The organism is Desulfobacula sp. (assembly GCF_030145145.1).
Taxonomy (GTDB): Bacteria; Desulfobacterota; Desulfobacteria; order Desulfobacterales; family Desulfobacteraceae; genus Desulfobacula.
Genome location: NZ_JAQYWD010000035.1, coordinates 1 through 57,671, shown reverse-complemented (window position 1 = coordinate 57,671; position 57,671 = coordinate 1). Strand labels below are relative to the sequence as shown.

45 protein-coding genes and 1 other RNA gene (1 of these 46 running past the window's edge) are annotated in these 57,671 nt (G+C 41.8%); 40 read left to right on the top strand and 6 right to left on the bottom strand.

The genetic code is table 11. From position 1 onward, the window contains the following. The 11 genes from Q1Q15_RS18840 to Q1Q15_RS18790 all read left to right on the top strand — a co-directional run. A protein-coding gene (locus tag Q1Q15_RS18840; protein ID WP_300463477.1) for a Nif3-like dinuclear metal center hexameric protein crosses the window boundary here: on the top strand, positions 1 to 310 show its final stretch. 506 nt of this gene lie to the left of the window's left edge; the window shows 310 of its 816 coding nt (coding positions 507-816); the start codon falls outside the window, past its left edge; the stop codon is at positions 308 to 310. Between the two features lie 10 nt (positions 311 to 320). Further along, entirely contained in the window at positions 321 to 1,040 is a 720-nt protein-coding gene (locus tag Q1Q15_RS18835) for a C4-type zinc ribbon domain-containing protein (protein ID WP_300463474.1), read from the top strand. Between the two features lie 10 nt (positions 1,041 to 1,050). After that, an RNA gene (gene rnpB, locus Q1Q15_RS18830) (RNase P RNA component class A) lies at positions 1,051 to 1,430 on the top strand. 211 nt (positions 1,431 to 1,641) lie between these two features. Then, complete coding sequence (locus Q1Q15_RS18825) at positions 1,642 to 2,952, top strand: HPr family phosphocarrier protein (protein ID WP_300463473.1); 1,311 nt, start codon at positions 1,642 to 1,644, stop codon at positions 2,950 to 2,952. A 1-nt stretch (position 2,953) separates the two neighbouring features. Beyond that, positions 2,954 to 3,664 (top strand): 2-C-methyl-D-erythritol 4-phosphate cytidylyltransferase, encoded by a 711-nt coding sequence (ispD, locus tag Q1Q15_RS18820; protein ID WP_300463471.1) that lies wholly within the window; start codon positions 2,954 to 2,956, stop codon positions 3,662 to 3,664. 445 nt (positions 3,665 to 4,109) lie between these two features. Continuing rightward, a complete protein-coding gene (locus tag Q1Q15_RS18815) occupies positions 4,110 to 6,173 on the top strand; it encodes a serine protein kinase PrkA (protein WP_300463469.1) in 2,064 nt (687 codons plus the stop codon). Positions 6,174 to 6,192: 19 nt separating this feature from the next. Continuing rightward, positions 6,193 to 7,365: a DUF444 family protein gene (locus tag Q1Q15_RS18810; RefSeq protein ID WP_300463467.1), complete on the top strand. Its 1,173-nt coding sequence runs from the start codon at positions 6,193 to 6,195 to the stop codon at positions 7,363 to 7,365. Between the two features lie 83 nt (positions 7,366 to 7,448). Then, complete coding sequence (locus Q1Q15_RS18805) at positions 7,449 to 9,089, top strand: SpoVR family protein (RefSeq protein ID WP_300463464.1); 1,641 nt, start codon at positions 7,449 to 7,451, stop codon at positions 9,087 to 9,089. Between the two features lie 6 nt (positions 9,090 to 9,095). After that, positions 9,096 to 11,396 carry a serine protein kinase PrkA gene (locus tag Q1Q15_RS18800; RefSeq protein ID WP_300463462.1) on the top strand — a complete coding sequence of 767 codons (2,301 nt, stop codon included), beginning with the start codon at positions 9,096 to 9,098 and terminating at the stop codon, positions 11,394 to 11,396. A gap of 268 nt (positions 11,397 to 11,664) precedes the next feature. After that, positions 11,665 to 15,150 (top strand): transcription-repair coupling factor, encoded by a 3,486-nt coding sequence (gene mfd, locus Q1Q15_RS18795; RefSeq protein ID WP_300463459.1) that lies wholly within the window; start codon positions 11,665 to 11,667, stop codon positions 15,148 to 15,150. A gap of 30 nt (positions 15,151 to 15,180) precedes the next feature. After that, positions 15,181 to 16,812, top strand: coding sequence for an adenylate/guanylate cyclase domain-containing protein (locus tag Q1Q15_RS18790; RefSeq protein WP_300463458.1), 1,632 nt, complete (start codon positions 15,181 to 15,183; stop codon positions 16,810 to 16,812). A 185-nt stretch (positions 16,813 to 16,997) separates the two neighbouring features. On the opposite strand, the gene Q1Q15_RS18785 is transcribed toward Q1Q15_RS18790, so the two are convergent. Beyond that, positions 16,998 to 17,837: an aminotransferase class IV gene (locus Q1Q15_RS18785; protein ID WP_300463456.1), complete on the bottom strand. Its 840-nt coding sequence runs from the start codon at positions 17,835 to 17,837 to the stop codon at positions 16,998 to 17,000. 421 nt (positions 17,838 to 18,258) lie between these two features. On the opposite strand from Q1Q15_RS18785, the gene Q1Q15_RS18780 reads away from it, so the two are divergent. From Q1Q15_RS18780 to Q1Q15_RS18760, 5 genes are all read left to right on the top strand, one after another. Continuing rightward, entirely contained in the window at positions 18,259 to 19,008 is a 750-nt protein-coding gene (locus Q1Q15_RS18780) for an EI24 domain-containing protein (RefSeq protein ID WP_300463454.1), read from the top strand. 127 nt (positions 19,009 to 19,135) lie between these two features. Then, entirely contained in the window at positions 19,136 to 19,516 is a 381-nt protein-coding gene (locus Q1Q15_RS18775) for a cereblon family protein (RefSeq protein ID WP_300463451.1), read from the top strand. Positions 19,517 to 19,811: 295 nt separating this feature from the next. After that, on the top strand, positions 19,812 to 20,021 hold the full coding sequence (locus Q1Q15_RS18770; RefSeq protein WP_300463448.1) for a hypothetical protein: 210 nt from the start codon (positions 19,812 to 19,814) through the stop codon (positions 20,019 to 20,021). Positions 20,022 to 20,133: 112 nt separating this feature from the next. After that, positions 20,134 to 21,138, top strand: coding sequence for an NAD-dependent epimerase (locus Q1Q15_RS18765; RefSeq protein ID WP_300463445.1), 1,005 nt, complete (start codon positions 20,134 to 20,136; stop codon positions 21,136 to 21,138). Positions 21,139 to 21,347: 209 nt separating this feature from the next. Further along, positions 21,348 to 22,637 carry a nucleotide sugar dehydrogenase gene (locus Q1Q15_RS18760; RefSeq protein ID WP_300463443.1) on the top strand — a complete coding sequence of 430 codons (1,290 nt, stop codon included), beginning with the start codon at positions 21,348 to 21,350 and terminating at the stop codon, positions 22,635 to 22,637. A 109-nt stretch (positions 22,638 to 22,746) separates the two neighbouring features. Here Q1Q15_RS18760 and Q1Q15_RS18755 read toward each other — a convergent pair whose 3' ends face one another. The 4 genes from Q1Q15_RS18755 to pepN all read right to left on the bottom strand — a co-directional run bounded on the left by Q1Q15_RS18755 (position 22,747) and on the right by pepN (position 26,300). Further along, positions 22,747 to 22,992 (bottom strand): hypothetical protein, encoded by a 246-nt coding sequence (locus tag Q1Q15_RS18755; RefSeq protein WP_300463440.1) that lies wholly within the window; start codon positions 22,990 to 22,992, stop codon positions 22,747 to 22,749. Continuing rightward, positions 22,993 to 23,232: a CopG family ribbon-helix-helix protein gene (locus Q1Q15_RS18750; protein WP_300463437.1), complete on the bottom strand. Its 240-nt coding sequence runs from the start codon at positions 23,230 to 23,232 to the stop codon at positions 22,993 to 22,995. An 84-nt stretch (positions 23,233 to 23,316) separates the two neighbouring features. Continuing rightward, entirely contained in the window at positions 23,317 to 23,562 is a 246-nt protein-coding gene (locus tag Q1Q15_RS18745) for a helix-turn-helix transcriptional regulator (protein ID WP_300463434.1), read from the bottom strand. A 125-nt stretch (positions 23,563 to 23,687) separates the two neighbouring features. Next, complete coding sequence (gene pepN / locus Q1Q15_RS18740) at positions 23,688 to 26,300, bottom strand: aminopeptidase N (RefSeq protein WP_300463431.1); 2,613 nt, start codon at positions 26,298 to 26,300, stop codon at positions 23,688 to 23,690. Between the two features lie 463 nt (positions 26,301 to 26,763). Here pepN and Q1Q15_RS18735 point away from each other — a divergent pair, with 463 nt between their 5' ends. Beyond that, positions 26,764 to 27,579 (top strand): PEP-CTERM sorting domain-containing protein, encoded by an 816-nt coding sequence (locus Q1Q15_RS18735; RefSeq protein WP_300463428.1) that lies wholly within the window; start codon positions 26,764 to 26,766, stop codon positions 27,577 to 27,579. Positions 27,580 to 27,882: 303 nt separating this feature from the next. Here the strand turns inward: Q1Q15_RS18735 and Q1Q15_RS18730 are convergent, their stop codons facing one another. Next, the gene (locus tag Q1Q15_RS18730; protein ID WP_300463425.1) at positions 27,883 to 30,240 is read right to left on the bottom strand and encodes a tetratricopeptide repeat protein; all 2,358 of its coding nucleotides are present in this window, start codon (positions 30,238 to 30,240) and stop codon (positions 27,883 to 27,885) included. Between the two features lie 542 nt (positions 30,241 to 30,782). On the opposite strand from Q1Q15_RS18730, the gene Q1Q15_RS18725 reads away from it, so the two are divergent. From Q1Q15_RS18725 to Q1Q15_RS18615, 23 genes are all read left to right on the top strand, one after another. Continuing rightward, positions 30,783 to 32,447: a Wzz/FepE/Etk N-terminal domain-containing protein gene (locus Q1Q15_RS18725; protein ID WP_300463422.1), complete on the top strand. Its 1,665-nt coding sequence runs from the start codon at positions 30,783 to 30,785 to the stop codon at positions 32,445 to 32,447. Positions 32,448 to 32,463: 16 nt separating this feature from the next. Continuing rightward, positions 32,464 to 33,321: a polysaccharide biosynthesis tyrosine autokinase gene (locus Q1Q15_RS18720; RefSeq protein WP_300463419.1), complete on the top strand. Its 858-nt coding sequence runs from the start codon at positions 32,464 to 32,466 to the stop codon at positions 33,319 to 33,321. A gap of 20 nt (positions 33,322 to 33,341) precedes the next feature. Further along, complete coding sequence (locus Q1Q15_RS18715; RefSeq protein WP_300463416.1) at positions 33,342 to 34,736, top strand: TIGR03013 family XrtA/PEP-CTERM system glycosyltransferase; 1,395 nt, start codon at positions 33,342 to 33,344, stop codon at positions 34,734 to 34,736. Positions 34,737 to 34,846: 110 nt separating this feature from the next. Further along, on the top strand, positions 34,847 to 35,407 hold the full coding sequence (locus tag Q1Q15_RS18710; protein ID WP_300463413.1) for a polysaccharide biosynthesis/export family protein: 561 nt from the start codon (positions 34,847 to 34,849) through the stop codon (positions 35,405 to 35,407). Between the two features lie 146 nt (positions 35,408 to 35,553). Beyond that, positions 35,554 to 37,119, top strand: a complete 1,566-nt coding sequence (locus tag Q1Q15_RS18705) for an outer membrane beta-barrel protein (RefSeq protein WP_300463410.1) — start codon at positions 35,554 to 35,556, stop codon at positions 37,117 to 37,119. Then, the gene (wecB, locus tag Q1Q15_RS18700) at positions 37,106 to 38,242 is read left to right on the top strand and encodes a UDP-N-acetylglucosamine 2-epimerase (non-hydrolyzing) (protein WP_300463408.1); all 1,137 of its coding nucleotides are present in this window, start codon (positions 37,106 to 37,108) and stop codon (positions 38,240 to 38,242) included. Before Q1Q15_RS18705 ends, wecB begins: the two co-directional genes overlap by 14 nt. 79 nt (positions 38,243 to 38,321) lie before the next feature. Further along, a complete protein-coding gene (locus Q1Q15_RS18695) occupies positions 38,322 to 38,957 on the top strand; it encodes an exosortase C-terminal domain/associated protein EpsI (RefSeq protein ID WP_300463406.1) in 636 nt (211 codons plus the stop codon). A gap of 135 nt (positions 38,958 to 39,092) precedes the next feature. Beyond that, a protein-coding gene (locus Q1Q15_RS18690) for an ISAzo13 family transposase (protein ID WP_300463403.1) occupies positions 39,093 to 40,324 on the top strand; the annotation gives its coding sequence in 2 pieces (ribosomal slippage) (positions 39,093 to 39,606 and positions 39,606 to 40,324; 1,233 coding nt in all). A 137-nt stretch (positions 40,325 to 40,461) separates the two neighbouring features. Next, on the top strand, positions 40,462 to 41,304 hold the full coding sequence (locus tag Q1Q15_RS18685; protein WP_300463400.1) for an exosortase/archaeosortase family protein: 843 nt from the start codon (positions 40,462 to 40,464) through the stop codon (positions 41,302 to 41,304). Positions 41,305 to 41,310: 6 nt separating this feature from the next. Beyond that, entirely contained in the window at positions 41,311 to 42,651 is a 1,341-nt protein-coding gene (locus Q1Q15_RS18680) for a UDP-glucose/GDP-mannose dehydrogenase family protein (protein ID WP_300463399.1), read from the top strand. Further along, positions 42,626 to 43,408, top strand: a complete 783-nt coding sequence (locus Q1Q15_RS18675) for an acyltransferase family protein (protein WP_300463396.1) — start codon at positions 42,626 to 42,628, stop codon at positions 43,406 to 43,408. The genes Q1Q15_RS18680 and Q1Q15_RS18675 overlap by 26 nt, the downstream gene beginning before the upstream one ends. Next, entirely contained in the window at positions 43,405 to 44,262 is an 858-nt protein-coding gene (locus tag Q1Q15_RS18670) for an XrtA system polysaccharide deacetylase (RefSeq protein WP_300463393.1), read from the top strand. Before Q1Q15_RS18675 ends, Q1Q15_RS18670 begins: the two co-directional genes overlap by 4 nt. Before the next feature lie 89 nt (positions 44,263 to 44,351). Then, complete coding sequence (locus Q1Q15_RS18665) at positions 44,352 to 45,377, top strand: FemAB family XrtA/PEP-CTERM system-associated protein (protein WP_300463390.1); 1,026 nt, start codon at positions 44,352 to 44,354, stop codon at positions 45,375 to 45,377. Positions 45,378 to 45,454: 77 nt separating this feature from the next. Further along, positions 45,455 to 45,694 (top strand): addiction module protein, encoded by a 240-nt coding sequence (locus Q1Q15_RS18660; RefSeq protein WP_300463388.1) that lies wholly within the window; start codon positions 45,455 to 45,457, stop codon positions 45,692 to 45,694. After that, positions 45,691 to 45,993, top strand: coding sequence for a type II toxin-antitoxin system RelE/ParE family toxin (locus tag Q1Q15_RS18655; RefSeq protein WP_300463385.1), 303 nt, complete (start codon positions 45,691 to 45,693; stop codon positions 45,991 to 45,993). Before Q1Q15_RS18660 ends, Q1Q15_RS18655 begins: the two co-directional genes overlap by 4 nt. Before the next feature lie 73 nt (positions 45,994 to 46,066). Continuing rightward, the gene (locus Q1Q15_RS18650) at positions 46,067 to 47,269 is read left to right on the top strand and encodes a TIGR03087 family PEP-CTERM/XrtA system glycosyltransferase (protein ID WP_300463382.1); all 1,203 of its coding nucleotides are present in this window, start codon (positions 46,067 to 46,069) and stop codon (positions 47,267 to 47,269) included. 9 nt (positions 47,270 to 47,278) lie between these two features. Beyond that, positions 47,279 to 48,490: a TIGR04063 family PEP-CTERM/XrtA system glycosyltransferase gene (locus tag Q1Q15_RS18645; protein WP_300463379.1), complete on the top strand. Its 1,212-nt coding sequence runs from the start codon at positions 47,279 to 47,281 to the stop codon at positions 48,488 to 48,490. A gap of 23 nt (positions 48,491 to 48,513) precedes the next feature. Beyond that, positions 48,514 to 49,449, top strand: a complete 936-nt coding sequence (locus Q1Q15_RS18640) for an acyltransferase family protein (protein WP_300463377.1) — start codon at positions 48,514 to 48,516, stop codon at positions 49,447 to 49,449. A 6-nt stretch (positions 49,450 to 49,455) separates the two neighbouring features. After that, a complete protein-coding gene (locus Q1Q15_RS18635) occupies positions 49,456 to 51,312 on the top strand; it encodes an asparagine synthase-related protein (RefSeq protein WP_300463374.1) in 1,857 nt (618 codons plus the stop codon). Between the two features lie 452 nt (positions 51,313 to 51,764). Continuing rightward, positions 51,765 to 52,043 carry a hypothetical protein gene (locus Q1Q15_RS18630; RefSeq protein ID WP_300463371.1) on the top strand — a complete coding sequence of 93 codons (279 nt, stop codon included), beginning with the start codon at positions 51,765 to 51,767 and terminating at the stop codon, positions 52,041 to 52,043. Positions 52,044 to 52,405: 362 nt separating this feature from the next. Continuing rightward, the gene (locus tag Q1Q15_RS18625) at positions 52,406 to 53,857 is read left to right on the top strand and encodes a lipopolysaccharide biosynthesis protein (protein WP_300463369.1); all 1,452 of its coding nucleotides are present in this window, start codon (positions 52,406 to 52,408) and stop codon (positions 53,855 to 53,857) included. A 177-nt stretch (positions 53,858 to 54,034) separates the two neighbouring features. Beyond that, positions 54,035 to 56,161, top strand: a complete 2,127-nt coding sequence (locus Q1Q15_RS18620) for an inositol monophosphatase family protein (protein WP_300463366.1) — start codon at positions 54,035 to 54,037, stop codon at positions 56,159 to 56,161. A gap of 165 nt (positions 56,162 to 56,326) precedes the next feature. After that, positions 56,327 to 57,457, top strand: coding sequence for a glycosyltransferase (locus Q1Q15_RS18615; RefSeq protein WP_300463364.1), 1,131 nt, complete (start codon positions 56,327 to 56,329; stop codon positions 57,455 to 57,457). The last annotated feature ends 214 nt before the right edge of the window (positions 57,458 to 57,671 follow it).

The following is a 57,671-nucleotide window of genomic DNA, read 5'->3' as shown; positions in this document are numbered from 1 at the left end:
TGTGCGCGTAACCGGTGATATGGCACTGCCCGTAACCACGGTGGCCATCTGCACCGGTAGCGGGGGGTCTCTTATGGATGTCTTTCTCAGATCCTTTGCAGCGGTGTATATCACCGGGGACATCAAATATCATGAAGCCAGACGTGTTGAAGAATCTGGAAAAGCATTGATTGATGTGGGGCATTTTGCGTCTGAACATATGGCCGTAGACCTGCTCGCTGACAAATTGGGTCAAGCGATTCAAACCGCAGGACTGAACATACAAATCATACCCTTTAAAAAAGAAAAAGACCCATTTACCATAGTTTAAGGATACCATTATGAATGATATTTCCAAACCAGAATTAGAAACCCTTGTCAAGCTTCAGGAAGCTGAGACACAGATTGTCAGGCTTAAAGCCGTCCTGGAAAAAGTTGAAAAGGAAAAAATAAAATTAAGTGCAAAATTAAAACAGTTTGGAAATGCCTTGGAAGACAATGAAAAAAATCTTTTGAAGGCCCGGACCGCTTGTCGGGATATTGAACAGGAAATTCAAGTTGTTGACCAACGGATTATTAAAAGCAATGAAAAATTAAGGATGGTAAAAACCAATAAAGAATATCAATTGTTTTTAAGAGAAGTGGATGATAGCAAACAACGCAAAGATGCCCTGGAAACTGAATTACTGGAACATATGGATGAGCGGGAAAAAATGGAACAGATCGTCCAGGCCAGTGAAAAAGAATATCACCTGCTCAAGGATCAAATAGAAGCCGAACAAACAGAAATGGATCAACAATCAACGGATGATAGAGAACAGCTTGAGGAATATCTTGACCAGCAGAATGACATTGGTAAGCATCTGGATCCCGCATTGATGAAGCGGTTTTTAAGGATTTCAAAAATGAATCAGGGCCTGGCGGTGGTGGGCGTGAGCAATGAAGTCTGCCTGGGGTGTTTCATGAACATACCGCCTCAATTATTTATTGACGTGCAGCGGGGGGATTCATTGATTTCATGCCCCCAATGCAGTAGAATCCTATATTATGTAAAAGAATAAAACCATCGGTCTGACCAGGCAAAACGATCGCTGGGGGGTATCCCCTGGAGGAAAGTCCGAACACCATAGGACAGGACGCTCCATAACGTGGAGTCACGGTGACGTGAAGGAAAGTGCAGCAGAGAGTAGACCGCCTGGATGGGGATATCCCATCCGGGTAAGGGTGAAACGGTGCGGTAAGAGCGCACCAGTTTTCCAGGTGACTGGAAAAGCTTGGTAAACCCCGTCCGGTGCAAGACCAAATAGGGAAACGCTTGAGGGTTGTCCGCCCAAGTTTTCGGGTAGGTCGCATGAGGTGTGCGGCAACGCACATCCAAGATGAATGATCGTTGACCGGTTCAAGGTAACGAGAACCGGTAACAGAATTCGGCTTATCAACTGGTCAGGCCGATGTTTATTTTATTTGGGCTTGGTTCTAACTTCGCCCACTTGTCGTAATTGATGGTTCGACGGGGTCAGGCTTGTGTTATTGTGCTTTTGATAACAGACTGTAATAGCAAAGGAATTCAGCAAAAGCGTCAATAACGCAAGCCTGACCCCTCCTGGGTATTGGCCGAAACGATGATCAAGCCCTTTTATTTTAATGTGGTGGATATTGAGTATGAATTTTTTTTGTGATGTTACATTCAAGGAAAAAGCCAATATTTTTTCTTATGAATATCTGAAATGTATTTTATTTGTGGTTGAAATTGAGGATGATGAGTATATTTTTACAAAAAAACTATACTCAAAGCTGATCACAACCTCCCATATACTGGAAGATTTTTTAGACTTTCACGGTGCCAAAAAAAACAAAGAATGGGTGTTTTATCGTGAATTGTCCGCCACCATTCGCCATCTTGCATTGGCCTGCTATTCCCAACGACATATTCTCAATCGGTTTCAATTCTATACGTTTAAAGAAAGCCGATATGAAACGTTTAAGCTTGAGGCCTTTGATACCCTGAAGATTTTACAGGATTCCATCAAGCTTGCTGCACCCGTTGTTTTAGAGGAAGCCCTCCGTCTGAAGATAACGATCCCGGACAAGGGATATAACCTGAGTTATTTTCCCGGCATTTCATCGGTGCAGCAGCTGGATCACAATATTGATGAGTTTAATGCCAAAGGTCAGCAAAGAGAAAATCTGACCCGGATCGCCAGTGAATTTTTAGAAGTCGTAAAAGATTTTGATCAGTTTGCATTTTATGAGCGGTATGATTTAAAGAAAATAAAAGAGCTGGTACCCCGGCAATTCAATGAGGTCATCATCCGGCGCTATGAAATGCTGGTTCATAATATCCAGTCGTCATTTGATTCATATGTGGTCAACACAAAATCATCCGCAGAAAATCTTACACTGGAAGAATTGAGAAGTCATTTTTCCATTGTGTTTCATCTGCTCCAGGTCGCGGGTAGCTTATTGCATTTTTATGAACGCCATATGAATGATATCGGGTTCAAGGATATGTATAAAACGGTCAGTGTGTCTTTAGCCGACTTTATTGATCCGGATGTGCTGCTGGATCGATCCGTTAATTTCTGCTTGTTTTACGCCTGGAAATTTTTATCCTCAGGAAAAGCCGTGGCATCCAAAATATTGAATGAAAATATGGAAACCACTGTTGTGGAAGTCGGCATTCCAATGGATCGGGGGTTTCACAGCCGGCCCAGCCTTTTGGTGGCGAAAATTGTTCAGCATTATGGGGGGGAAGTCAAGATGCTGGTCAATAATGATGTGTTTGATGCCGCAAGTGTTCTGGATATTCAATGGGCCGGGGGGAAGATAAAAAAAGAAGAATTAGAAACCGTGCAGTTTAAAGGGGATATCCGGGCATTGAATGATTTGAAAATCCTGGCCGGCGTGAATTATGGAGAAGACCATATGGGAAAAGGCATCCCTTTGCCCAAAGAACTGTCTTATTTGAGTTAGCATGTCGACCTCAGAAAATTTTGTCATCATTGTTGCCGCCGGTAAAGGGCTGCGGATGGGATCAAAGATGAAAAAGCAGTATCTTTACCTGGGAAAAATGCCGATCCTGACACGGACCATCATGGCTTTTGATCGGTGTGATCTCGTCCATGAAATTGTGCTTGTTGTCCCCAGAGAGGAAATGGGGTTTTGTCAACAACAGATGATCGACCCGTTTGGGCTGACAAAAAAAATTCATTTGGTTACGGGCGGCAAATACCGGCAGGATTCTGTATTAAACGGCTTGACCTTGATTCGGGATCGAATGAACTGTGAACGGAACACCATTGTTATGATTCATGATGGGGTTCGTCCATTTGTGGATCACGGCCTGATTGAGTCGTGTATCCAAAAGGCCGGGGAATATGGTGCCTGTATTCCTGCTGTCCGAATAACCGATACGGTCAAAGACGTTTCCGGGGACGGGTTCATTCAACAAACACTCAACCGGGAGACGCTCTATAAGGCCCAGACACCGCAAACCTTTAAGATGGCGCTGATATGGCGTGCGTTTGAACATGCCGGGGCAACGTCTTTTTCAGGAACCGACGATGCGTCGATAGTAGAACATTATGGCTGCAAGGTGATGATCACCCGGGGATCTGACCTGAACATTAAATTGACCACCCCAGACGATCTTGCCCTGGGACAATATCTTCTCACCCGGGACTAAAGAACCCCTTTTTGCTTATAAATCGTTCCATTTGAGACGTCTCAGCGGGGTCAGGCTTGTGTTATTGTGCTTTTGATTATAACCGGAAATTTAAGGGACAGCATACAGCAAAAGTGCAATAACGCAAGCCTGACCCCAAGCATAAGTATAAGCCTGACCCCAAGCATATGACCCGGGAAACACCGGATCGAGTTTTACTTGTTTCATCCCAAAACGTCGTAAAAATCAACGGGAAAATGAAGTAAACCGTTTGACACTGTTTTTTTATATTGATATTATTACAATAAGCTTAATTAAAGCGCATATTTCATTCTAATGATACTGAAAAGTGTTATTGAAATTTCTACCCAAGTAGTGTGAATCTGTCGTTGGCAGAAAGCGAAAAGAAATTCCAATCAATTTTGAATGGCAGCATAAGCCTCCTTGCTGCCCAGGGGAGGGTAAAATGGCCGACAAAACCAATCCAAAATCTTTAATCTACCATATTGACGCCGTAAAAAAAAAGAAACGCGTATTTGAAGATGCCTTTCAGGGTGTTACCCGAATGATCCTTGATGCAGGGATTCAAAAGATTACGGTGAAAGGGAAAACAACCTATCAGTTTGATCTGTTCAGCCAGGGTAAAAAGCACCTGGTGGGGATGTACGATGAAATCAACAGTTTTGTTTCGTTTGTGAAAGATGCCTCGGAAGGGGGGTCATCAAGGGAGATGGCCTTCGTGCTGGTGGGAGAACCCGGCAATGGCAAAACGTTTTTTGTGGATTATCTGTGTGCGCGATACCGGGAGTTTTTGACCGTTCCCCGCAATAGAAAGTATACGTTTCGGTATGTTCATCTGGACCAGCTGGGCGGGTATGGTAAAATTAATTTTATCGAATCCCAGACCTATGAAGATCCCATGATCCTGGCCATGAGCCTGGGTGAAACCAAAGACGAATCTAAAGCGATTTTTTCCAAGAAGTTTAAATTTACGGCCAAGCAGGTGGAAGCCCTGTATGATAACTATCGTCCGCTGGGTGCCTGTTCCGCCTATATTTTCAATCAGATCCGGGAATATACAGACAATGATATCGAGAAAATGCTGTCGTTTATTGAAATCATACCGGTTCCCTTGATTGAAAGTCTTGGAACCATTACCGGCAAATATCCGGCCAAAGACAAGATTACCTCTTCGGCCGTAGACCTGATGGGGGAAGAGTCCATCCAGCGTCTGCTGCACATATCGGATTCCAATAATCCCTACCGGTTCGATTTAAGAAGAGGGGCCCTGGCAAGGGTTGCCGGCGGGGGGATTCATTTCAGTGATGAAATTTATAAAAACAAAAAAGATCTGGTCCAGGTGTATCTGGGGGTAATTCAAAACCGGATGATTGAAATGGATGGATTTAAATGGCCCATTGATACCTTGATCATCGCCACCAGTAACAATTCTGAATTCGACACCTTTCTTTCCGAGCGGGAAGAAGCCCCCATTGTTGACCGGTGCCGAATCTGTTATGTGGCCCATAATACCGATTATAAAATTCAGAAAACATTAACCGAGTATGCCATTGGCACGGATACCAAACGGTCGCTGGATTCAAAGGTCCTGCACCAGGACCCGAATCTGAATTATGCTGCTTCTGTGGGCGTTGTCCTGACGCGATTGCCCCGGTCGGAAAAATTAACCCCGGTGGAAATCATGAAGCTGGCAGCCGGAGAGGTGGCCGGAGAAAAGAGCCTGAAAACCCTGGCCGAGCTCATTGATACCTTAAACCAGGATACGGATATCACCAAACGATTTGGACAAAAAGGTCTTGGACAGCGAAATCTTGGCCGGGCCGTACAGCTGTTGTTGGAAAGTTCTGAAACCAATGAAGGCCAGTGCATGTTTGCCCTGGATATTTTCAATGCCCTGGAAAGAACGGTCCTGGATTATGTTCAGGAACCGGCTGACCGGGCGAAATATAAGGAAGACCTGAAAATTGCCAGGGGATTGTACCGGGAAAGAATTATGACCGAGATGTTCAATGCCTATATGGATGAACCCCTGGCCATAAAAAAGGATGTCATGAATTATGTTAATATGATCATTGGGGTTGATGCGGAACATTTAGGGCCTGACATGATGTGGAAATATAAAGATCCCCAGACCGGTGAACTCAAAGCCCTTAAAATCGATGAACGCTATATAAAAAATGTTGAAGAGCGGCTTGGCTTGAAAACCGAAGAGCAGCGGTCGTCTTTCAGAAATTCCATCCGGAAGATTTACGGCCAGAAACTGTCTGTGGATGCCAACTATGATTTCATGGACAACCTGGAACTGGTCAAGGCCATCACGGATGTCCGGCTTAAATCAGATATTGCCGGTGCCGGGTCTTTGATTGGTGCCCTTGCCAACAGAACCAACGAGGAAAACCAGAAACTCTACGACCGGATGCTGTATACCATGAATGAAAAACTGGGGTATTGCAGAACCTGTGCCCAGAAAACCATTGAATATTTCTGCAGTCAGGAAGATGATAAATAATTAAGGGAGGGAATGGCACATGATAACCCTTGATGAACTTCTTGAAAGAGACAGAAGAAGAGAAGAAGACGGGTTTAAACGAAAAATCCGTATTGGCAGAATTGTCAAACCCGGGTCCGGTGGAAAAGATAAAATTATCATTGTCCCCACCACGGTGGAAGAAAAATTTGTTCATGATGAGATCACCCTGAACCAGGAACCCGGGGAGGGAGACCCCACCGGCGGAACAGGTGAGGGAGAAGAAGGGGATATCATCGGAGAACAGCCGGTCCGCCCCGAAGAAGGGGAAGGGGAAGGAGAAGGAGCCGGCGAGGGGCCTGGAGAAGGTGAGGGGGGTGAACACGAGCTGGAATCCAATGCCTATGAGCTGGGCAAGGTCTTGTCCCAGGATTTTCAGCTGCCCAACTTAAAGGACAAAGGGAAAAAACGAACCCTGGCAAGGTATGTGTATGACCTCACCGACAAGAACCGGGGTGTGGGTCAGATCCTGGATAAAAAAGCCACTTTGAAACGCATCGTGGAAACCAATATTACCCTGGGAAATATCCCGGACGTCGGCAATATCGATTCAACAAAATTTATCATTTCGCCCCAGGACATGATTTACAGGATCCTGTCCAGGGAAAAGGATTTCGAATCCCAGGCCCTGGTGTTCTTTTTAAGGGACTATTCGGGATCAATGGGGGGAAAAGTCACCCAGACGGTGGTTTCCCAGCATGTGATGCTGTATTCCTGGCTCTTATATCAATATGAAAAGCAGGTGGAAACCCGGTTTATCCTCCACGATACAGCCGCCAAAGAGGTGTCTGATTTTTATAAATATTATTCGTATAAGGTGGCGGGGGGCACAAAGGTCTTTACGGCCTTTAAACTGGTGAATGATATTGTGGAAAGAGAGAGCCTGGCCCGGGATTATAATATCTATGTGTTTCACGGCACGGATGGAGATGACTGGGACAAGGAAGGCAAACAGACCCTTGATGAAATTGAACGGATGATGAATTATGCTGCCCGGATCGGGATTTCCATTGTCGAACATTCCTATGTCGGATCCAAGCAGACGGAAGTGGAAAAATATTTGAAACGATCGGGCATCCTGGAACGTCACAGCAGCCTGATCAAGATGGATATAATGGATGAAAATGCAGATGATTCAAGAATTATTCAAGGCATAAAAAAGCTTATTTCATAACAAAAGGGGCCAGGGTTACCCCGTGTCTGACCGAAAAACGGACACGTTTTCCGGTGGGCATTGAACCTGAAAGTGAGACATCCATGGAACTTGTCAGCCAACATGTCAAAGGCATAATGGAAGAATGTAAACTAAGGGCCCGGGATCACGGGTTGACGTTTGATGATGAAACCCTTGAATATATTGTGACCAACCGGGATATGATTGAACTCAGTCCCAAGGTGATGATCCCCACGCTGTATGACTACTGGGTGCATGATGTACGGGTGTTGTCCGGCAAGGGGATGTACGAGGCCTATCCGTCCAATCCCTATGAAACAGTGATCAACACCCGGCCGGCCATTTCATATTACAACGATAATAATCCGGACTGGCTCAATGTCATGATTTTTTATCATGTGTTGGGACACATTGATTTTTTTCAAAACAATATGTTCTATAAAAATACATGGGACACTGATTTAACCGGGCAGGCATTGGCGGATAAACGACTGATTGCCCATCTTAGGTCTGAAAAAGGCCGATGGGTGGATTACGCCATTGAATTTTCCCGGGGCATTGATAACCTGGTGGGGTATCAAAAAGAGCTCAATCACACCATTATGAATGGGTCCCGGTATCAATTGAGTAAAATAGATTTTTATTTTGATATCTTTTTGCAAAGAATCAAACATGTGTCTCAACATGACTATCTCAAGGAGATTACCCGATTTAATGCCGGCAGGGATGGCAGCGAAGATTTTTTTGATGAGATTGTCAGTCAATATCCGGAATTTGACGAATTATACAAAAAAGAAACGTCCATTACCCTGAAGCCGGAACGGGACATCATTGAATATATCATTCAACATTCCCCGTTTTTAAGACAGGACGAAAACAAATGGATCACATCAGTGATTCAAATTGTTAAAAACACCTCTTCGTATTTTCAGCCCCAGATTCGAACAAAAATCATGAATGAGGGGTGGGCCAGCTATTGGCATGAATACCTGTTTATGCGGGATGACCGGATCTGCGGTCATGAAATTGATTTTGCCAAGGTCAATGCGGCGGTCACCGCCATGCCCAAAGTCGGATTAAATCCCTACGCCCTGGGACTGAGGCTGTTTCAACATATTAAAGACATGGAAGACAGGGGATGTTATTCGTTTGACTACCTGTTTTTAAAGGATGAGGTCGGCAAGAAAAAATATAACCGTGACAAAGATTCAGGGGATGCATTTATTTTACAGGTTCGTGAAAACTTAAATGATTTTACTTTTATCAACACCTATATTGACCAGGAGTTTGTGGATCAACACACTCTTTTTGTGGCAGGGAAACGGTTTAATAAACCCCGGATGTCCTGGGAATTTTATATCAAATCCAAAAAAGCCGACGATTACAAGCAAATGATCATTGACACCCTGTACCATCCCCCGGAAGTTTTTGTGGACCCTGCCGGCTGCAAAGAAGGGGTCTTGTATCTGAACCACAAATTTGAAAATAAACCGTTAAAAACGGATTTTATTGAGAATACCATGGTGGGGATTGAATATCTATGGGGGGGGCCGGTCCATCTGGAGACCAGCGAACCCGTGGTATCAAAACAGGCGGCAACCCAGTATGCCGGTTTCTGGGATCCCGCTTCCCAGCAACCCCAAAAAAAACAGCCGGAAGAGATCAAATGGAAACGAATGCTGTATGTGATGGAAAACCGTAAACTTCATAAACGGGAGTTATAATTTGATATGGAAACCAACGCCTTAAACAAAACATCAGTGGATCAAACCCTTGATCTTTTGGATAAAAATATCACAGATTCCCAGCGGCTGAAGCCGGTTCCGTTTGAAGAATTTTTAAATATGTTAAATGCCAAGCCGTCCCACATGTTAAGAAATATCTTTCAGACCTTCCATGATATGATAAAATGCTATGTGGATGAATCCGAAGATACCATTGCCGGGGATATCGACAAGCTGACCTTTACCAAATATGATTGTTCCCGGTTGTTTGTTGAGGATTCTGAAAACCCTTATTTTACGGACATGCTGTTTGCCAATCGGTTCATGAAACAGATGGAATACCTGCGGCATGGGGCCCAGCAGAACCGGATCTATATTTTTTATGGGCCCCATGGCTGCGGCAAGAGTACGTTTTTAAATAATTTACTAAAAAAATTTGAAATATATGCCAACACGGAAGAAGGTCTCCGGTATGAAATCGTATGGCGGCTGGATATCAAGAAGCTCAAGGACAAAGACAAATCTTTGTCCATCTCTGCTTTTGAAAAACTCATTCATTATGTTGAAAAAGGTGAAGGTGACGGTATGAAACACGAACCGATCTTTACCGATACCAACGCCGATTATATTGAAGTGCCCTGTATTTCCCATGACAATCCGTTTCTGGCGATTCCCAAAGACCAGCGACGGATCGTCCTGGATGAATTGATTAAAAATGATGAATTTAAATGGCGCCTGTTTACCGAAAAAGAGTATGAATGGGTGTTTAAAGAAGAGGTGTGTACGATCTGTTCATCCATCTATCATTCGTTGATGGAACGGTTGGGCAACCCCTCGGAAGTGTTTAAAATGCTGTATGCCAGACCGTATTATTTTAACCGTCGACTGGGAACCGGCATCAGTGTGTTCAATCCGGGGGACAGGCCGTTAAAACAGAACATTGTGTCCAATGAGATGCTTCAAAAACGGATTAACGCCTTATTTCAAGACAGCAACGTGATCAATTACATGTACTCCCGGTTTGCAAAAATCAACAATGGGATTTATGCCCTCATGGATATCAAGGCCCATAACATTGAACGAATGGTGGAACTGCATAATATTATCAGTGAAGGGCTTCACAAGGTGGAGGATATTGAAGAACGGGTGGATTCCCTGTTTTTCGCGTTGATGAATCCCGAGGACAAACGCAGTATCCGTGATTTTCCGTCCTTTGAAGACCGGATTCAATATATTGATATCCCCTATGTCCTGGATGTGAAAACAGAAGTTAAGATTTATAATAATATTTTCGGCCGGCACATTGAAGGCAGTTTTCTGCCCATGGTGCTGGAAAATTTTGCCCGGATTATTATCTGTACCAGAATCGGTAAAAAATCAATGGCCCTGGCCGAATGGATCAAAGATACGTCAAAATATAAGAATTTTTGTGATGACCAGCTCATGCTGTTAAAAATGGAATTATTTTCCGGGCATATTCCCAAATGGCTGAAAGAAGAGGATATTAAAACCCTGGACAATACCATGCTGAAAAAAATTATTGCGGAATCGGAAATTTATGGAAAAGAAGGGCTGTCCGGTCGGGATGCCATTAAAATTTTCGATCAGTTCTATTCACAATATGCCAAAGAAGACCGGTTGATCAATATGCCGGATTTGTGTACGTTTTTCAACAAGCTGGACGATCAGCCCAAAAAAATGATCCCCCAGGGATTTCTGGAGTCTTTATTGAGAATGTATGATTACAGTGTCCTTCAACAGGTCAAGGAATCGTTATATTATTACAATGAAGAACAGATTGCCAAAGATATCAAGAATTACATTTCTGCGGTGACCAATGAGCTGGACTCGATTGTCAAATGTATCTTTACCCAGGAGGAGATCCATGTCACGGAAGCCTTTCTTGAGAGTATTGAAAACCGGCTGCTGTCCGAGGATATGGACAAGAAACGAAGACAGGAGATTCGAAATGACGTACTGAAAGAATACACCACCCGGGCCCTGACCCACGAGATCATGATAGAAGGGAAGAACATCACGGAAACCCGGCTGTTTGAATCCTTGTACGATCGGTATGTCCACAACCTCAAGAAAAAGGTGCTGGAGCCGTTTATTGAGAATGAAAATTTTAGAAATGCCATCAAAGATTTTGATACGGAAAAGTATAAAGCCCATGACAAACGGATTAAAAAAGATGTGAAATTTCTGCTGGACAATCTTTCCGGAAAATTCGGATATTCCACCCAGGGCGCTAATGAGGCCTGTATCTATGTGATTGATAATGATCTGGCAAACAAGTTCAAATAATGTTTGGGCGAAAACTCACCCATCTGCTGCGTTGCTGCGAAATCTTGAAATCCTCATGTACATTAGTACACTCCGGTTTCAAGATTTCTTGCGCCTTGCATATGGGCAACTTTTCGCCCAAACAAGGAGTTTCCGGTAAGGCACTAACTATTGTATTCTTTTATTTAGTCCTTGATTCTTTTCTCAACTTCCTTTACATCAAGACCATAATTTTTAAGTTGAGGTAAAGAAAAACAAGGAACAACAGACCGGGACGTTTCAGATATAGATGCCAAATCAGTTGATCAAAGACATTCTTGCCACGGACAATTCAGTGGTCATTACCCCCACCGACGGATCCCATAAAGCGTATTTAACGGCCCAATTGTATCGGGCATCTGATGTTTCCCTTGTTGTTATCCTGAAGGATACAAAGCAGGCACTGGGATTTTTAGATGAACTGAAATTTTTTCTGCCGGATCGAACAGACCGGCTTGTTTTTTTCCCCGGCTATAACATCCTGCCGTTTAAGTCGCTTTCATATCATAAAGAAACCTCCACTAACCGGCTGGCAGCGTTATCCAAAATTATGAATTCAGGTGCTGAGCCGGTGCTTATTGTCACTATTGTGGAAACGGTCCTGCAGAAGTTGATTCCGAAAAAAGCGCTGGATGCATTTGCCGAACTGGTGATTGCCAATGAAGAAATTGACAGAGAGGCGTTGACCGTTAAACTTGAAGCCGGGGGCTACACCCGGACCTCTCTTGTGGAAGATCCGGGGGAGTATTCTGTCCGGGGGGGGATACTGGATGTGTTTTCCCCGGGGGAACCCTTTCCTGTCCGCATTGAATTCTTCGGGGACCTGGTGGAATCCATCCGCTATTTTTCTCCTTTTACCCAGCGGGGGAGCAAAGACCTGTTCGAGACCATTATTATCCCGGCAACCGAGGCTGTCGTCACCCCGGAGGCCATGCCCCATCTTTTGGCCCGTCTCCGGCAGGCCGGAACCCTTGCCGGCCTGGATGCATCAATGATCCGGGGCTATGTCAACGACACCCGGGAATTCGGCAGATTTCCCGGGATTGAAAGCATGCTGTCCATCGTGTACGAGCACTTGGACACGTTTTTTGACTATATCCCTGAAACGGCCCGAATGCTGCTGGATATGCCGGATGAACTTGAAGCCGGGGCCCTGGACTTTGAAAATAAAGCCTTGTTGAATTACAAAACCACTGCATCGGAAAACCGGCTTTGTGTGGCACCGGATACCCTTTATCTGAAATGGGATAAAATAAAAACGATCCTTCAATTAAAGAAGCGGTCCTCCTTTACCCCCTTTGAAATGACAATGGACCCTTCCGATAAAACATCTTCCCCCCCTATTTCATTTGAGTATCAGGACAACACGGACTTGTCCGCGTCATTGAAACGCGGCGGGAGCAGGGAGAATCCGTTACGGCCCCTGGTGGACTGGTTTAACGATCACATGGACCATCACCGGACGGTGCTCTGCATTCTCAGCCAGGCCGCCCAGGCAAAGCGACTGGTGTCACTGCTGCAGCCCTATGGGATTGCGCCTGAATTGTGTCAATCCTTTCCCCTTGCCCTGGCAAAGCCCCCGGGAATTTATGTGGTTTTCGGAGATGTGTCTTCGGGATTTGTTCTGGCGGAAGACGGGCTGGCCCTTGTTACGGAAAATGAAATTTTCGGCAAAAAAAGAATTCGCAGACAACGGGCGGCCAGAAGCGATTTAAAAACCCAGTTTATCACACCCGAAGAGCTGAAAAATGGGGATATCATCGTTCATGTTGAACATGGGGTGGGACAATATGAGGGATTGTGCAGTTTAAGTGTCAATGGCATTTCCCAGGATTTTATCCTGATCGTGTATCAGGACAATGACCGACTCTATCTGCCGGTGGATCGCATTGAGATGATCGGTAAATATATCGGTGTGGATGGCTATACACCGGTTCTTGACAAAATCGGCTCCAAAGCCTGGATCAAATCAAAGGCCAAGGCCAAAGAAGAGGTGGAGAAGCTGGCAGCCGATCTGCTGGACCTGTATGCGAAACGAAAGGTGAATACAGGGTTCCCCTTTTCCCGGCCGGACAATTACTACAATGATTTTGAAGCGGCGTTCCCCTATGAGGAAACCCGGGATCAGTTGAAGGCCATTGATGATGTGCAGTTGGATATGGAGTCTGAAACGCCCATGGACCGGCTGGTCTGCGGAGATGTCGGGTATGGTAAAACAGAAGTGGCCATCCGGGCAGCGTTTAAAGCCGTCAATGACGGCAAGCAGGTGGCGGTTGTGGTGCCCACCACCATATTGGCAGAACAGCATCTGTCAACCTTCAGGGAGCGGTTTGCCCAATATCCTGTCCACATTGAATGCCTGTCACGGTTTCGAACCCGCAAAGAGCAGACAAATATCCTCAAGGCCATCCGTACCGGCCGGGTGGATATTGTCATTGGTACCCACCGGCTGCTGCAAAAAGACGTTGATTTCCAATCCCTGGGACTCCTGGTGATTGATGAGGAACAGCGGTTCGGGGTCAAGCATAAAGAGGCATTGAAAAAGAAGCGAAGTTCCGTGGATGTCCTGGCCTTAACCGCCACCCCCATTCCCCGGACCCTTCACCTGTCATTGACCGGCATGCGGGACATCAGTGTGATCACCACCCCCCCGGCGGACAGACAGCCCATCATCTCCTATATTTCAAAACATGAGGACATCATTGTACGGGATGCCGTTAAACGGGAACTGGCCCGAAACGGTCAGGTGTTTTTTGTGCATAATGCCATCAAGACCATTTCCAAAATTGCCCGGAATATTCAAAAACTGGTGCCGGAAGCCAGGATTGCCGTGGCCCACGGCAGGCTGTCTGAAACCGAGCTTGAAAAGGTGATGCTGAAGTTTGTCAATCTTGAAATTGATGTCCTGGTGTGCACCACCATTATTGAATCCGGTCTGGATATCCCCTCGGCCAACACCATGATCATTGACAAGGCAGAGCGATTCGGGCTGGCCCAGATCTACCAGTTAAGGGGGAGAATCGGCCGGGGAGATCATCAGGCCTATGCCTATCTGTTCGTTTCTGACGAAGAGCGATTGACAAAAGATGCCACAAAAAGATTGTCTGCTTTGATGGAATACAAGGATCTGGGGTCGGGATTTCAAATTGCCATGAAAGATCTGCAGATACGGGGGGCCGGCACTGCCCTGGGCGCCTCTCAATCCGGTCATATTGCCGCGGTGGGGTATGACATGTTTTTGAAATTGCTGGACCAGGCGGTTCACGATTTGAAAGGGGAAGACGTTATTGAACCGTTGGAGCCTGAGATCAATGCTGCCATGTCCTCGGGCTTTCCCGAGGCATACATCGAATCCGTTGAGCAGCGCTTGACCGTATACCGCCGCCTGTCAAGGATTACCCGTATTTCAGATATCTCAGACATGAAAAAAGAGCTGACAGACCGATATGGCAAACTGCCCAAACCGGCGGAAAACATGCTCTTGAAAATTATGCTGCGGGTGTATTGTATCCAGGCAGGGGTTCAGCGGCTGGATATCACTCCCAATCGACTGACCCTGGTTTTTTCTGAACCGCACAGGAAAAAACCCATGTCATCATTAAACACGTCCCTGAAGGGCCTGGCCCGTTTTGACGTCATTAAAAACGACAGCATTCAAATCCATTTGGGGGAAAAACGAAACCATATTTCCCGGGCCCTGCTGGAAACCCGGAACATCCTCAAAGCCATTGCCTGATGGGTCAGTGAAGGGAGAAATAGGGTGCCAATGAAGCGTGAATTGCCTGATTTAAACAAATTTGAACGGGTGGTCTTTAAACGAAAAAATACCCTGGACCGTCTGTTGTCCTTTTCCCTGCGCTTGATACCGGCCAGAGAGGTGGCCCTGTTGCTGGGAACCAATCGGACCGGCTTGAAATTTTTACCGCCGGATAAATGGGACCGGGGCATTTTGTATAAGTTTAATGGAAAGGGACTGAACGGGGTATTCCTGAAATATTTTGGTGACCTGGTGGCAAAATCCAAAGGCTTGTCACCGGTTCGATTGTACAGAGAAACCCCATTGGGGGATAAAAAAGAGACCGATGGCATTATTTCCTTTGTCCTGAGAAATCACCAGGATTTTTATAAAAAAGGCATTAAAATTCTCATTATTGATACCCTTCCTGACGTATCGCATCCAGACGATTTAACAGCGGATGAAGAAACCTGTTCAACCACATCGATTCTTTCGTACAACGGAGAACAGTTTAAACCCCTGCCGGATTTGAAAATTGACATGGCCATTGTCAAACAATTCAAGTCCAAAAATTTTCTGTCTGCGTATGTTCCGGATTTTGGCGCCATTGTATTTAACACGGTAAATGATGACCTGTTGCAGAAAAACAACCATGCCTTTATCCATGAACACCAGTTAAAAAAACGATTGAACCGGTTGATTTCTGCCATTGAGATGGCATCCATTGCCCATATTGGATTTGCCCGGGGCCGGTCAGCAGCCCATATCATATGGCGCAAGGAAAAAAGGCTTCGAAAAACCGCGGTGTTGTTGAAAAACAAAGAAATTGAATTAAATGCCCAGAAAGCCTACCTGAAAGCCGTGGGTGCGGTAAATGAAACCCAGCTCAATATGACGGCAGTCACCATCACCGATGGGGTGTATGCCTTTTTGGACATGGCCGGATCAGCCATTCTGCGGAAAAAAATCAAGAATCCCCTGGACTATTTTTTCATTCTGAACCTTTGCCACCAGATTGCAGCCAATAATGCGACCCGGTATGCCTGCAGGATTGATAATTTTATCGGTGACTCCGTGTTCCTGCAGAACGCATCCCCCTTTGACAGCCAAACCGTTCAATTTCCCATGGGACCCCATGAGCGGATCATGCTGGTGGTTTTGGCGGTTGCCTCTATTTTTAATGACATACACTTGCTGAAAACCGGCCGGCACGACATGGACAGGGCCGGTCGAGTGAGAAAAATAATGGCGGAAGCCCGGGCAGATATCCATTTCAGGGCGGGTATGGAAATGGGGACGGCCTTGATCGGTCCTTTGGGAAGCCAGGAAAGAAGAATTGTAACGGCCATCGGTAAAGCGGTCAATACGGCATCCCGGCTTGAAAGCACGGGGGTTCCGGATGGGATCCATATCAGTGAAGCGGTCATGGTCCTGTTAAAAGAGGCCCGGATTACACGCCAGACAAAAATTGCCCGGCGATGTTTGGGGGGGACACCCCATGATTTGAACAATAATTCAATATCAAGAGAAGGGTGTTTTTTTGACTGCTATCGGACACGGTTTGGCATCCGGGGAGATCTGATCGAACAAAGACAAAACGTGTCCTATAAAGAATTTTCCAAAAATATTTCCTATGTCATTAAATGCATCCCTGGGGCTTGATCATCGTTTCGGCCAATACCCAGGAGGGGTCAGGCTTGTGTTATTGGAGGCTGAATCTTTTATCAGGCTCCATGCTTTTGACAACAGACTATAATAGCAAAGAAATTCAGCAAAAGCGTCAATAACGCAAGCCTGAACCATTGTCTGGCGACTACTGCGTTTTATAATGAGAATTGCTGGTCTGATTATGAGTTGATAAATGCAAGGGTATGCTGTTCCAGTTCCGTCATGAGCCGGGTCGTATTGACCCCGGGTGTGCCCGTTCCAATGCGGGCGGCATCAATTTGAACCACCGGTACAATGCCTTTGTTCGTGCCGGTGATAAAGACTTCGCTGGCCGTTAACAAGCGTTCCAATGGGATGGCTTTTTCTTCTGTCTTGTACAGGGGTTTGGCAAGGGACAGGATGGCCTGCCGGGTGATGCCTTTGAGAACCCCCTCCCCGGGGGTGACCAGGGTCTGCCCGAAAAAGGCAAACAGATTGCTGGTGGTGCCTTCCAAAGCTTCTTTGTTTCGATTGATGTATAAGGCCTCGATGGCCCCTTGTTCTTTTGCCTGTTTTAAGGCCATGGCAGCCGGTATATAGGAGATGACCTTGGCTCCCGGCAGCGGTCTTTCCAGGGGGTGGGTGATGACCTTGACGCCCTTTGTATACCAGGTATCGGGCAGTGCGGTCATGTCGGTGACGAGGACAATCAGCCGGGGGTTGCCCTGGGGATAAAAAAAGTCGGAACTGGGTCCACCGGTGATGATAATCCTGATATTTGCTTCATCAACGTCCGTGTTTCGATGGAGTGTTTCCAGCACAATGTTTTTGATCTCCCGGGTCTGCCAGGGTAAAGACAGACCGATTTCACTTGCCGAGTTTTCCAGCCGTTTGATGTGATCATTTAAAAAAAAGGGTTTCCCCCTGTAAGTGCGCATGATATCACAGACGCCGTATCCCCTCAAAAGGGCAAGATCATTTACCGGTATCACAGCCTGATCAGCGGGAACAAATTTGCCATCCACATAATATATTTTCATGACTACTGACTCCTTGACGTTGAAAATTTGAAGGTTCTATAGTACACTTGTAAAGATTTCACAAGAAAGATCAAGGGAAAGCAGCAATTTTCATTATGATTATAGCTATAACGGGGTCAGGCTTGTGTTATTGGAGGCTGAATCTTTTATCAGGCTCCATGCTTTTGCCCAAAGCCTGAATAATTAAGGATAGAAGCCGACAAAAGTGTCAATAACTCAACTTTCGGACTTTAGCTTTAATGTAAGGGGTCAGGCTTTTTTTATTGTGCTTTTTATCATTATTTTATGACCAGACGGGTAAAAAGCGCCATAAAGAAAGCCTGACCCCATATATAAATGACCAACCCCGAAAGTTGAGTCAATAACGCAAGCCTGACCCATTTTTTATAATGAGGAATTGATAGAGGATGAAGAGCGTAAAATGAGCATATATGAGGGATTAAAATATAATATCAAAGGGGTAATACTCGCCTTTAAAACACCGAAACTGCTGATGCTGGGGATATTGCGGTTTATTGTCGTCTTGTTTTTGACCCTTTTGTTATCCGGTCTGGTGTTATACTGGCACGCAGACATTTTGAACCTGATCTGGCGAATGCCGGATCAGGGTTGGCTGATCGTTCTATGGAAAGTGGTTTCCTGGATTCTGTCCATCGTCCTGGCGGCCATTTCCATGGTGCTGGCGTACTTGATCGCACAAGTATTGTTTTGTGTGTTTATCATGGATTATATGTCCAGGATTACAGAAACCCTTGTCCGGGGAACGGAAGCGCATTTTGAACCCGGTTCATGGGTGGGGTTTTTCGTGCATTTGATCAAACAGGAAATCCCCAGGGCAATCCTGCCGGTGTTGATTTCTCTCATCATCATGCTGTTGGGTTTGTTGACCCCGGTCAGTCCTGTGATCATATTTATCTCCTCTATTGTGGCGGTCATGTTTCTGGCATGGGACAATACAGACCTGATACCGGCCAGGCGCATGGTCCCCTTTAAAACCCGGCTGGGGTTTTTAAAGAAGAATCTATGGTTTCATGTGGGATTTGGTCTTTTGTTTCTTGTCCCCGGGTTGAATATGGTATTTTTATCGTTTGCCCCGGTGGGGGCAACCCTTTATTACCTTGATAAAGAACCCCTGGCGGGCATGACCAAACAAGAATGGGGGAAAAAGTGACCGCAAAGAATTTCAATGGACGGGGTCAGGCTTTTTTTATTGTGCTTTTTATCATTATTTTTTGACCAGACGGGTAAAAAGCGCCATAAGGAAAGCCTGACCCCATGTAAAAATTAAAGGCATGGATATGGAAGTGATCTGTAAACAATCGCCGCTCAGGGGTGCCCGGGACCAGGACCAGCCCCAGACCGTGCTGCGGGAAGAGGCGGTCATCCTGTGTGCCGATTGCCGTCATCCCATCACCGACCCTTCAAAACAAATCCTCGTCAATGATGCATTTCGTCATATTTTTGCCAATCTTCATGGCTATGTGTTTGAGATTGGGTGTTTTTCAAATGCCAGGGGATGCCGGTCCAGTTCCATACCCTCGCCTGAATTTTCATGGTTCCCGGGGTTTTCCTGGCAAATTGGTACCTGTCAGTATTGCTCAACCCATTTGGGGTGGATTTTTTCGTCAGACATCAAACAATTTTATGGCCTGATCCTTGAAAAGTTGATTTTTCCTTAAAAAATATTTTGACAATTTTTGTATATTTTATATACTATAGAATATATGCACACTGAGGTTGAAACAAGCTTTATCCTGTGATGTCCTTATCCACTGCATCCTGGCGATTTTAAAGTTACCTCCTCAACTTTCGGACTTTAGCTTTAATGGACGGGGGTCAGGCTTTTTTTATGGTGCTTTTTATAATTATTTCATAAACAGACGGGTGAAAAGTGCCATAAAGAAAGCCTGACCCCATGGAAAAATTGCCAACTCCGAAAGTTGAGTTACCCCTTAACTTTTAAAGGAGGATATAATGGTTCATGCAAAAAGTGTTCATGCAAAACGCTCTCCGGTCGATCGCAGATCACCGGTTGACAGGCGTATACTGGATATGGGACCCGGATACCCCGGTCAAGAAAAAAGGAAAAAACCCAAAAGCCGCAGAAAAGGCTGGGAAGACCGATATGGGTGGGAAAGAATCAGCAAGTGGAGCAGTTCCCCTATTTATTCTGATTTACCATAATGATAGTCGTGGCTTGATAATTTCATTGTTTTTTCTATATTACCTGTGTTAAACACATCAGCATATTTCACTCATTTTTGAAACCAGAATATCCATCAGGTAAGGAAATATTATGAAAATTCTTGTAACCGGTGCGGCAGGGTTTATCGGCTTTAATCTGAGTAGGCGCCTGCTCAAAGACGGGCATACCGTTTATGGTATTGATAATTTAAATGATTATTATGATGTGAATCTTAAAAAAAACAGGTTGGCGATCATTGAACGAGAACCTGATTTTAATTTTATTCTCGGCGATATTGCGGACCGTGACACCATCAAAGAGCTGTTTGAAACCGTGGCATTTGACGGCGTTGTCAACCTTGCCGCCCAGGCAGGCGTCCGGTACAGTATTGAAAACCCGGCATCCTATATTGACAGCAACCTGGTCGGTTTCGGCAATATCCTGGAAGGGTGCCGGCATTCCAAGGTCAAACATCTGGTGTACGCTTCCAGCAGTTCCGTATACGGACTGAATACCCATATGCCGTTTTCCGTCCGGCATAACGTGGACCATCCCATCAGCCTGTATGCTGCATCCAAAAAGGCCAATGAATTAATGGCCCATACGTACAGCTATTTGTACAATCTTCCCACAACCGGCCTGCGATTCTTTACGGTTTACGGTCCCTGGGGAAGACCGGATATGGCCCTTTTTCTCTTTACCAAAGCCATTTTAAACAATGACCCCATTAACGTCTTTAATAATGGGGACATGCAACGGGACTTCACCTATATTGATGATATTGTGGAGGGCGTTGTCAGGGTATTGAACACGGTTCCCAAGGCAGATCCCGACTGGACGTCCGACACCCCCAACCCTTCAAGCAGTTGTGTCCCCTATAAATTGTACAATATCGGAAATAATCAACCCATCGCCCTGATGTCATTCGTTGAAGCCATTGAAAAGGCCATTGGGAAAAAAGCGGTTAAGAAATATTTGCCATTACAGGCAGGCGATGTCCCGGCAACCTATGCCGATGTCAATGACCTGATCAAGGATACCGGGTTTAAACCCTCGACCCCTGTGGATGAGGGCATACAAAATTTTATTAAATGGTATAGAGAATATTATCAATAACTGCCATGGGATGAAAGTATTGAGTATTGAGTGGTGAGTATTGAGGGAAGTAAAATTGTAAGGGGTCAGGCTTGTGTTATTGTGCTTTTGATAACAGACTGTAAATAACAAAGCTATTCAACAAAAGCGTCAATAACGCAAGCCTGACCCCATGTAAAATAACCCCATATGGAAAATCGAGTCAATAACCAAAGCGGAGAAAAGGTTCCATGGATCAAAACAAAAAAATCGCAGTCATTGGACTGGGCTATGTTGGATTACCCCTGGCGGTTCATTTTGGCACAAAATTTCACACCACCGGCCTTGACCTGAAAGCGCGTATTATTGAAAACTGCAAAAAGTTTATAGATCCCACGGGGGAAGTGTCAACCCAAGAGTTTGAAAACGCCCCCTTTTTTTTCCCCACATCTGATCCCGCCGGTATTGCCGATGCCGATTATATCATCGTGGCCGTCCCCACCCCCATTGATGCGGCCCGGCGGCCGGATTTGACGTACATGGAAAGTTCCTCCGCAACAGCGGGGCGCTACATGAAAAAAGGGGCCATCGTTATTTTTGAATCCACGGTCTATCCCGGTGTGACGGAAGAGGTATGTGTCCCGATCCTGGAAAAAGAATCCGGGTACAAATGGAAAACAGATTTTCATGTGGGGTACTCGCCGGAACGGATCAATCCGGGAGACAAGGAACATACCCTGCCAAAAATTGTAAAAGTGGTGTCAGGAGATGATGAAGATACCTGTGACCGCGTGGCAGCGCTGTATGAAACGATTATTGAGGCAGGGGTCCACAGAACCCAAACCATCAAAGAAGCCGAAGCCGCCAAGGTCATCGAAAATACGCAGCGGGATTTGAATATCGCGTTAATGAATGAACTGGCCCTGATTTTTGATCGCTTCGGTATTGATACAAAAAATGTATTGGAAGCGGCCGGATCCAAATGGAATTTTCTTCCGTTTAAGCCCGGACTTGTGGGCGGTCACTGTATCGGGGTTGATCCCTACTATTTGACCTTTAAGGCAGAATCCGAAGGCTACCATCCCCAAATCATTCTGGCCGGTCGAAGAATCAATGACAATATGGGGCGGTTTGTGGTTGAAAAAACCATTAAAATGATGATCAACCAGGGATTGCATATAAAGGATTCAAAAGTTGGGATTCTGGGGCTTACGTTTAAAGAGGACTGTCCGGACCTGAGAAATACCCGGGTGGTGGATATTATTGAAGAGCTTCATTCCTATGGCACCCATGTCCTGGTGCATGATGCCATTGCCGATCCCAAAGAGGCACAGGCCTACTATAATGTAGATTTATGCCAGTGGGATGATCTCAAAGATCTTTCAGCCCTTATCCTGGCTGTACCCCATAAGGCATATCTGGAAACGAGCCTTCCAGGAATCAAAGACATGCTGCTTCCAAATGGCTGCCTGATTGATGTTAAATCCGTGTTTGATTCAAAAGAAGTAAAAGAACTGGGTATCAATTTCTGGCGACTATAAATGTTTAAGAGGGGTCAGGCTTGTGTTATTGTACTTTTGATCACAGTCCGAATATCTGGTTCAGAAGCCCGCAAAAGTGTCAATAACGCAAGCCTGACCCCGTCCTCCATTACAACCCTTCTTTAAAAGAATCCTCCACATGTGGTAAGCGAATTTCTTCAAGTGTTGGGAAATCATTTGCCCAACTGCCAGATAAATTAACAATATCTTGCGTCCACTCTGCAGAAATTTTTTCTTTAATGATACCCGCAAGCCATTTGCTTACCGACAAATGGCTTGCTTTAGCAGCGCTTTTTATTTTTTTTTCTATTTCATTGTCAAGATAGATGGTACCTGTCCCATTTGTATACCTCACTCAACACGCCTCTACGCCCCATTTTTCGAATCTGGCAGCCACTTCATCATCGGTTGCTATCTTACCTTGTTCTATTTCTTCCAGGCCGTCTTTGACTTCTTGAACAAACCATTCTTCATAGCTAATAAACCTTTCGATAGCCTGATTGATCACCCAGGACCTTGAGCGGCTCAACGTATTTGCCAAACAATCAATACGCCCCAGCATATCATCATCAATACGAATAGTCGTTGCTTTCATAAAACACCTCTTTCTATTGTATTCTATAAGAATACAATAGAATACAAAAAAATCAAATCATTGGTGGATGAATAATATATGGCCTTACTCCATGAGCTGTTCAAGCGTGATTCCCATGGCATCGGCCAGTTTTTTAAGTGTGCCTTTTCGCGGGTTGGCAGTGGATTTTTCCAGGCGGGCCAGGGCGGGTTGTTTTATGCCTGCTCGGGTTGCCAGTTCATCCTGGGTCAATCCAAAATGCTCCCTCCATGCCTTGGGGAGGCTGTCACCTCTTACATTTGCCTTTACTACGTCATTGGGAAACCAGATGTCGGATTCATCAGGTTCCACTTTGAAAGACAGCGTCTTGATATTGTTTTGGAATTTTTTTCATTTGTTTACGGGCTCTATTATGCCATTCAATGGTTTTCATGATTGTATTATAACATTTTATAACACTATTTCAATAATAAATCTTATGCAAGTGCCCGGGAAACAATTTCATACACATTTTTAGAAAGCGTTGGAACCGCAAGTATCCGTTCCAGCTCGCTTTTCATCAAGGATTTCCGAATATCATCATATTTTTTCATGTGATTAAAGCAGGAGGATAATCGGGCTGCCACCTGGTGATTGATGGTATCCAGGGCAATAATCTGATCCGCAACGAACCGATACCCGTCTCCTTCTATTTGATGAAAATTGACATGGTTTTGCAGGGCAAACATATAAATCAAGGATCTCACCTTATTGGGATTTTTCATTGAAAAATCCGGATGACGGATCAGGGATTTTACCACGGTCAATGTATCTGAAAGCGTCGATCCTGCCTGAACCGCAAACCACTTGTCCAGAACAAGCTTGTCTGTTTGCCATTTAGCATAAAATGTTTCAACAGCGGTTTGTTTTACATCCGGATCAATTTCACAAAGAATGTTAAACGCTGCAATTTCATCGGTCATGTTTTGAGCGGTTTTATAATGGCTTAACACCAGATCTGTTGTATCCGTCTCTTTTAAGCTGCCCAGAAAGGATAGGGACAAATTTTTCAGGCTTCTATTGGCCATGGCCTCATGGGACAGGCTCAATGGATCTGATGTGGCGCAACGGTCCATCACCTCGATAAACGGCTGCTTTAACTGTCCGGCAATTTCCTGTTTTAAAAACACCCTGGCCGCATGGATGGCAGGAACATCAATCGGGTTAAAATGATTTTTAATTTCCGTTTCCAGGGGCAGCGACAGTGTCTTTGCCAGAAGGGCAGGATCTGTGCGGTGATCCAATAGGGCTTTTTTAAAGGCCGTAATCAGGTGTGAAGAAACTGACAGTTCTTTACCAGCCCCAATGGCAGCAATGATCTGTTTGAGCTCTTTGATAAACAAGGTTTGGGCGGCATCCCACCGGTTAAAGTCATCCGTATCATGGGCCATGAGAAAGGCAAGTTCTGCATCTGAAAAATCCGTTTCAATCTTCACCGGGGCAGAGAACTGCCTGAACAAAGAGGGGAGGCTGTTTTCAGGGATATTATCAAATGTAAATGTTTCTTTATCGGATTTCAGCTCCAGCAGGTGCTTGCCTTCCGGGGTGATATCCTGTCCTGTTTTATCCAGAATGGCAAAATTAACTGGAATATGCAGGGGCTTTTTTTTTGACTGATTTCTGTCCGGTGAGGTAATTTGTTCAAAGCAGATGGTCAATTGCTTTAGCGCCGGGTCATAACTTCGCTTCACCGTTATAGTGGGGGTACCGGATTGACGGTACCAAAGTTTGAACTGTGTGAGATCCAGGCCGGAAGCCTCTTCCATCACAGCAGCAAAATCTTCTATGGTGACGGCCATCCCGTCAAATTTTTCAAAGTACCGGTCAATGCCACGCCTGAATTTTTTTTCTCCCAGCAGTTGATGCATCATCCGGACCAGTTCGGCCCCTTTTTGATACACGGTGGTGGTATAAAAATTATCCATTTTGATATACGACTCAGGCCTGACCGGATGGGACATGGGCCCGGCATCCTCCGGGAACTGTGACCCTCGCAGGTCCCGGACACATGAAATCCGTTTTACCCCCCGGGAATTTAAGTCTGATGAAAATTCCTGGTCCCGGAACACGGTGAGGCCTTCTTTTAAGCTCAATTGAAACCAGTTTTTAAGGGTGACCCGGTTCCCGGTCCAGTTGTGAAAATATTCATGGCCGATGACCCCTTGAATGTTCATAAAATCTTCATCCGTTGCTGTCTGGGGGTTGGCCAGAACATATTTTGAGTTGAAAATATTCAACCCCTTATTTTCCATGGCCCCGGCATTAAAATCATTGATGGCCACAATCTGGTACAGATCCAGATCATATTCAAGGCCGAAGCGCTGTTCATCCCAGCGCATGGCCTGCTTGAGGGATGCCATGGCATGGCCGCACTTATCAATGTTTTCGTGTTCGGAATAAATTTTAAGATCAACGATTCTGCCGGACCGGGTGGTAAATTGATCGTGAATATGGTCAAGGTCGCCTGCAATCAGGGCAAAAAGATAACTGGGTTTTTTGAACGGGTCCTCCCACCGGACATAATGCCGGTTGTTGTCCAGATCTCCATGATCCACCCGATTGCCGTTGGACAGCAAAACCGGATAAATTGTTTTATCCGCAATAATGGTGCAGGAATACACTGCCATCACATCGGGCCGGTCAGGAAAGGGAGTGATCTTCCTGAACCCCTGGGGTTCACACTGAGTACAAAAGATATTTCCGGATTGATACAATCCTTCAAGACTGGTGTTTTCCCGGGGGGTTAAGATTGAAGTGAGTTCCAACGTAAAGACATCCGGGGTTTTGGCAAGTTTGAAATAATCGTCTCCTACCTCGTATTCTCCCGGTAACAAAATCATGCCATTGGCAATAACTGAAGAAATCTCAAAATCACCTTTATCAAAAATAAGAGGGGTGGTTTTATCGGCAATATCAACATTTTTATGAATGTTTAAAATAGAAGTGATCGCTGTCTGGTCGTCTTTAATCTCAACGGTTAGCTCAATGCGATCAACTATAAACGGGGCGGGTTTATAATCGTTTAAATAGATTGTCTTTGGCTTTTCCATAGTGGAACCATAAAGCCATAAACTAAAGTTGTCAATTCTTGATTTATAGAGATTTGATTATATTTGATGTGCAGTAAAAGCGATTAGGAATTTAATCGTATATTTTATGTAATTTTTTTCATAAAATAATGAATTTTTTTCACAATTTTTTGTTTTTAGGGTTTTGCATAATCACTATAAATCTTGTAAAGACCAATTTATTATTCTTTTTTACACAAAAAAAGTCGATTGATGGCGTATCAATTTATATAGGGCATCGGGCAGAAAATAAAAATATAGCTTTGAAGTAAGGCTGTTATTGCCCCGTAGCCCTTAACAACTATTTTTATCAGTATACATCGTTAACGCATAAAGTTTTCAGACAGTATAGTATATATGTTTCGTTTACTGAGAGCGGTATGGCTTTTGCAATATTCAAAATCAAATTACTTTTCAAATGGTTGTTCATTTATGATTTGGAGGAATGATGAAAAAAATTTTTGCATTTGTACTGGCGGTAATTATGTTTTTGGCTTTTAATGGTATTGTGTTTGCTGCTGTTTATGAGTACAAGCCTTACTACTATGATGGTACTTATAATAGCTATGATTTGAATGATTTAGATCATTACGCTGCTTATACTTGGAGAATTGATTTGACTGATCCGAATGAGAGTTCAGATGGGACTGCTCTTGATATTTATAATGAAACAATTGTGAGTGCTACCTTGTACTTCGATTCTATATATGATAACAGCGGCGATACCACGGATATTTTACATGTTAACCTTTTAGCTAACACAGAAGCCTCCCTTCTCCCTAATCCATCTGGTGATACGAACGTTACTAGAGTTTATGATAATTCAAATTATAGCAATTATTTTAATATCAATTACGATTCTACCCTCACTGAAGAATTGTTTTCATTTACCGGGATGGGTGGCACTGCAAGAGATATTACACTTAGTCTTATTAATACGGCTTATAATGGTGACATAGAGGACAGGTCTCCTTGGTTGGAAGAAGATAGCGATCAATCAGATGGAGCCCAATTAATAATGCCTGCCAACGGCCTCAATCATTTGATCAACTATGCACAAAGTGGAATTTTTGGACTTGGCTTTGATCCGGACTGTCATTTTGAAAATCGTGGTATTAAATTAACATTGACGACCACAACCAACCCGGGTGGTACAGGTACTAATGCCGTCCCCGAACCGGCAACATTGATGCTGTTTGGCGTAGGACTTCTTTGCTTTGCTTCCAGAATGAGAAAGAAAACTCCCAAGTATAAAAATTAATATGACTCATTCTTTCTATTCGTTATAACTAAGGCGGGTTAAGAAAAATTTATTTCTTAACCCGCCTCGGTTTTTTTTGTTTGTAGTTTTTAATTTCGACCATTTTAGAACTCGCACAAAGACACAACGCCATCGATAGTATTACAGGCTTTGTGTCTTCGTGGTCTTTGTGCGAGCACACTATTTTTCTTTATCCAATAGTGGCCCAAGATAGAACCAGCCCTTTTTTAAATTGCCGGAACGATTATATTCACACGATAACTTTGACTTTCCTTTATCATTTTAAAAATAACGAGAACAAATCTATTCCCCTAAAACATCCCGTGCTTTATCCGCATCCTTAAATTCAGGATCAAGTTCCAGGGCCTTTGCCATGTGCTGTCTGGCCGCTTCATATTTCTGGGTATCATAATAAGCCCACCCCAAATGGTAATGGGTTAGGGCATTATCCGGGTTTATATCAATACTGTTCTCTAATTCCCGTAACGCCAGGTCATTGTTGCCCTGAAGGTAATAAATCCACCCCAGGGTATCCAGGTAATCGGGATTCTTCGAATCTTTGTCCCGGGCAATTTTGGCCAGCCGCAACGCCTCATACAGGGAGGATTTGGATTCAGCCAGCATAAAGGCCAGGTTATTGGCGGCCGGAGCAAAATCATCCTTAATTGCCAGGGCATCCTTTAAATATTTTTGGGCTTTTTTCAGGTCTCCCTGGTTTTTGTAAATACGGCTCAGGCTCAAATAAGTGGGAAGATAATCCGGATTCAATTGTAATAATTTTTCATAGTTTTCAATTGCCTGGGGAATATCTTTTTGATGCTCATAAATACTGCCAAGTTCTTCATAGGGGGCTGAAAGCGTTGGTACCCGTTCAATGGCTTTTTCAAAAAGCTCTCTTGCAGCTTCTATCTGCCCTGTAGTCATAAATACTTTTCCCTGGATGAGGTCAATGATGGCAAGAGATGGCGCTGTTGGTGTGAAATTTTGTCGATGTTTCTCGCATACGTCCAGGGCATTCGCAACATCCTTTTCCTGCATATAAAGGCTGACCTTATAGTTTAAAGCATCCATCTGATTGGGATTGATTTCAAGGGCCTTATCAAAAGCATCCAATGCCGCCTTATTTTTTTTCATGCCATGACGGGCAAGCCCCAGGGAGACATAACCTGAAGCAAAATCAGGATGTCGGTCAAGGATGGCCAGATAGATTTTCTCAGCACCGGCAAGGTCATCTTCCAAAAGTTTTAATCGTCCTGCAAGGATCAATGCCTGTAATTTTTGCGGCTCCTTTTGAAGGACAGTTGCAATATGATGACGGGCTAATTTAATATCTTTATCTTGAAGATAGCTGTCAATTAGTAAAAGCCGGGCATTGATAAACCCGGGATCAATTTCCACTGCCCGTACCAGTTCATCTTTTGCCAATTTTTGTTCCCAGGATTCCGCCGTCATATAACCGGCAGCCACCCTGAAAAGATCCTGGCCGGGAAGATCTGACTGCCCTTTGTCCAAAAGGCAACGCGCCTTAAAATATCTGGCCCTGGCATGATTGGGAGCTTGGCCAATGACAATTTCAAAATATTTCAACGCAGCAGGAAAGTCTTTTTTGTTAAAATACAAGCGTCCTTTAAGGAAATTAGCCTGTTCGTGCTGGTCATTTTTGTCCAGAATAGCATCCACAGCTGACTCGGTTTCCTTGTATTTTTTTTGTACAAAAAACAGAGTGGCAATAGAGGCTTGGACATCCAGATTTTTTTTATCTAAGGCCAAGGCCCGCATAAAGATTTCCAACGCTTGATCATTTTTTTTCTGTCGGCCATAAAAAGAGGCCAGATTAACAAGGGCATTGGGATCTTCAGGCGCATTGATCGAGGCTTCAAGATATGTTCTTTCGGCCTGCTCAATCCGACCCTGGCTTTCCTGAAAACGGGCAAGATCCTGGCTTTTCTGTACCTGATCCCCTGGAACCTTTACCCACTGGTTTATCAGGGGTTCTATTTTGTCTATGTCACCTTTTCTTTTGTAAAGAAGTGCCAGTTCCATGTAAGGGGCTCGAAGTGTTTTATCCAGTTCAATGGTTTTAAGGTAGTAAGGCTCCGCTTCATCCAGCCGGTTCGTGGTATAAAGCAAATGGGCCAGGAAAAGGGTGGTCCTTGGGTCTGAAGGTGCCATGGCAATAGCTTTTTTCAGGGTTTTTAAGGCCAGGGGCAGATTTCTTTCCTGGATCTGGATGCTTGACAAAAGGTGCATGGCTTCAACGTTGTCCGGGTGTTTCTGCAGAATTTTATTCACGGCATCCCTTGCCTGTTTTGTTTCTTTTGCCAGTAATAGAATTTGCCCCAGGCGCAGTTGTGCCTTTAAATTATCCGGATTCACGGCAATTGCCTGGGAAAAAGCTGTAGCAGCTTTAACAGGATCCTGAAGATGAACATAGGTTTCTCCTAAATCAAAATGAGCTGCGTCATTTTTTGGATCCAACTGAATCGCATTTTGGAATTCTATTTTGGCCTTTTCAAATTCGTTTGCTGCAAAATATTTTTTAGCGCTTTCCAAATGACTGATGGTGTCATCATGGGGAGTGGAACAGGAAAAAATTAGAAAGAAAAGATAACAAAAAGGTATAAGAAACAAAGGGTTTGATGTGAGGCATTTATTTTTCATATAGTATCCATTATAATTTATTTGTTAAATTTGATATCAACGACCTGTCGTTAATTTTTTCCAGTGGTTATCCAAATAGTGAATTTTTTAACATATAAAAATATTCGAAGCAAATACTAAACTGACGGGGCAGCAATTCTAAATATGAAACATCAAGCCTGACCCGTTCAAGAAAATGCCAAAATTAGAATTGCTGTGACGGGGTTAAATTAAATGTCACTGTTGAGTCGGGTAAGGTTCTTTTTTTTGTCAAAAGCCTAACAAAAATTGTATGATAAAAGGGGAATCGCGGAGTACAAAAGGGTACGACAGTCTTTTTTCCTTTGTAAATTCAGCAAGTGAGAGTATGGCATGAAATGTGCTTTACTAAAGCTATTCGCGGCAATGGTCGACCTATTGTAGATAACACTTATGGTCTTATGGGCTCGGAGAACATTGTAATTAAGCCATTTATTGGGGTTTGGTATTGACAAATTCATTATATTGTTAAAAGATGGCAGCTCAGATTTCACTGAAGCATAAATAATAAATTGGAAAACAGTATGCCAGATTCTTTTCAATCTCAACTGCCGATTAAACCGGATCAGATACTTGAAATTATCATCAGGAGAAGATGGTTTATCATTATCCCCCTTTGCATAACGCTCACGGTTGGTCTCTACACCACCTTGACCGCCAAAAAAACCTATGAAGCGGCTACCATGATTCTGGTTCAGCCCCAAAGGGTTCCGACCAGCTATATTCGATCGGTTGTCACCTCATCCATCAATGAAAGAATCAGCACCATTTCCCAGCAGATATTGAGCCGGAGCAATCTTGAGAAAATTATTGATCAGTTCGGTTTGTTTGAAGGTGCTGAAAATATGTACCTTGAAGATAAAATCGCTGCTATGAGAAGACGGGTTAACGTAAGGATTGAAAGAGCCCGGGGGGGGACAGACGCGTTTTCCATTGTTTTCAAAGGCAGTGATCCTCAAAAGGTCATGAGAATCGCCAATACTTTGGCCAGTTATTTTATGGATGAAAACTTAAAGGTCAGGGAAGCCCAGGCTGTCGGTACGAGCGAGTTTCTTGATTCTGAACTTGAAAAAACCCGGCAAAAACTGGAAGACCGTGAGCGAAGACTGTCGGAATACCGGGCCAAATATCTGGGGGGGCTTCCGGATGAGCTTGAAACCAACTTGAGGACACTTGACAGGCTCCAGTTGCAGATGACCAATAAGCAAGAGCAGTTAAGGCAGGCTAAGGGTTCATTAAATCTGCTTGAGACTCAAATTGCCCAGTCCAGGGAGATGGCAACCCAGGGATCGGGTGACCAGTTTTCATCTTTTGATTTTGAAGATGAAGTCGGGTTTGAAGAATCGGAAAATGCCCAAAAGCTTTCCATGGTAAAAAAACAGTATGACACCCTTTTATTCAAGTATACACAACGGCATCCGGATGTCGTAAAGCTCAAGAAAATAATTGAAAAGCTCGAAAAAACCATTGAAGAAGAAAAGAATTCAATGGTGGAAGAAGTGCCTGGTGAAGAGATTGATTCCATCGATGCAATCGGTGATGAGACAAATCTTGAAACACAAATGCCGAATTTTGCTGCAATGCAGCAGGAACTTCAAATGAAACAGATTAGAACTGAAATAAATAAGATTCAGTCTGATATCCTTAAAATTGAACAACAGATGAAACTATACGAGGCAAAGGTTGAAGATACGCCTAAACGGGAACTGGAACTCCAATCGTTACAAAGAGATTATTCCAATATTCAAGGTGTTTTTAATTCCCTGCTGGACCGGCAACTTGAAGCGGAACTTTCCCTCAATATGGAAAAGAAGCAAAAAGGCGAGCAGTTCAGGATACTGGATCATGCCAGACTTCCTGAAAAGCCAACATCGCCGAACGTAAGAATGTTGTTTCTAATGTCTGTTGCTTCAGGGTTTGGCGTTGGTGCCGGCATCATTTTTCTCCTTGAGATTTTGAATACCTCTATCCGACGGGAGGAACAGATTGAAAATGATCTTGGGTTAACTATTTTTGCTGTTATTCCGCCATTGCCAACGCGATATGATAAAATTAAAAAGAGAGTAGAACTGACTGCATTTTCCTGTTTTGTCATCTATGCCGGCGTATTCCTGTCTTTTTTTGCAATACTGAATCATAAAGGCCTTGATCGGACCCTTAATTTCATAAAATTCACTTTCAATATTTAATCCGGGAGCTATTGGTTTGGGCAAAATTTATAAAGCATTGGAAAAAAATAATTTAGAAAAAGTGGACTTGAATGTGGATTTGGGTCATGAACATATATCGGATACGGTAAAAAGTGATTTTGAGGTCTCCCATCAGGAGACCCCCCGGACGGATACTATAGCGCGTATACCGGAAGGAATAGATCCGACGCTTGTTACGGTTATTAACCCTTCCTCGGTAGAATCGGAACAATTCAGGTTGCTGAAAAATAATATTATGTTTCCTGAAAAAGGGACTTCTCCCAGGAGCATCATGATTACAAGTGCTTCTCCCAACGAAGGTAAATCCTTTGTGGCTGCAAATCTGGCCATCAGTATTGCGCAAAGCATTGATGAGCATGTCCTGTTAATCGACTGCGATCTTCGGTCGCCAACCATTCATCGGTCGTTCGGGTTTGACACTTCCAAGGGATTGAGTGACTATCTGTCAACGGCAACACCATTGTCTTCCCTGCTTTTAAAAACGTTTGTGAGCAAGTTGACGATTCTGCCAGGGGGCACCATTCCAAAGAATCCATCGGAATTGATCTCATCCGATCAAATGAGGCGATTGATTCATGAAGTAAAATTAAGATACAGTGATCGCTATATCATTATTGATACACCGCCGCCCTACATTACATCTGAAGGAAATGTCCTTGCCAGGCAGGTCGATGCCATCATCCTGGTCATCCGTCACGGGAAAACACGGAAGAAAGATGTTCAGGATATTATTAGTATTTATGGTAGAGAAAAAATTCTTGGTGTTGTCCATAATTTTGCCGAAAAGAGAATTGGTTATGGCTATGGGTATTATAAATATGGATACGGATATAGCTATGGATATGGTAAATAATTTGGGGTCTCCTTTGAAAAATGCTTAGACTGTTAAAACAGTATTTTCCCATACGGAATATTATTTTTTTTATTTTCGAAGGCATTATTATATTCGGATCTGTTCTTCTTTCTACTGTCCTCTTGACGTTTTCAACTTCATATTTGTTTGATGCTTTGCTTGTGTTAAGAATCGCGTTAATTACAATTGTCTGTCAGACCTGCCTATATTATAATGAGTTGTATGATTTTGATATATCCTCAAGTTTGACTGAAACCAGTATTCGGCTTCTCCAGGCGTTAGGCATAACGTCAATTGCCCTGGCGGTTGTTTATTTTGTATTTCCCCTGGCAATCATCGATCAGAAAGTTTTTCTATTAAGTATTTTTTTTCTTTTGTTTTTCATCATTGGGTGGAGACTTTTTTATATCCAGATTTTAAACAAAGGCATTTTTAATGAGCATATCATCATTTTAGGCTCCAGCAGCCTGGCAATTGGTATATTCAAAGAGATTAATACCACAATTGATTGCGGATACACGGTGGCCATCATGATTCCGGATTCGGAAAATGAGGACTACCCGATTGAACTGCCGGATACTGTTATTGTCCGGAAAGACAAAAAAAAAATTTCTCAAATTGCTATTGCCATGGGAATAAATAAAGTGGTGGTAGCCTTAAAAGAAAAAAGGGGCTCCTTTCCCATAGATGAACTTATTCACTGCAGAACAACCGGTATTGAAGTCATTGAAGGCAGCTCTTTTTATGAAATGCTCACCGGCAAGGTCCTGGTGACCAAGATCAACCCGTCCTGGTTGATCTTTTCCGATGGATTCAGAAAATCAAGACTTAAAACAATTTTTAAAAGGATTGAAGATATTGTCCTTTCATTGGTTCTGCTCGTTCTTTTGTCCCCGCTGTTTGCCCTTGTTGCCATCCTGATCAAACTGGATTCAAAGGGACCGGTCTTGTTTTCCCAGGACAGGGTGGGGATAAATGAAAAAGAATATATGATGCATAAGTTTCGCTCCATGGTCGTGGGAGCTGAAAAATCGACTGGGCCGGTCTGGGCCCAGGAGAATGATCACCGGATTACCAGGGTTGGAAAGGTGATTAGAAAATACCGGATTGACGAACTTCCCCAGCTTTGGGAGGTTTTAATCGGAAAAATGAGTCTTGTCGGCCCCCGGCCGGAGCGTAAATATTTTACGGATGAGCTAGAAAAGCAGATCCCTTTTTATGCCCAGCGGTTTAATGTTAAACCGGGCGTGACAGGCTGGGCTCAGGTTTCCTACGATTATGGCGCAACGATTGAAGATGCCATTGAAAAATTGAATTATGAACTTTTTTATATCAAAAATATGTCCCTGTTAATGGATGTAATTATTATCCTGCGGACGATAAAAACGGTTTTGTTTGGCAGGGGTGCAAGATAGTATAATAGTAGTGAGTTTTGAGATATGATTAGCCAGTTCACTATTTTCTCACCACTCACCACTCAATACTCTCAACTAACTACAATCGATGTAATCGAAAGGGCGGAGCTATGTTTAACAGGAAGACAATATCAGTTGTACCCATCGTACTGATCGTTTTATTGTGTTCAATTTCCTTAAGTTTTGGTGAAGATTATAAAATTGGAATTGGAGATGTTTTAAAAGTCAATACCTGGAAGGAACCAGACCTGTCTTTTGATGCAATCCAGGTGAGAAGTGATGGAAAGATCACCTTTCCGCTCCTGGATGATCTCCAGGCAGAAGGGGTTACAACGATTGAACTGAAAAACACCATCGAAAAAAAACTGGCTGATTTTGTTGAGGCGCCAACGGTTACGGTAACCCTTGTTGGGGCTGTCAGTCAAAAATATTATATTTTGGGTGAAATACAGAACGTTGGCGAATACCCGTTAGTTAAAAAACTGACCATTGTTCAGGCCTTTGCGCTTGCCAATGGATTTACGGAATGGGCTGCAAAAGATGAGATTATTCTCTACCGGAAAGAAGGAACCACTGAAAAAATCATCATAATTGATTATGATGATATCGTAAAAGGCAAGCTGGGCAAGGATATTGTTTTAAAGGCCGATGATATCATCATTGTCCCGTAACTAAACAACTAAATGGGGTCAGGCTTGTGTTATTGTGCTTTTGATCAAAGCCTGAACAATTTAAGGTCAGAGGCCGGCAAAAGTGCCAATAACGCAAGCCTGACCCCATTCTCCAAAATTTACCGCTTTTAAATAAGGAGACTGAAATGGGAATATGTTTTTACAGTCAAAAATATATAACAGTGTTGATATCCGTTTTTTTGATTCTTTTTATCTCCTGCTCTTCCTCATTTTCGAGAACCATTACCCAGTTTGTCCCGACAGTGACCATAACAGAGGAATATAGTGATAATTATTTCCAGACACAAAACAACACACAGGAAGAATATATTACCGCCTATGGTTTAGGGTTTTCTGTTGGATTCCTCGATAAAACAAATGAGATTTACCTGGCCTATAATCCTGAATATAAAGATTATAAAAACCTGGATGACAGAGACGGATTCGTACATAATGTATCCCTTGACGGTGAGTTTAATCCTTCTAAACATACCAATATCAATGCCCATCTGGCGTATACCAGTGACAGTCAAAATGACAATGAAGCCGCCTATCAGGGGGATTCCTGGGAAAACACAGCATCGCTATCCGCAACCAGTCAGCTGTCTAAAAATACCGAGGTTTTTTTATCTCAGTTGTATACGAACAGTTATGATCAGCAGGATAGAACCGGTACCTATAAAGAACATCAAGTAAATCAAACAAATGCTGGCATCAGCAATCAATTCGGTAAAAAAGATGAAATGGGCTTGAATTTTTTATATGCATTTGACGATTATAAAAGTTCTGATGAAGATGAGTACACGCGCTACAAACCTTCCGCATTCATCACTTATTGGGTAACACCGCTGAACGGACTGGATTCAAATGTCTCTTATGACAACAAATCGTATGAAGATGCTACCAATGACATTGAAATATATGAAGGACACGTCCGGTATCTTAGAAAATATTCACGACATCTTGACGGGTATTTAAAATACAGACATTACTATTCAGATGAAGATGCTGGAGATCATACCATCTATCATCCTTCGGCAGGGTTTGACTGGCAGGTGACAGAGGATTCAAAGATTTCTCTCGGCCTGGGGGTTTTGTTCCAGGAATGGGAGAATGAAGAAAGTTCAATAGATCCATTTCTTGATCTGGATATGTATAAGACGTTTAATTTCAGTAAAAAAGGATCATTAACCCTTACAGGCGCCAGCGGATATGAAGATTCCGGTGGTGAGGATATAAATCAGGGGTTCTCAATTTATTATCAGGCAGGCTTTGATTTGAATTATCAGCTTCTCAAAAGAATGTCTTCAAATTTATCCGGATCATATAAAGTGAATGATTATCAGGGGTCAAATGATAATAACAGCAAGACCAATACATATCAGGCAGGGTTTCAATTGAACTATCAGGTCCTGAAAAGCTTGTCGTCAAACCTGTTTGGATCCTATAGCCAGAATCAATACAATGAATTGACCGCTGATAGAACAGACGATGAAACGACGTTTGGCGGCGGCCTTTCCTGGAACCCCCTGAAATGGCTGCGGTTTAATCTCACCTATACGCACACGGATTTTGATACAGATACAAATGAAAGAGAGGCTTACAAGGAAAACAAGGCCACTTTTTCTGTCAGCTTTGTTCCGGTGAGACCCGTCAGTATAGTCAATTCACCCTCCAGACGGGCTTTGGAAAGCAAAAATGAAATTTATTAAGGAATCTTTTAAGTATCCCATGAAAAAAATTCACCTGATAGCCGCGGCAAGGCCCAATTTCATGAAAATTGCACCGCTGTATCATGAGCTTGTGCAAAGAAAAGGCATTGATCCTGTCATCGTCCATACGGGTCAGCATTATGACCTGAACATGTCAGATGTCTTTTTTAAAGATTTCGATTTGCCGGAACCTCACATCCATCTTAATGTTGGCAGCGGGACCCATGCTGAGCAGACAGGCCATGTGATGATGGCCTATGAAAAAGTTCTAATGGAAGAAAAACCTGATCTTGTGGTCGTTGTCGGTGATGTCAATTCCACGATTGCGGCAACCCTGGCAGCTGTTAAACTGGGCATCAAAACAGCCCACCTTGAAGCTGGCCTTCGGTCTTTTGACCGGACCATGCCCGAAGAAATCAACCGGATTGTAACCGATTCCATTGCTGATTTTCTCTGGACACCATCAGTGGATGGGGATGAAAATCTTATAAAAGCAGGGATAGCCAAAGAGAAGGTCACCTGTGTCGGAAATATCATGATTGATTCCCTTGAAATGCTCAGATCAAAAATAGAAAATCTAAATATATCCGGTAGTTTTGGTCTTAGCAGAGGGTCCTACGGACTTGTAACCCTGCACAGACCTTCGAATGTGGATACCCCTGAAATCTTGGAAAAGCTCTGTACTGCCCTGTCAGCAATTTCTTTAAAAATTCCGTTGATTTTCCCGGTTCATCCAAGAACATTGGCCCAGCTTAAAGAAACAGGCCTTGAAAGTATCCTGCAGATGGCAAACGATATCCATCTGACAGACCCCCTGGGGTATAAAGATTTTATGAATCTTGTCATGGGCAGCCGCCTGTTAATAACCGATTCCGGGGGTGTCCAGGAGGAAACGACCTATCTGGGAATACCCTGCCTCACATTAAGATCTAATACAGAAAGGCCCATAACAATTACACAAGGAACGAATCTGCTTTGCAGCCACGAGAATATTTCCCGGAGGGTTGACCATGTCCTTGAAGGAACGTTTTCAAAAGGCAGAAAACCTGCCCTTTGGGATGGACATACAGCATCCCGGGTTGCCGATTGTATTCAACGAGTTTTGAGTCGTGAGTCTGGATGAAACAACTCGATTGCTGACAGGCCTGAAGAACTCAAAACGCATAACCCATAACCCATAACCCATAACCCAATACTAAAATATGACCTATAAAAGAACAATAATAATAATCACAATCATGCTGGTAACAGCTGTCCTCACTATCTTTGCCAGCCAGTCAGAACGGATTTCCCCCAACAAGCCGTTCAGTGAATTTCCCCTTGAAATTGGCCAGTGGGAAGGTAAAAAAGGTGAGCTGGACCAAGAGGTATACAATATCTTGGGTGTTGAAGACTATATTCTAGCAAATTACAGGAAAGTTTCTGGTGAAACGGTTAACCTCTATGTCGGGTTTTATCAAAGCCAGAAAGAGGGAGACATAATCCATTCCCCTAAAAACTGCATGCCCGGTGCTGGTTGGAAAATTACAGACACTTCCATTGAAACGGTTAAGGTAGCTGATGCGCAAAAGAATATCCGGGTTATAAATCTCTTACTTCAAAAAGGGGCTGAAAAACAGGTTGTTCTTTACTGGTTCCAGTCAAGGGGAAGAATTATTTCTTCAGAATATATGCAGAAAATATGGCTGGTTATTGATTCAATCACAAAACACAGGACAGACGGCTCTTTTGTTCGTCTGATTTCTCCAGTTATGGTCGATGAAGAAACAACGATTAACATATTAAAGGACTTTGCAAATGCGGTTTATCCGGTTCTCAATGAACACATTCCTTCGTGAAAGTAAGGCAAGCGGAAATAATAAAATCACCAATAATATATTGTTGAACATAGTTTAAAAAATTCTTCTGTAGACAGCCAAATAAAAATAAAATATGATCATCATGCAAAAAGCAACTTTTCAAAAGGAAAAAGCATGATAGATGATAAAAGCAATAAGTACGATTTATTTTCATTTAAAAAATTGACACCTCAAGTTAAAACTTTTTTAAATGAAACGAAAAATCAGCTTAAAGGCAGCGAGCGAAGATTATTCATGGCACGTGTTGTTTTTAATTTGGGATATGGTGGTCCGCTAAGAGCAGAACGAGAATTGGGTTGGGATCGTACTACAATCCGAAAAGGTTTGGCCGAACTAAAATCAGGAATCACATGCTGTGATAACTATTCCGGCAGGGGCAGAAAACCAGTTGAACAACATCTTGTCAATTTACTTGAAGATATTGAGGACATTGTGTCACCGATAAGCCAGACAGATCCCACTTTTCGAACAACGAAATTATATTCTCCGATAACGGCTACAGAGGTGCACAGAAGGCTAAAAGAAGACAAAGGATACACTGATCAAGAGTTACCCACTATACGAACGATAAACAGTAAGCTCAACCAAATGGGATATCGGCTTAAAAAAGTTGGCAAATGTAAGCCCAAAAAAAAATCCCAGAAACCGATGCCATCTTCAATTATGTCCATTCTACAAACAAAATAGCAGATGAAACAGAAGGTGTTCTTCGAATTTCGATAGATACTAAGGCAACTGTTAACATTGGCCCCTTTTCAAGAGGTGGCTGTAATCGATATGGTTTGTCCGGTTCTGATCATGACTTTGAGCCAGAATCGAAGTTAAAATTATTTGGTATTGCTATTCCGGAATGGGATGAGAATTATTTCTTTTTTACCCAAAGCTTTGCGACTTCCGATTTTATGGTCGATGCCTTAGAATCACTCTGGTCTTTTATAAAAAATCGAATTGATTTGCACACGATCGTTATTAATTCAGACAACGGTCCGGATAATAATAGCCGAAGGAGTCAATTTATGAGTCGCTTAGTGGACTTTGCAAAAGCCAATGAGATAAATATATGCTTAGCATATTATCCGCCATATCACAGCAAATACAATCCTATTGAGCGTGTATGGGGAGTACTGGAAAATCATTGGAGAGGAGAAATCCTTGATAGTATAGAAAAAGTACTTGGTTTAGCTCGTACAATGAAATGGAATGGAAAAAATCCAACAGTCGAGTTTGTTAAAGGTGTATATGCGAAAGGTGTTAAGCTCACACAAAAGGCAATGGAACAATTGGAAAAAGGTTTTGACAGAATTCCCGGCATTGAAAAATGGGCTGTTGATATCACATATTATTAGCAAATTTTGGCGATTTTATTATTTCCACTTGCCTAATGCGATATGCATTTTGAATAGTGGGGAAAAAAACACTCAGTAAGCGACTCTCACAACCCACTACCCGCAACTCACAACCCAAAATTCGAAACTACTAACTAATGAAACCTACAATTAAAAAACAAATATTATTTCAGCTACTGCCGCTGATCCTTATTTTCTGCTTTCTCTATCACCAGGCCATAGCAAAGCTTATTTCAGACTGGTCTGTTGACCCGAATTTTTCCCATGGATTTTTAATTCCCTTTGTTGCCCTTTATATGGTTTGGTTTAAACAGAATGAAATCGCACAAATATCCCATGAACCCTCAAACACAGGGATTTTTATCGTTATCTTGGGTATGCTGGTCCATGTTGCCGGCAATGTCGGGTCTGAACTTTTTTTAATGCGATTTTCCATGATCATCACCTTGACAGGAATTATCATTTATTGCTTTGGGTTTAAGATGTTCTGGAAAGTCATGGTGCCTGTGGCATATCTGATCATGATGATCCCCATACCTGCCATCATCTGGAACAAACTTGCTTTTCCCCTCCAGTTATTCTCTGCCCAGATATCTTCACAAACCATTAATCTGCTGGGTATACCCGTATTCAGGGAGGGCAATATCCTCCATCTTGCCAACACCTCCCTTGAAGTTGTGGATGCCTGTTCCGGACTACGGTCTTTAACCTCTCTTCTTGCACTCACCGGCGCATTTTCTTTTCTTGCCCCTCTGGGCATCGTTAAAAAATGGATACTCTTTTTTTCAGCCATCCCCATAGCGGTTGCGGTTAATGTCATCCGGTTGACGATCACCGGCGCCATGGCAGCATGGATTAGCCCGGAAACCGCCCATGGTTTTCTCCATGACATGTCCGGTCTGATCATTTTCGGTGGTGCATTAATACTGGTGTATGTTGTTTTTACGATTGAAATGAAAATTGAAAACAGAAATGGATAATATTCAATGAAACTGACGATTATTGGAACCGGTTATGTCGGACTTGTCACAGGGGCCTGCTTCTCAGAAATGGGAAGTACAGTGACCTGTGTGGATATAGATCAGGAAAAAATAGAGAACCTGAAAAACGGCAAACTGCCTATTTATGAACCCGGACTTGAAAATCTTGTGGTTCAAAATTATAAAGAAGGAACGTTAAATTTTTCCACAAGCCTTGAACAGACGTCAAAAAATTCAAATATTTTCTTTATTGCAGTGGGTACCCCACCAGGTGAAGATGGGTCTGCTGACCTACAATATGTATTGCAGGTGGCAAAGGAAATTGGTCAAAATATAAACGAGTATTCCGTCATCGTTGACAAATCAACTGTACCGGTCGGAACAGCAGATAAAGTCAAATCCACCATACAGTCCGAATTGGAAAAGCGTGGCGCCAATATTGAGTTTGATGTTGTCAGTAACCCTGAATTTTTAAAGGAAGGGGCTGCCATTAATGATTTTTTAAAACCGGACCGAATTATTATTGGCGCAGATTCTGAACGCGCTGCAACAATAATGAAAAGACTTTATGCGCCGTTTTCCCGGAACAGGGAAAAGGTCCTCCTGATGAATGTCCGGGATGCAGAAATGACAAAATATGCTGCAAACTCAATGCTGGCAACTAAGATATCTTTTATGAATGAAATATCCAACATCTGTGAAAAGCTGGGCGTGGATGTTGAAAATGTCAGACGAGGCATCGGGTCTGATTCAAGGATCGGGTATTCATTTATTTATCCTGGTTGCGGATATGGCGGTTCCTGTTTTCCAAAAGACGTAAAAGCGTTGATTAAAATAAGCAGGGACCAGGGGTTCGAGCCTGAATTGCTGAATGCCGTAGAACGACGAAATAGTCTTCAAAAACAGGTATTGTCAGATAAAATCATGAAACGATTTGGACGGAATCTTTCTGATAAAATTTTTTGCATGTGGGGCCTGTCTTTTAAACCAGGTACGGATGACATAAGAGAAGCATCTTCTATTGAAATTCTCAAAGAATTGATCGATTCAGGCGCAACGATCAAAGCCTTTGATCCGGTGGCTATGGATCAGGCTCGAAAAGAATTCCCAGAAATCTGGTTTGACAAAGAGCAGATTATATTTGAAGAAAATCAATACAAAGCAATTGAAAATACAGACGCCCTGATCCTGGTCACAGAATGGAAAACTTTCAGGCAGCCGGATTTTAAACTGATGGCAGATACCATGAAAGAATTGATTATATTCGACGGACGAAACCAATATGATCCCGAAGAAGTAAGCGAGGCAGGATTTGAATATCATGGAATCGGGAGAGAAAAACTATAATTTTTTTTTTGAGGTATTTAAATCAATATTGCTAAGTTGTCTAAGAATTTTAGCTACTGCCGGCATATTTTTTTTTCATATCTTAGGATTATATGGATTTGATAATCGCGGGATCGATTTTTTTTCTATTATCATTTTTTGTTTTCTCTCAGGTTATTTATTACATAGCGTTAAATTAAATTCGTTCGGTTGGCTAAAAAGTCGATTTTTATCTATAATGATACCCTATTGGCTTGTTATTGTTCCTGTCCTAATAATAAATCGAATAATTAGCTATAAAGAGACAACCGTACTGGGGGATTTTATAACTTTATTGGGTGGCAATATGTTTTTACGTACAAAAGTGTATGTCATTGCTTGGTATATAACATTTGTTCTATTGCTTTACGCTTTTGTTTACGTGCAATCTTTTTTTGAAAATCCATTATTGAAAGTTCTGATTTGGATGGTTGGTCTTTTTATTTTTGGCATAATATTGAATAAATTTTATTATTTTATGTCATTCGGAATTGGTTTTTTCTTATCGAATATTTTTATTCCTCCTGATAAAAACATCGCCAAAAGCAATCATTTGAGTAAGGCTCTATTTGTTGCCCAAGGGCATTGTTATGGTTTTTTCCTTATCCATGGCGGCGTATTACTCTGTTTATTTAACATATTGAACTTTAATATTACCAATGCTTTTTTGGTTGGTATTTTATTGAGTGCCGGAGGTGCAATAGTCTTGCATTTAATTACAAAATTTAGGTATCAGTGAACAAGGCAATACTTTTAACATTTGATATAGAAGATTGGTTCCAGGTTGAAAATTTTAAAGACTATATTGAATTTTTAACCTGGAATTCTTTTGAGCTGAGAGTAGAAAAAAATACCATAAAAATACTGGATCTGCTCGATTCATTCCCGTTCAAGCCCAAAGCCACTTTTTTTGTTTTGGGTTGGATAGCACAAAAGCTTCCTGATCTGGTTCGAGAAATTTATAAAAGAGGTCATGAAGTCGCCTCGCATGGATCTGATCATCATTTGTGTCAAGATTTAAGCAACCAGGACCTGACCAATGATCTGAAACGGAGTAAGGAGATCCTTGAACAAACAATTGACAATAAAATTTTTGGATTCAGGGCACCGAGCTTTGCCATTAATGACACAGTTCTGCATTCAATCCATCAGGCTGGATATGCTTACGACTCAAGCTATAATTCATTTTCAGGACATGGAAGATATGGGATTATAGACCTTTCTTTAGCAGAAAAAAAAGAGGCCGTTTACAAAATATCAGATAATTTTTGCGAGCTTCCTGTCAGCAATCTCAATTTGAAGCATAAAGTTTTTCCCCTTGGCGGCGGCGGATATTTCAGGCTTTTCCCCTTTCCATTTTTCAAACTCGGAATGAAATTTGTCTTAAAAAAAGATAACGCTTTTGTTTTTTACGCACATCCCTGGGAATTCGATCCTGCCCAACCCAGGGTCGATGAGGCCTCACGAGGATTTAAATTCAGGCATTATATAAATCTTCATAAAACAGAAAGTAAACTTAAATCTCTTATAGAATATTTTTCCGACCACAATTTTATGACCTGTATGGATTATATCCGAAAAAATTGGAATTAAACTCGCACAAAGACACAAAGCCACAAAGACGATGACTGAAAAAAACCTCTGCGCCTTTGTGGCTTTGTGCGAGAATAAAAATAATCACATTGAATATCAGAACAGCAAATAATACAGATTTTCAAAACTGGGATACCTATGTCTTAACCCACCCCCTGGGAACGGTTTTCCATTTAACCGCCTGGAAAAATGTTGTAGAAAAATCCTTTGGTCATAGAAGCCAATATTTTATTGCTGAACATCAAGAGAAAATTTGTGGTATTTTCCCTGTGTTTGAAATAAAAAGCCTGCTGTTCGGCCATTTTTTCATATCCGTCCCCTTTGCCGAAATCGGTGGTCCTCTCACCGATAACCGGGAAATAGAAAGGGCACTCATCGAAAAAGCCGCTAAATTAACAGAGAATCACAAGGCCCAATACCTGGAAATAAGGAACAGAAAAGAAATACCAGGTCTTAAAACAAAATCCCTGTACTATAATTTCAGGAAAGAAATATCTTCAGACCATGATGAAAACCTCAAAGCCATCCCCAGAAAATCAAGGGCCATGGTGAGAAATGCCATTAAAAAAGGGCTTGTTTCTGAAACAGGCCATCACCTTTTACATGACTTTTATAAGATCCTGGCACTAAATTACCACAGGCTTGGAACGCCTATATTCCCAAAAAAGTTTTTCAAAAATTTTTTATCAGAATACAAAGAAAAAGCAGATATCCTTCTGATAAAAACCAAACAAGGAGAACCGGCAGCAGCTGTCCTGTTTTTTATTCATAAAGTCCAGATGGTCCCATACTATGCAGGATCGGATTTTACATTCAGACACCTTGGCCCCAATGATTTTATGTACTGGGAACTCATGAAACTGGCTGTTGAAAAGGACTGCAGGGTTTTTGACTATGGCAGAAGCAAAGAAGGTACCGGATCTTTCAGTTTTAAAAAGCACTGGGGATTCACCCCCCAACCCCTTGCCTATCAATACCATCTCGCAACGGCTGAAAATATCCCCAACCTGAGTCCTGCGAATCCGAAGTACCAGAAAAAAATTCAAATGTGGCAGAAAATGCCCCATAGTTTGACAAAATTTTTAGGTCCTTTCATTTCCAGAGACTTAGTCTGAACTAAAAATTAATTGAATACTTACACTATTCAAGGTAATATGTAGAATAAGTATTCATTTATAGAGAGGTGATGTAAATGATAGTCCAATCTAACATTGAAGAGATAACTAAAAATTTAATCAGTTTGTCCAAAAAGGAACGATTGGAAATAGCAAGATTTATTTTATTTTTAGATAATCGATCTTTAGATACTGATATTGAATCAGTTTGGGAAAATGAAATCATAAATAGAATGTCTGCTGTTGATAAAGGAACAGCGGTAGGTATTGACTTTAACAAAGCGTTGAAAGAAATTGAAAAACGATTTGAAAGATGAAAGTGATAATACTTCAGCAGGCATTTGACGAATTGAATGATGCTATAGAATACTATGAAGAACAGCAGAATGGATTAGGCCTGAAACTGAAGGAAGAAGTCGACCACTATGTGAGATGGATTTCCCACAACTCAAATGTTCCAAAAATACAATCCAATGGTTATCGAAAAGTAAATCTAAAAGTGTTTCCATATTACATAGCTTACACCATAAAGGATGATGCAATCTGGATACTTGCGATTGCTCATGGGTATCGGAAACCACAATATTGGATTAAAAGAAAAAGTAACAGGATCTGATAAATATTTCTCATTACTTATTGATAATAAAATCTTTGTGCCTTTGTGTCTTTGTGCGAGAATAAACATACTCTTGAAAAAAAAAATCCTATATCTCTGCCACCGGATCCCATACCCCCCCAACAAAGGGGACAAAATAAGAACTTTCAACGAGATTAAATACCTCTCAAAAAATCACAATATTGACCTGATAACCCTGGCAGATGACCTTAAAGATTTAAAATACGCTGAACACCTTAAAAAATATTGCAGACAGATAAAAATTTTTCCATTAAATAAAAATGTTGCCAAAATAAATGGTCTTTTAAGTCTCTTATTCGGTCAAAGTATATCCCAGGGATATTTTTACAAAAGAGAATTTCAAAATACGTTCAACAGTTGGACAGAATCAGAAAGATACGATGCCCTTATCTGTTTTTCATCCCCCATGGCGGAATATGTGTTCAAGTCAAAAAATAAAATCAAAGATATAGCCAAAACGATGATCATGGATTTCTGTGACCTTGATTCTGATAAATGGAGCCAGTATGTTCAAAAATCAACTTTTCCTTTAAATATGATTTATAAAAAGGAAGCCTCACGGTTGCTGCGATTTGAAAAAAAAATAAACAAGATGTTTAATAAATCGGTCTTTGTATCCCATAAAGAGGCCGAACTTTTTGTGAAATATTACCCGGAGGCAAAGGATATTCAGATTATTTCCAACGGGGTTGATTATCAGTATTTCAATTCGAAAAAAACAGAAATAACACAGTCCTTTCCTTCACCCATGCTGGTATTTTCAGGTGCAATGGATTATTATGCCAATATTGACGGAGTCATCTGGTTTGCAAAAGAAATCCTGCCTGAAATAAAAAAAAAAATTCCCGAAATAAAATTTTATATTGTTGGCAGTAATCCCGACCCAAGCGTGAAAGCCCTTGAAAAAGATACGTCAATCATTGTAACCGGGTTTGTTAACGATATCAGAGAATATTATAAAGCAGCCGATCTTTGTATCATCCCGCTTCGCATAGCAAGGGGAGTTCAAAACAAGGTTCTGGAAGGCATGGCCATGGGAAAGGCAATAATATCGACATCCCAGGCAGTTCAGGGGATTCATCGGGATGTGAAACAGGTACTTGAAATTGAAGATGATCCGATGAAATTTGCTGAAAAAGTTATCAGTTTTTTAAATAATAGTAGTCGAATTACTGAGCTTGGTAATGCTGCAGAAAAATTTGTTGTGCAGCACCATAACTGGGGAAAAAATCTTGCCGGACTATACAAGACATAAGATCATACAATGAAAATACTTCACATTCTTGATCATAGCCTGCCGCTTCATAGTGGATACACCTTCAGGAGTCAGAATATTTTAAGGGCTCAGGAAACAATGGGGTTCCAACCCATTGTTTTAACTTCTCCCAAGCACGAGGAAAACTTAAAAAAGGAAACCTCCCAAAAAGAAAATATTAATGGTTTTTCTTATTACAGAACCGGTGGTGTATCGGCTGTGAATTTTCCCTTTCTGACTGAGCTTAAGCTCATGTATCTTTTATATAAAAGAATAATGGAAGTGGCAAAGGTCGAAAAACCGAATTTGATCCATGCCCATTCTCCAGTTCTAAATGGGATTCCAGCAATCAGAGCCGCCCGTAAACTGAATATTCCTATTGTGTATGAAATAAGAGCTTTCTGGGAAGATGCTGCTGTTGATCACGGAACCTATCAGGAAAATTCATGGAAATACAAATTAACTAAATCCATTGAAACCTGGGTCTGCAAAAAAGTGGATCATATTTGCATCCTCTGTAACGGTTTAAAAAATGATCTGATTCGAAGGGGTATCCCCGAAGAAAAAATTACCCCTGTTTATAACGGGATAAACCCGGATGAACTGATGCCGACAATTCCGGACCAGGAATATCTGAAGGACTGGAATCTTAACGGCAAAAAAGTGATTGGTTTTGTGGGGTCCTTTTACCGGTATGAGGGGCTTGATCTTCTCATTAAAGCCTTTGCAACAGTGGCTGAGCAGAAACCCGAAACCATACTGCTCCTGGTTGGCGGTGGTGAAATGAAAAAGGAACTGATTTCTGCCATTAAAGATCACGGTTTGGAGAACAAGGTGGTGATGCCCGGCAGAATTCTCCATGAACGGATTGCCGGTGTATATGCCCTGATCGATATCCTGGCCTATCCCAGGTATTCCATGCGCCTGACCGAGTTGGTGACGCCTTTAAAACCTCTTGAAGCCATGGCCATGGGAAAGGTATTGGTGGCAAGCGATGTCGGCGGCCACAAAGAATTAATCCAAAACGGCCGGACCGGGCTTCTATTTAAAGCAGGCAGCAATGAGGCACTTTCAAAGGCCCTGTTGAATCTTGTGGAAAATAAAGATCAACGGGAAAAACTGGAACATCAGGGTCTTCAATGGGTTATCAACCATCATACCTGGATGAAGACAACTGCTGTTTATAAAAAGGTTTATGAAGAATGCAACGGTCTCAATTAAGAGTTCAAAACTAAAAAATATTTATGCAGATTGATGAACATATCAGTAAAAATTTTAGCACATTAAAATTTTGTTCCATCTTAATGGTGTTTTTCGGCCATTTTTTTAGTAAAAGTATTCCACTTGCCTGGGTACCAGTAACTGTTGGACTCCTGATATTTAGTTTTTCATCAGGATTTTTTACCGCCATAAAATATTCAGGACCGTTCAGCAAAAAAGAATTCTGGAAACGGAAGATAAAAAGACTGGGGATAAATCTTTTTGTCATTAATATCATACTGCTGGTTCTCTTTCTGGTTCAGGATCGGCCGGGTATTTTATCCTGGCACACCCTTGTGAATATTTTCGGGCTTAACGGATTTTTGAATTGGTTTTTCATTCAAAATATGAGTCCCTATGGCAACGGGATGTGGTTTTTTACACTGCTATTGATATTTTACATGGTGTACCCATTACTTGCTAAAATGGGAAGAAAAGGGATCGTTGTTATTACACTGTTGTGGATCGGCATCGCTTATTATCTGAGTTTAAATTTTGGATACGGGCATGCCTTATGGCTGACGTCTTGTGGATTTATAGCAGGTGTATGTGCCGGTAAAACAGATTTTCCCATATCCCCAGGCACATCAAGAAAAATTGCAGCCTTATGTCTGGCCGTCATGCTGGCGTTAAATGTTCTGTTTCAAAATAAAATTTTTAATTTTTTCTTCATTCTGATCTTTTCCATAAGTTTTCTTCATATGTCATTTGATTTGAAGGTTCCTGAAAAGTTATTCCCGGTCTTCGCTTTTTTCTCCACCTGTTTATTGGAAATATATCTTTTCCATACATATTTTTTTGTGCATGTAACAACGGTTCTACCGGTCGATTTTATAATTTCTGTTTTGATCGTACTTTTCTTGTCAAAAGTATCCAGTTTCGTTTCCACACTAATAGTAAATATAATCGAAGGTGATTAATAAATTATGACAGTTACGATTCCTTTTGGCGGCTTTTTTTCAGCAACTGCTGATCCGGACAATATTCCGAAAATGGTCCACAAACTTGAAGAATCAGGAGCTAAAACCTTTTGTTATAAGAACGACGGGGTGATCATGGCAGCATGGGAACAGTTTGACGGCCAGGGGATTTGGTCTTCTCATGCGGGTGCAGTTTGCTATGATACGGAGCTTTCAAATGAACGAGAGTTAAGAGGATTGATTTCTGATGAACTTGAAACCCCGGCAGATATGGGTGAGCTTTTATGGAAGCTGTATCGGAAATTCGGAAGGGAGTTCTTGGATAAACTCCGGGGGGCATTTGCATTTTCCATATGGGACAGCTCCTGTAGAAAACTAATGGTGGTTACCGATTTTTACGGGATCAGGCCGGTTGTCTACACGAAAAGCCCCAGATACTTTGCCGCTGCATCGCGAATCAAACACCTTACATGGGCAGGGGTTGAAACCGGCGGGATTAACCCTGATGCTGTTTTCCACTATCTGTTTTTCCAGGCGATCTGTACTCCCTTGACCATTTACAAGCAAATCAACAAACTTGAACCGGGCACAGGACTTGATTCAGATCAAAAAGGCCTTACCCATTTTACGTATTATGATATCCGGTACACCACAGATTCAAACAAAACAGAGGCCTCCTGGCGGGATGAAATATTCAACCAGGTGGAAAAAGCAGTTGAGGTATATGTTCAATCACTGCCTGTTGATAAAACCGGCTGTTTTCTATCCGGTGGCACAGATTCAAGTTCCATTGCCGGGCTTTATACAAAACTTTCAGGAAAACCTGCCAGGACGTTTTCCATCGGCTTTGATGAGCCTAAATACAATGAACTGGATTATGCGCGAATTGCAGCAGATTGTTTTAAAACAGATTATCATGAGTATTATGTGAAACCAAAAGATGTAATAGACCTGATGGACCTTCTGCCCCGGGTATATGACGAACCGTTTGGCAATGCATCTGTTATCCCAGCCTTTTATTGCGCCAGGCATGCAGAAGAAAATGGGGTAGATATAATGCTCGGCGGTGACGGCGGGGATGAAATATTTGGTGGTAACGAACGATATGTCGCCAATTTAGTTTTTCAAAAATACCTTGAAGTACCGGAATTGATCCGCAAAAAACTGATCGAACCCTTGCTGTCCCTCACACCGGATCAAGGAGTGTTCTACAAAGCCAAGCGCTACATTAGAAGGGCCAACTTCCCGAATCCGAAAAGATTTTATTCCTACAATCTCTTATCTGAAGTTGATCCCAACCTTATTTTTCAGGATGATTTTATGCATACGATTAATTTTAATTCATTTCTGGATATTGCAGAAAAACATTATCAGAACGCAGCCCCGGCAGATGATACAGACCGGCTGCTCTATCTTGATATGAAATTCACCATTACCGATAATGATATCCGGAAAGTCACCCAGATGGTGGAGACAACAGGCCTGCGTGTCCGATACCCCCTGCTTGACAGGGACCTGGTAGACTTCTCAGCAACCATCCCACCTGGGCTGAAAGTAAAATGGAAAAAAAACCGGTATATTTTTAAACATGCTATGAAAGGGTTTCTGCCCGATGAGATCATCAGCAAATCAAAACATGGCATGGGCCTGCCCGTCACGCCCTGGTTTAGAAATGATAAAAAAATGAATGAACTTTTGTATGATACTGTTTTCACAGGAACACCAAGGCTATTACAATATCTAAACCCTGATTTTATTGACCAGATGAAAACGTCTTTTGAAAAGGACTCGACCTCATATTATGGTGATAACCTTTGGGTTTTTTTGATGTTAGAGCAATGGTTGTCAAGCCATGAATCTTAACCGCTTAAAAACGAAGAAGAGTTTTCCTATCTACATGAATTTTTTTAATTTATCATATTATTAAAGAATGCCTTTCAAGAGACAAAAGATGTCTTGCTTGGTGTCCATTGCTTCATTACTATCTCAATATTTTCATATTTGGCCACATACTTGCCATGGAATAGGAACATATTTCATGGGGTTAGGTGCTGCAGTTCTCGCTTTGTCAAACCACCCGCTTTTTAGAGTCGAGCAATTAACCAATATGGGTAAATATACTTTAGGTATTTACGCAGTTCATATGCTCTTCGTAAATAACTTCAGATTGCTTGAAAAATATTAATAACTCCATTATGGGAAATAGGCTATATAGCACTTGTCCTAATATTTTCAATTTTGACTGTTCAGTTGATGTCAAAATACAATAGTACAAGGAAATTTGTTGGTTAACACATAATACACAAGAAAAAAATATGGTAAAAACTAATCTTAAAAAAGAAATATCAGCTAATCACGTGTGTATTGGATATTATAAAATTGCTATTTTGTTATATGTTGCGCTATTTTTTTTATTAAATATTCCAATACTATCTGCTGAACAAAAGCAGTCATACGCCACCACAAAAGAAGAGTTAAAATATTTACCCGAGTTCTGTGTAGCTAGACAGAATATTAAACACAGCAATCATCCAATAGTTAAAAAATGGAGGAAACGCTTTGGGCCAGATTTTATACATCTCCTTCATTATTGATCAGGTCTCAATTTTGTCCGTAGGGCAAAACAGCAAGGTGTCAGTGAAAAAAATAAAAGGTTTATTCTTGGAACTGCTATTCGGGAATTTAAATATATACTTGGTCACACCAGCCCATACTTTATGTTAAGGCCAAATGTACATCAGAATCTTTCCATGATCTATTTAATTCTTGGAGATTATAATCAATCAATAATAGAAAATAAAAAGGCTCATGATAGTTTATCTTTAGTAAAGAAAAAACAAAATAAATAATCAATCAAACACTTTATCAGGACTAATAAAAATGGAAAAAGGATGAGTTTTGTTTTTGAAACGTTTGTTTTTAAATTTAATATATTTTTTTTAGGAAGATGACATCTATGTCAGTTGGTACATCTATTCGAAGAGGATTTGCTTGGCTTTTGTTCGGCTCACTGGGTAACCGGTTTTTACAGTTTGCCTTTGGTATAATTCTAGCCCGCTTATTGTTACCCGCTGAATTTGGCATCATAGCAACGGTTTCTGTTTTGACCGGTCTTGCAAGTATGGTGACGAGTGGAGGGATGGGGCAGTCAATTATTCGAGCTAAAGAAGTAGATGAAAAAGATTTTTGTGCCGTGTTTTCCTTGCAACTCCTGATCTGTGTTTTCTGGTATGTGGTTTTTTTTATATTGTCGCCATTTATTGCTATTTTTTTTAATAACCCTATTTATACTGATTTGATTCGTGTATCTACCCTAAGCTTTTTACTAAAACCACACTCATATATGCGTATGGCCTGGCTAAACAGAGAAATGGAATTTGGAAAACGTTCAGTAGTAAATTTTATTACTGCTTTAGTGACGGGAGTTCTAAGCATTTTAATGGCTTGGTATGGAATGGGGGTTTGGAGTCTTGTCTTGTCAAGTTTATTCGGATCGCTATTTAACAACATACTAGCTGGAATGATTGTGCCAATCCGGTTCAAATTGACCACAAATAAAACGATTATGAAGAAGCATGTTGGGTTTGGTTTCAAAATAACTGCTATAGATATTCTTGCTTATTTATCCAGAGAAGGTAAAACTTTGATTATTAGCAAAGTGGCAGGAACTGCATTTGTAGGATTATTTAATAAAGCGGAGAGTCAAGCAAAGCTTCCAAACAATTTAATTATGCCTTCACTGATGCAACCTGTTTTCCGGGCAATGGCAAAGATACAAGATGACCTTGATAAAACAAAATATTTGTTATATCGATCGATAACGCTTCTCTTTGTCATGACGATCCCTCTATATGTCTCCCTATGGTGGGTAGCAGAAACGTTTATTGTTACTCTTTATGGAGAAAACTGGCGCCCCTCTGTTGAACCGATACGCATATTAGTTTTTTCTGGTTTCTTCTTTAACTTTCTTTATCCCTTTGGCGTTCTTATCAATGCACAGAATAAACTTACACAGGAAATTATAGTGTCCATATTGAGATTGTTAATTACCATTGTTGCATGCCTGATTGGATTGAACTGGGGTCTTAGCGGCGCATCAATAGGTATTGTAGTAAGTTATGCCTTAGCCGTAATTATGCTCTATTCCATCGTAAATAAAACAATACATACAAGAATCGCTGACCTGCTTAAGGCTATTTTACCAGGGATACTTTTAGGTTCAATACTTTTTTTAATACTCGGTTTGGTTGATTTTTCTTTGGGCGATATACAAAATGCGTATCCTATTCTATATCTTTTGATAATGGCCATTATTGGAGCATTAACATATGTTTTAGCTTTCCTTTTTGTTCCAATTCAATCGCTTAATTCTGAGGTGCAGCGGGTTCGAAAAATTTTAAAACTTTAGCTCAAAAATGCAACTTGTTTTCAAATTATACGAAGTCTAAATAAGTTATGGGTTGATTTGATCGCGTGTAATTTCTATTATTTATACCAACCAAATTGCCCCGTGAACTGATACAAAAAAACTATATGAACACTATCGATTACTGCTGGTTTAATAGATAGTGGTGGAGGCACCTTGTTGAAATTAGTCAAGATTTATGGAGAACGAAATAGTGGTACACAGTTTGTCACAAGGCTTATACGAAATAATTTTTTATGTGAAATATTACCAGGCACTTTAGCCGATGCAGAACCTGGATATCGAGATAGAATCGAAGCAAAACTTAAATCTACTATTTCAGATAATTGTAAAAGAAAATTGGCTAGTAGTATAAAAATCGATGAGTATTTTTGCGGTAACCTATGGAAAACTCTTGGATGGAAACATTGTGTGCCACCTTTAGAAGTTATCGGTGCACGTCCAGATAATGCACAGATTCTTTTTGTTACGCTGACAAAAAACCCATATGCATGGGCTTTGTCAATGTTTAATAGGCCATATGATAATTTGTGTTTGCAGAAAAATATTGATTTAGCTAGCTTTGTTTCTGAACCATGGCTTACTACGGAGAGGGATAATTGCCCTTCAATTCTTGAAAGTCCTATTGAACTTTGGAATCTAAAAACTGATGGATATATTCAGCTAGCAAAAAGCTATTCTGTAATTTGTGCAAGATATGAAGATGTTATTGATGATCCTAAAAAATTTCTGTCTAATGTTTCAAGATATATTGAAAAAAAATCTGATGAATTTTATATTTTAAATGAATCAGCAAAGAAAAGTGATGTTGGGAAAAAAGATTTTAATTATTATCGTGATTATTATTTAAAACAGCGTTGGCGAGAACAGCTATCGGATGAAGATATCAAAATAATCAATCATTTTTTAAATCCTTCTATACTGTCACAGGTAGGCTATGTGCCAATTGATTCAAAAGTTTCAGATGCGAATAAAAAAAAAAAAAATCATTTAACTCAGTCAAAAGTTTTTGGGATAGGTCTTTCAAAAACAGGCACGACAAGTTTGGCTCGTGCGTTGGAAATGCTTGATTATGAAGTTATAGACTGTATTGGCGTAGCACATTATGCTCAGGGGGATCTTTCTTCGGTAGATCTTTCTATTATTAATAATAATAATGCCTTTACAGATACACCAATTCCCAGCTTTTATAGAGAACTCGATATAAAGTATCCGGATTCTAAGTTTGTTTTAACAATAAGAGATATGGACGGCTGGCTTAGATCCTGTAAAAAACAGTTTAATGAGAAGTTCGCGTCAAAACAAAATGAAGCGCACAGTCAGCTTTTCACCGATCTCTATGGAACCACAGTATTTGATGAGGAAAAATTTCAAGTAGGATATAAGCGCTTTGTTAATGGCGCGCTTGAATATTTCAAAGATCGGCCGGATGATTTATTAGTTATTGATATTTCTAAAGGAGAAGGCTGGGAAAAATTGTGTTCTTTTCTTGGCAAGCCGACACCACCAATTCCCTTTCCAAAAGCAAATGTTACCCAAATTACCTGGATGAATGTCGATGACCTTATTGCGGTAGCCAAAAGGGCAGGAAAAATTTCATTACAAGTTTACCATCAGAAACAAGCGACTGGCTGGCTCGCAAAGACTTTGCACTGGATTCGTGGTGGAGATCTTTTAGCGCTGCAGCGAGCATCCGACACAACCCAAAAGGCTTTGGTTGAAGGTTTGAAAAACTTGAATTCACAAATACCCATAATCTCCCCTGAAAATGACTGTGCACCTTACTCAGAAAGAGTCAAATGGAATCATGTATGGATAGTTTCCCCACTTGATGGAGCAAAAGCTTTTCTTGATGGAGATGGAGAATTTACCATCAACATCGCACTTATACAGGATGGTGCCCCGCTTTATGGTGTTGTTTACGTACCACTAAAGAATATCGTCTATTACGCGCGGGCTGGGCAAGGCGTTTTTAAAATTGAAGGTGATGACCGGCCTCAACGATTAGGCATAACGGCAACTTTGGATTCAAAAGACAGTCATACAGGTCAAATTGAACAAAATGTGTTGATCCCACAAAGCCGTGCATTATCCATGTGTTTTGTGGCAGAAGGCCGGCTAGACTCTTATACTGTTAATGATTTTGTTCAAGAGTGGGAATCAGCAGCTGCACACTTGATTGCGACTATGGCTGGCAAGAGGGTGTCCAATTGTAAATCAAATGAAGGAATAATCTATAACAAGGAAAAACTGTCGACTGAATGCATCACGGTGGAATCTTACTAGGAAGTGGTAAGACAAGAATAACTTCGCACAGGGTACGAGGATGTGCCAAACTTCAAGAATCTATTGCAGGCTCGAAATGATAACGGATGTCAAATTACGAGAATCCGTATGGAAATATCTCTTAGAACTCAACCAAATGAGATTCACAAAGGAAACTAATTAGCAATGAATGAAAGTAAAAAGATTGTATATGTCGACTTCCATGCTCCCGAAACCTATCGGGAAAACGGTCGTCATATTTTCGCAATCCTTAACCCATTTATTATTGAAGGATTTCAAGTCTATATAAGTAAAAATGTTCAACATCAATTGGAAAAATTACACGGGAACTCGATAACAGACTGGCCTCCTCCAGCTAGACTAATGATATCCCTGTCTGGTCTAAAAGTTGTTGATTCATTATCCCTTGACTTTAAAGGTGGGATATACATTTTTGATAAGAAAGATAAGAAACTGATTGGGCATCCATGGCATAAATGGCTTCAGGTTAAGTTTGATATTTTTTCCCCATACCGCTTCTCAAAGCCAATACTTTTGCCTTATAATGTGCACCCAATGAATGCAAAACGAGTTGTTGGAGAAAGTCTTAACAGCCTAAGGATAGCAAGGCGTAACGTTAGGATTCTTTTTGCTGGAGATTTGGAAGGATACAAACGAAGATGGATTAGTTTCCCAAAAGAAAAACTATCTCGATTGAACGTGATTTCCACTATCAAAGAACGCTTGGACTCCCCTCTTCTTCAAGCGAACTCTCCCGAGGAATTAAATACTATCCTGGAATCGGTATATTCTAAAAATTTGGTCATTATAGACAATGATGAGAGCCGCGTTGCTTGGGAACAGTGGATGGATGTCATTGCTCATGCAGACTTCTTCCTCTGTCCCCCTGGTATTGTCATGCCCATGTGCCATAATATCATTGAGGCAATGGCCATCGGTACAATTCCTCTTACGAACTACCCGGAATGGTTATCACCAAAACTTGATCATCTAAAAAACTGTGTTGTTTTTGACAACGAGGATGACTTGATAGAAAAGATAAACATGGTGCTCGCTATGAGTGACGAGAAAATAACAGAAATGCGTGAAAATGCAATAAAATACTATGAAGAAAATCTAAAACCAGAGACCTTTGTAAGAAAAGTCGAATCACACACAGAGCGCAAACTCGAAATCTTAATGTATTCAGAATATAACGTTGCGAAGAAAACGAAAAAATTTAACGCGCGCTCAGTTCTTTCACGTGGAGAAGAGGCTGTAGGTAACTGGGCATGGCTATCCCGCGCATGGCGATGAGTATAACGCCACCTTGTCGCTACGTTTGCGAAAGCTATATCTGTAATCGGTAACGATTTTATTAACTGGTGTTAAATGAAAAAAGACCATGATAAATTGTTTGGAAAAGGATCAGGAAGGGTGTAAATCAAAGGTGTTGTAGTAATTGTTAATATTTGTAGACATCCTCATTTTCTTATGGTAGGGGATAATGGAACCCTAACATAAGGAGTCC

What these genes read in the sequence shown, in the direction of transcription:
- Q1Q15_RS18835 (WP_300463474.1), top strand. Translation starts at nt 321, where the DNA reads ATGAATGATATTTCCAAACCAGAATTAGAAACCCTTGTCAAGCTTCAG.
- Q1Q15_RS18825 (WP_300463473.1), top strand. Translation starts at nt 1,642, where the DNA reads ATGAATTTTTTTTGTGATGTTACATTCAAGGAAAAAGCCAATATTTTT.
- ispD (WP_300463471.1), top strand. Translation starts at nt 2,954, where the DNA reads ATGTCGACCTCAGAAAATTTTGTCATCATTGTTGCCGCCGGTAAAGGG.
- Q1Q15_RS18815 (WP_300463469.1), top strand. Translation starts at nt 4,110, where the DNA reads ATGGCCGACAAAACCAATCCAAAATCTTTAATCTACCATATTGACGCC.
- Q1Q15_RS18810 (WP_300463467.1), top strand. Translation starts at nt 6,193, where the DNA reads ATGATAACCCTTGATGAACTTCTTGAAAGAGACAGAAGAAGAGAAGAA.
- Q1Q15_RS18805 (WP_300463464.1), top strand. Translation starts at nt 7,449, where the DNA reads ATGGAACTTGTCAGCCAACATGTCAAAGGCATAATGGAAGAATGTAAA.
- Q1Q15_RS18800 (WP_300463462.1), top strand. Translation starts at nt 9,096, where the DNA reads ATGGAAACCAACGCCTTAAACAAAACATCAGTGGATCAAACCCTTGAT.
- mfd (WP_300463459.1), top strand. Translation starts at nt 11,665, where the DNA reads ATGCCAAATCAGTTGATCAAAGACATTCTTGCCACGGACAATTCAGTG.
- Q1Q15_RS18790 (WP_300463458.1), top strand. Translation starts at nt 15,181, where the DNA reads ATGAAGCGTGAATTGCCTGATTTAAACAAATTTGAACGGGTGGTCTTT.
- Q1Q15_RS18785 (WP_300463456.1), bottom strand. Translation starts at nt 17,837, where the DNA reads ATGAAAATATATTATGTGGATGGCAAATTTGTTCCCGCTGATCAGGCT.
- Q1Q15_RS18780 (WP_300463454.1), top strand. Translation starts at nt 18,259, where the DNA reads ATGAGCATATATGAGGGATTAAAATATAATATCAAAGGGGTAATACTC.
- Q1Q15_RS18775 (WP_300463451.1), top strand. Translation starts at nt 19,136, where the DNA reads ATGGAAGTGATCTGTAAACAATCGCCGCTCAGGGGTGCCCGGGACCAG.
- Q1Q15_RS18770 (WP_300463448.1), top strand. Translation starts at nt 19,812, where the DNA reads ATGGTTCATGCAAAAAGTGTTCATGCAAAACGCTCTCCGGTCGATCGC.
- Q1Q15_RS18765 (WP_300463445.1), top strand. Translation starts at nt 20,134, where the DNA reads ATGAAAATTCTTGTAACCGGTGCGGCAGGGTTTATCGGCTTTAATCTG.
- Q1Q15_RS18760 (WP_300463443.1), top strand. Translation starts at nt 21,348, where the DNA reads ATGGATCAAAACAAAAAAATCGCAGTCATTGGACTGGGCTATGTTGGA.
- Q1Q15_RS18750 (WP_300463437.1), bottom strand. Translation starts at nt 23,232, where the DNA reads ATGAAAGCAACGACTATTCGTATTGATGATGATATGCTGGGGCGTATT.
- pepN (WP_300463431.1), bottom strand. Translation starts at nt 26,300, where the DNA reads ATGGAAAAGCCAAAGACAATCTATTTAAACGATTATAAACCCGCCCCG.
- Q1Q15_RS18735 (WP_300463428.1), top strand. Translation starts at nt 26,764, where the DNA reads ATGATGAAAAAAATTTTTGCATTTGTACTGGCGGTAATTATGTTTTTG.
- Q1Q15_RS18730 (WP_300463425.1), bottom strand. Translation starts at nt 30,240, where the DNA reads ATGAAAAATAAATGCCTCACATCAAACCCTTTGTTTCTTATACCTTTT.
- Q1Q15_RS18725 (WP_300463422.1), top strand. Translation starts at nt 30,783, where the DNA reads ATGCCAGATTCTTTTCAATCTCAACTGCCGATTAAACCGGATCAGATA.
- Q1Q15_RS18715 (WP_300463416.1), top strand. Translation starts at nt 33,342, where the DNA reads ATGCTTAGACTGTTAAAACAGTATTTTCCCATACGGAATATTATTTTT.
- Q1Q15_RS18710 (WP_300463413.1), top strand. Translation starts at nt 34,847, where the DNA reads ATGTTTAACAGGAAGACAATATCAGTTGTACCCATCGTACTGATCGTT.
- Q1Q15_RS18705 (WP_300463410.1), top strand. Translation starts at nt 35,554, where the DNA reads ATGGGAATATGTTTTTACAGTCAAAAATATATAACAGTGTTGATATCC.
- wecB (WP_300463408.1), top strand. Translation starts at nt 37,106, where the DNA reads ATGAAATTTATTAAGGAATCTTTTAAGTATCCCATGAAAAAAATTCAC.
- Q1Q15_RS18695 (WP_300463406.1), top strand. Translation starts at nt 38,322, where the DNA reads ATGACCTATAAAAGAACAATAATAATAATCACAATCATGCTGGTAACA.
- Q1Q15_RS18685 (WP_300463400.1), top strand. Translation starts at nt 40,462, where the DNA reads ATGAAACCTACAATTAAAAAACAAATATTATTTCAGCTACTGCCGCTG.
- Q1Q15_RS18680 (WP_300463399.1), top strand. Translation starts at nt 41,311, where the DNA reads ATGAAACTGACGATTATTGGAACCGGTTATGTCGGACTTGTCACAGGG.
- Q1Q15_RS18675 (WP_300463396.1), top strand. Translation starts at nt 42,626, where the DNA reads ATGGAATCGGGAGAGAAAAACTATAATTTTTTTTTTGAGGTATTTAAA.
- Q1Q15_RS18660 (WP_300463388.1), top strand. Translation starts at nt 45,455, where the DNA reads ATGATAGTCCAATCTAACATTGAAGAGATAACTAAAAATTTAATCAGT.
- Q1Q15_RS18655 (WP_300463385.1), top strand. Translation starts at nt 45,691, where the DNA reads ATGAAAGTGATAATACTTCAGCAGGCATTTGACGAATTGAATGATGCT.
- Q1Q15_RS18645 (WP_300463379.1), top strand. Translation starts at nt 47,279, where the DNA reads ATGAAAATACTTCACATTCTTGATCATAGCCTGCCGCTTCATAGTGGA.
- Q1Q15_RS18640 (WP_300463377.1), top strand. Translation starts at nt 48,514, where the DNA reads ATGCAGATTGATGAACATATCAGTAAAAATTTTAGCACATTAAAATTT.
- Q1Q15_RS18635 (WP_300463374.1), top strand. Translation starts at nt 49,456, where the DNA reads ATGACAGTTACGATTCCTTTTGGCGGCTTTTTTTCAGCAACTGCTGAT.
- Q1Q15_RS18630 (WP_300463371.1), top strand. Translation starts at nt 51,765, where the DNA reads ATGGTAAAAACTAATCTTAAAAAAGAAATATCAGCTAATCACGTGTGT.
- Q1Q15_RS18625 (WP_300463369.1), top strand. Translation starts at nt 52,406, where the DNA reads ATGTCAGTTGGTACATCTATTCGAAGAGGATTTGCTTGGCTTTTGTTC.
- Q1Q15_RS18615 (WP_300463364.1), top strand. Translation starts at nt 56,327, where the DNA reads ATGAATGAAAGTAAAAAGATTGTATATGTCGACTTCCATGCTCCCGAA.